58 protein-coding genes and 1 riboswitch (2 of these 59 cut by a window edge) are annotated in these 57,671 nt (G+C 46.8%); of the genes, 18 read left to right on the top strand and 40 right to left on the bottom strand.

Annotation, left to right across the window (positions count from 1 at the left end; genetic code table 11):
* The 17 genes from AC1VYS_RS02480 to AC1VYS_RS02400 all read right to left on the bottom strand — a co-directional run.
* Positions 1-2,037: the 5' portion of a bifunctional 2',3'-cyclic-nucleotide 2'-phosphodiesterase/3'-nucleotidase gene (locus tag AC1VYS_RS02480; protein WP_482912856.1), read on the bottom strand. Its footprint begins 237 nt before the window's first position; 2,037 of the gene's 2,274 nt are visible here — the first part of the coding sequence; it begins with the start codon at positions 2,035-2,037; its stop codon lies off the left edge, out of view.
* Between the two features lie 510 nt (positions 2,038-2,547).
* Complete coding sequence (locus AC1VYS_RS02475; protein WP_482912855.1) at positions 2,548-2,964, bottom strand: pyridoxamine 5'-phosphate oxidase family protein; 417 nt, start codon at positions 2,962-2,964, stop codon at positions 2,548-2,550.
* A 456-nt stretch (positions 2,965-3,420) separates the two neighbouring features.
* Entirely contained in the window at positions 3,421-3,879 is a 459-nt protein-coding gene (locus tag AC1VYS_RS02470) for an NUDIX domain-containing protein (RefSeq protein ID WP_482912854.1), read from the bottom strand.
* Between the two features lie 46 nt (positions 3,880-3,925).
* Positions 3,926-4,705: a LamB/YcsF family protein gene (locus AC1VYS_RS02465; protein WP_482912853.1), complete on the bottom strand. Its 780-nt coding sequence runs from the start codon at positions 4,703-4,705 to the stop codon at positions 3,926-3,928.
* Positions 4,705-5,727 carry a 5-oxoprolinase subunit C family protein gene (locus AC1VYS_RS02460; RefSeq protein ID WP_482912852.1) on the bottom strand — a complete coding sequence of 341 codons (1,023 nt, stop codon included), beginning with the start codon at positions 5,725-5,727 and terminating at the stop codon, positions 4,705-4,707. The genes AC1VYS_RS02465 and AC1VYS_RS02460 overlap by 1 nt, the downstream gene beginning before the upstream one ends.
* Positions 5,727-6,560 (bottom strand): 5-oxoprolinase subunit PxpB, encoded by an 834-nt coding sequence (gene pxpB, locus AC1VYS_RS02455; protein ID WP_482912851.1) that lies wholly within the window; start codon positions 6,558-6,560, stop codon positions 5,727-5,729. Before pxpB ends, AC1VYS_RS02460 begins: the two co-directional genes overlap by 1 nt.
* Before the next feature lie 24 nt (positions 6,561-6,584).
* Positions 6,585-7,418, bottom strand: coding sequence for a DUF2785 domain-containing protein (locus AC1VYS_RS02450; RefSeq protein WP_482912850.1), 834 nt, complete (start codon positions 7,416-7,418; stop codon positions 6,585-6,587).
* A gap of 9 nt (positions 7,419-7,427) precedes the next feature.
* The gene (locus AC1VYS_RS02445) at positions 7,428-8,021 is read right to left on the bottom strand and encodes a histidine phosphatase family protein (protein ID WP_482912849.1); all 594 of its coding nucleotides are present in this window, start codon (positions 8,019-8,021) and stop codon (positions 7,428-7,430) included.
* Between the two features lie 28 nt (positions 8,022-8,049).
* Positions 8,050-8,616 carry a DUF1572 family protein gene (locus AC1VYS_RS02440; RefSeq protein WP_482912848.1) on the bottom strand — a complete coding sequence of 189 codons (567 nt, stop codon included), beginning with the start codon at positions 8,614-8,616 and terminating at the stop codon, positions 8,050-8,052.
* A gap of 24 nt (positions 8,617-8,640) precedes the next feature.
* Complete coding sequence (locus AC1VYS_RS02435; RefSeq protein WP_482912847.1) at positions 8,641-8,970, bottom strand: DUF952 domain-containing protein; 330 nt, start codon at positions 8,968-8,970, stop codon at positions 8,641-8,643.
* 46 nt (positions 8,971-9,016) lie between these two features.
* A complete protein-coding gene (locus AC1VYS_RS02430) occupies positions 9,017-9,574 on the bottom strand; it encodes a GNAT family N-acetyltransferase (RefSeq protein ID WP_482912846.1) in 558 nt (185 codons plus the stop codon).
* Positions 9,575-9,603: 29 nt separating this feature from the next.
* Positions 9,604-10,017, bottom strand: coding sequence for a ribosomal maturation YjgA family protein (locus AC1VYS_RS02425; protein ID WP_482912845.1), 414 nt, complete (start codon positions 10,015-10,017; stop codon positions 9,604-9,606).
* Complete coding sequence (locus AC1VYS_RS02420) at positions 10,014-10,565, bottom strand: GrpB family protein (RefSeq protein ID WP_482912844.1); 552 nt, start codon at positions 10,563-10,565, stop codon at positions 10,014-10,016. The genes AC1VYS_RS02425 and AC1VYS_RS02420 overlap by 4 nt, the downstream gene beginning before the upstream one ends.
* Positions 10,566-10,744: 179 nt before the next feature.
* Positions 10,745-11,851 carry an Ig-like domain-containing protein gene (locus tag AC1VYS_RS02415; protein WP_482912843.1) on the bottom strand — a complete coding sequence of 369 codons (1,107 nt, stop codon included), beginning with the start codon at positions 11,849-11,851 and terminating at the stop codon, positions 10,745-10,747.
* A 433-nt stretch (positions 11,852-12,284) separates the two neighbouring features.
* On the bottom strand, positions 12,285-13,583 hold the full coding sequence (gene serS, locus AC1VYS_RS02410) for a serine--tRNA ligase (protein WP_482912842.1): 1,299 nt from the start codon (positions 13,581-13,583) through the stop codon (positions 12,285-12,287).
* A 501-nt stretch (positions 13,584-14,084) separates the two neighbouring features.
* Positions 14,085-14,243 (bottom strand): helix-turn-helix domain-containing protein, encoded by a 159-nt coding sequence (locus AC1VYS_RS02405; protein ID WP_482912841.1) that lies wholly within the window; start codon positions 14,241-14,243, stop codon positions 14,085-14,087.
* Complete coding sequence (locus tag AC1VYS_RS02400; protein WP_482912840.1) at positions 14,209-14,733, bottom strand: sigma-70 family RNA polymerase sigma factor; 525 nt, start codon at positions 14,731-14,733, stop codon at positions 14,209-14,211. Before AC1VYS_RS02400 ends, AC1VYS_RS02405 begins: the two co-directional genes overlap by 35 nt.
* Positions 14,734-15,057: 324 nt before the next feature.
* Between AC1VYS_RS02400 and AC1VYS_RS02395 the strand changes: the two genes are divergently transcribed.
* The 6 genes from AC1VYS_RS02395 (at position 15,058) to AC1VYS_RS02370 (ending at position 20,438) form a co-directional block, all read left to right on the top strand.
* Positions 15,058-15,237 (top strand): hypothetical protein, encoded by a 180-nt coding sequence (locus AC1VYS_RS02395; protein ID WP_482912839.1) that lies wholly within the window; start codon positions 15,058-15,060, stop codon positions 15,235-15,237.
* A 367-nt stretch (positions 15,238-15,604) separates the two neighbouring features.
* Positions 15,605-15,717: riboswitch (TPP riboswitch) on the top strand.
* Between the two features lie 216 nt (positions 15,718-15,933).
* Complete coding sequence (locus AC1VYS_RS02390; protein ID WP_482912838.1) at positions 15,934-16,977, top strand: ABC transporter substrate-binding protein; 1,044 nt, start codon at positions 15,934-15,936, stop codon at positions 16,975-16,977.
* Between the two features lie 420 nt (positions 16,978-17,397).
* On the top strand, positions 17,398-17,688 hold the full coding sequence (locus AC1VYS_RS02385; protein WP_090918785.1) for an MTH1187 family thiamine-binding protein: 291 nt from the start codon (positions 17,398-17,400) through the stop codon (positions 17,686-17,688).
* Positions 17,688-18,446, top strand: a complete 759-nt coding sequence (locus AC1VYS_RS02380) for an ABC transporter permease (protein WP_482912837.1) — start codon at positions 17,688-17,690, stop codon at positions 18,444-18,446. Before AC1VYS_RS02385 ends, AC1VYS_RS02380 begins: the two co-directional genes overlap by 1 nt.
* A 50-nt stretch (positions 18,447-18,496) precedes the next feature.
* The gene (locus AC1VYS_RS02375; protein ID WP_482912836.1) at positions 18,497-19,525 is read left to right on the top strand and encodes an ABC transporter ATP-binding protein; all 1,029 of its coding nucleotides are present in this window, start codon (positions 18,497-18,499) and stop codon (positions 19,523-19,525) included.
* A 103-nt stretch (positions 19,526-19,628) separates the two neighbouring features.
* Positions 19,629-20,438: a TatD family hydrolase gene (locus tag AC1VYS_RS02370; protein WP_482912835.1), complete on the top strand. Its 810-nt coding sequence runs from the start codon at positions 19,629-19,631 to the stop codon at positions 20,436-20,438.
* A gap of 257 nt (positions 20,439-20,695) precedes the next feature.
* Here the strand turns inward: AC1VYS_RS02370 and nfsA are convergent, their stop codons facing one another.
* The 9 genes from nfsA to AC1VYS_RS02325 form a co-directional block, all read right to left on the bottom strand.
* Entirely contained in the window at positions 20,696-21,439 is a 744-nt protein-coding gene (gene nfsA, locus AC1VYS_RS02365; protein WP_482912834.1) for an oxygen-insensitive NADPH nitroreductase, read from the bottom strand.
* Complete coding sequence (locus tag AC1VYS_RS02360; RefSeq protein WP_482912833.1) at positions 21,432-22,028, bottom strand: TetR family transcriptional regulator; 597 nt, start codon at positions 22,026-22,028, stop codon at positions 21,432-21,434. The genes nfsA and AC1VYS_RS02360 overlap by 8 nt, the downstream gene beginning before the upstream one ends.
* Positions 22,029-22,188: 160 nt before the next feature.
* Positions 22,189-23,367, bottom strand: a complete 1,179-nt coding sequence (locus tag AC1VYS_RS02355; RefSeq protein ID WP_482934462.1) for a YhgE/Pip domain-containing protein — start codon at positions 23,365-23,367, stop codon at positions 22,189-22,191.
* Positions 23,368-23,597: 230 nt separating this feature from the next.
* Positions 23,598-24,521, bottom strand: a complete 924-nt coding sequence (locus AC1VYS_RS02350) for a hypothetical protein (RefSeq protein ID WP_482912831.1) — start codon at positions 24,519-24,521, stop codon at positions 23,598-23,600.
* 297 nt (positions 24,522-24,818) lie between these two features.
* Positions 24,819-27,374, bottom strand: a complete 2,556-nt coding sequence (locus AC1VYS_RS02345; protein ID WP_482912830.1) for a heavy metal translocating P-type ATPase — start codon at positions 27,372-27,374, stop codon at positions 24,819-24,821.
* A 235-nt stretch (positions 27,375-27,609) separates the two neighbouring features.
* Positions 27,610-27,810: a copper ion binding protein gene (locus AC1VYS_RS02340; protein WP_482912829.1), complete on the bottom strand. Its 201-nt coding sequence runs from the start codon at positions 27,808-27,810 to the stop codon at positions 27,610-27,612.
* A gap of 57 nt (positions 27,811-27,867) precedes the next feature.
* Positions 27,868-28,173 carry a metal-sensitive transcriptional regulator gene (locus tag AC1VYS_RS02335; RefSeq protein ID WP_482914887.1) on the bottom strand — a complete coding sequence of 102 codons (306 nt, stop codon included), beginning with the start codon at positions 28,171-28,173 and terminating at the stop codon, positions 27,868-27,870.
* Positions 28,174-28,487: 314 nt separating this feature from the next.
* On the bottom strand, positions 28,488-28,973 hold the full coding sequence (locus AC1VYS_RS02330) for a GNAT family N-acetyltransferase (RefSeq protein WP_482912828.1): 486 nt from the start codon (positions 28,971-28,973) through the stop codon (positions 28,488-28,490).
* A gap of 93 nt (positions 28,974-29,066) precedes the next feature.
* Entirely contained in the window at positions 29,067-29,255 is a 189-nt protein-coding gene (locus AC1VYS_RS02325; protein WP_482912827.1) for a hypothetical protein, read from the bottom strand.
* Positions 29,256-29,414: 159 nt separating this feature from the next.
* On the opposite strand from AC1VYS_RS02325, the gene AC1VYS_RS02320 reads away from it, so the two are divergent.
* Positions 29,415-30,293 carry a hypothetical protein gene (locus tag AC1VYS_RS02320; protein ID WP_482912826.1) on the top strand — a complete coding sequence of 293 codons (879 nt, stop codon included), beginning with the start codon at positions 29,415-29,417 and terminating at the stop codon, positions 30,291-30,293.
* Between the two features lie 89 nt (positions 30,294-30,382).
* Here AC1VYS_RS02320 and AC1VYS_RS02315 read toward each other — a convergent pair whose 3' ends face one another.
* The 6 genes from AC1VYS_RS02315 to AC1VYS_RS02290 all read right to left on the bottom strand — a co-directional run bounded on the left by AC1VYS_RS02315 (position 30,383) and on the right by AC1VYS_RS02290 (position 36,751).
* Complete coding sequence (locus tag AC1VYS_RS02315; RefSeq protein WP_482912825.1) at positions 30,383-31,207, bottom strand: nucleoside phosphorylase; 825 nt, start codon at positions 31,205-31,207, stop codon at positions 30,383-30,385.
* Between the two features lies 1 nt (position 31,208).
* On the bottom strand, positions 31,209-31,880 hold the full coding sequence (locus AC1VYS_RS02310; protein WP_482912824.1) for a sulfite oxidase-like oxidoreductase: 672 nt from the start codon (positions 31,878-31,880) through the stop codon (positions 31,209-31,211).
* 18 nt (positions 31,881-31,898) lie between these two features.
* Complete coding sequence (locus AC1VYS_RS02305) at positions 31,899-32,822, bottom strand: ABC transporter permease (RefSeq protein WP_251509755.1); 924 nt, start codon at positions 32,820-32,822, stop codon at positions 31,899-31,901.
* Positions 32,806-33,873, bottom strand: a complete 1,068-nt coding sequence (locus AC1VYS_RS02300) for an ABC transporter permease (protein WP_482912823.1) — start codon at positions 33,871-33,873, stop codon at positions 32,806-32,808. The genes AC1VYS_RS02305 and AC1VYS_RS02300 overlap by 17 nt, the downstream gene beginning before the upstream one ends.
* The gene (locus tag AC1VYS_RS02295) at positions 33,870-35,369 is read right to left on the bottom strand and encodes an ABC transporter ATP-binding protein (RefSeq protein ID WP_482912822.1); all 1,500 of its coding nucleotides are present in this window, start codon (positions 35,367-35,369) and stop codon (positions 33,870-33,872) included. The genes AC1VYS_RS02300 and AC1VYS_RS02295 overlap by 4 nt, the downstream gene beginning before the upstream one ends.
* A 350-nt stretch (positions 35,370-35,719) precedes the next feature.
* Positions 35,720-36,751: a BMP family lipoprotein gene (locus AC1VYS_RS02290; protein ID WP_482912821.1), complete on the bottom strand. Its 1,032-nt coding sequence runs from the start codon at positions 36,749-36,751 to the stop codon at positions 35,720-35,722.
* Between the two features lie 277 nt (positions 36,752-37,028).
* Between AC1VYS_RS02290 and AC1VYS_RS02285 the strand changes: the two genes are divergently transcribed.
* The 3 genes from AC1VYS_RS02285 (at position 37,029) to AC1VYS_RS02275 (ending at position 41,495) form a co-directional block, all read left to right on the top strand.
* Positions 37,029-38,456, top strand: a complete 1,428-nt coding sequence (locus tag AC1VYS_RS02285) for a hypothetical protein (RefSeq protein WP_482912820.1) — start codon at positions 37,029-37,031, stop codon at positions 38,454-38,456.
* 242 nt (positions 38,457-38,698) lie between these two features.
* A complete protein-coding gene (locus AC1VYS_RS02280) occupies positions 38,699-39,292 on the top strand; it encodes a DUF5317 domain-containing protein (RefSeq protein ID WP_482912819.1) in 594 nt (197 codons plus the stop codon).
* A gap of 370 nt (positions 39,293-39,662) precedes the next feature.
* Positions 39,663-41,495 (top strand): bifunctional diguanylate cyclase/phosphohydrolase, encoded by a 1,833-nt coding sequence (locus AC1VYS_RS02275; RefSeq protein WP_482912818.1) that lies wholly within the window; start codon positions 39,663-39,665, stop codon positions 41,493-41,495.
* A 111-nt stretch (positions 41,496-41,606) separates the two neighbouring features.
* Here AC1VYS_RS02275 and AC1VYS_RS02270 read toward each other — a convergent pair whose 3' ends face one another.
* Entirely contained in the window at positions 41,607-41,795 is a 189-nt protein-coding gene (locus AC1VYS_RS02270; RefSeq protein WP_441926827.1) for a hypothetical protein, read from the bottom strand.
* A 320-nt stretch (positions 41,796-42,115) separates the two neighbouring features.
* Between AC1VYS_RS02270 and AC1VYS_RS02265 the strand changes: the two genes are divergently transcribed.
* The 4 genes from AC1VYS_RS02265 (at position 42,116) to AC1VYS_RS02250 (ending at position 46,451) form a co-directional block, all read left to right on the top strand.
* Complete coding sequence (locus AC1VYS_RS02265; RefSeq protein WP_482912817.1) at positions 42,116-42,946, top strand: sensor histidine kinase; 831 nt, start codon at positions 42,116-42,118, stop codon at positions 42,944-42,946.
* A gap of 1 nt (position 42,947) precedes the next feature.
* Entirely contained in the window at positions 42,948-43,604 is a 657-nt protein-coding gene (locus tag AC1VYS_RS02260) for a response regulator (RefSeq protein ID WP_482912816.1), read from the top strand.
* A 254-nt stretch (positions 43,605-43,858) separates the two neighbouring features.
* On the top strand, positions 43,859-45,574 hold the full coding sequence (locus AC1VYS_RS02255; protein WP_482912815.1) for a copper resistance protein CopC: 1,716 nt from the start codon (positions 43,859-43,861) through the stop codon (positions 45,572-45,574).
* A 73-nt stretch (positions 45,575-45,647) separates the two neighbouring features.
* Positions 45,648-46,451: a YcnI family copper-binding membrane protein gene (locus tag AC1VYS_RS02250; protein ID WP_482912814.1), complete on the top strand. Its 804-nt coding sequence runs from the start codon at positions 45,648-45,650 to the stop codon at positions 46,449-46,451.
* Between the two features lie 186 nt (positions 46,452-46,637).
* On the opposite strand, the gene AC1VYS_RS02245 is transcribed toward AC1VYS_RS02250, so the two are convergent.
* The 5 genes from AC1VYS_RS02245 to AC1VYS_RS02225 all read right to left on the bottom strand — a co-directional run bounded on the left by AC1VYS_RS02245 (position 46,638) and on the right by AC1VYS_RS02225 (position 51,488).
* A complete protein-coding gene (locus tag AC1VYS_RS02245; protein WP_441926816.1) occupies positions 46,638-46,910 on the bottom strand; it encodes a hypothetical protein in 273 nt (90 codons plus the stop codon).
* A gap of 73 nt (positions 46,911-46,983) precedes the next feature.
* Positions 46,984-48,321, bottom strand: coding sequence for a Tle-like phospholipase domain-containing protein (locus tag AC1VYS_RS02240; protein WP_482912813.1), 1,338 nt, complete (start codon positions 48,319-48,321; stop codon positions 46,984-46,986).
* A gap of 17 nt (positions 48,322-48,338) precedes the next feature.
* Positions 48,339-48,680, bottom strand: coding sequence for a hypothetical protein (locus AC1VYS_RS02235; RefSeq protein WP_482912812.1), 342 nt, complete (start codon positions 48,678-48,680; stop codon positions 48,339-48,341).
* Between the two features lie 387 nt (positions 48,681-49,067).
* Positions 49,068-50,324, bottom strand: a complete 1,257-nt coding sequence (locus AC1VYS_RS02230; RefSeq protein ID WP_482912811.1) for a DUF445 domain-containing protein — start codon at positions 50,322-50,324, stop codon at positions 49,068-49,070.
* A 219-nt stretch (positions 50,325-50,543) separates the two neighbouring features.
* Positions 50,544-51,488 carry an NAD-dependent epimerase/dehydratase family protein gene (locus AC1VYS_RS02225; RefSeq protein WP_482914886.1) on the bottom strand — a complete coding sequence of 315 codons (945 nt, stop codon included), beginning with the start codon at positions 51,486-51,488 and terminating at the stop codon, positions 50,544-50,546.
* Between the two features lie 401 nt (positions 51,489-51,889).
* Between AC1VYS_RS02225 and AC1VYS_RS02220 the strand changes: the two genes are divergently transcribed.
* Positions 51,890-52,717 (top strand): aldo/keto reductase, encoded by an 828-nt coding sequence (locus AC1VYS_RS02220; RefSeq protein WP_482912810.1) that lies wholly within the window; start codon positions 51,890-51,892, stop codon positions 52,715-52,717.
* Positions 52,718-52,856: 139 nt separating this feature from the next.
* On the opposite strand, the gene AC1VYS_RS02215 is transcribed toward AC1VYS_RS02220, so the two are convergent.
* On the bottom strand, positions 52,857-53,315 hold the full coding sequence (locus tag AC1VYS_RS02215; protein ID WP_251509741.1) for a cupin domain-containing protein: 459 nt from the start codon (positions 53,313-53,315) through the stop codon (positions 52,857-52,859).
* 276 nt (positions 53,316-53,591) lie between these two features.
* Between AC1VYS_RS02215 and AC1VYS_RS02210 the strand changes: the two genes are divergently transcribed.
* Positions 53,592-54,443: a helix-turn-helix transcriptional regulator gene (locus AC1VYS_RS02210; protein ID WP_482912809.1), complete on the top strand. Its 852-nt coding sequence runs from the start codon at positions 53,592-53,594 to the stop codon at positions 54,441-54,443.
* Positions 54,444-54,658: 215 nt separating this feature from the next.
* On the opposite strand, the gene AC1VYS_RS02205 is transcribed toward AC1VYS_RS02210, so the two are convergent.
* Positions 54,659-56,275 (bottom strand): glycoside hydrolase family 28 protein, encoded by a 1,617-nt coding sequence (locus AC1VYS_RS02205; protein WP_482912808.1) that lies wholly within the window; start codon positions 56,273-56,275, stop codon positions 54,659-54,661.
* 420 nt (positions 56,276-56,695) lie between these two features.
* On the opposite strand from AC1VYS_RS02205, the gene AC1VYS_RS02200 reads away from it, so the two are divergent.
* Together AC1VYS_RS02200 and AC1VYS_RS02195 are read left to right on the top strand one after the other, a co-directional pair.
* Positions 56,696-57,430, top strand: coding sequence for an amino acid ABC transporter ATP-binding protein (locus tag AC1VYS_RS02200; RefSeq protein ID WP_482912807.1), 735 nt, complete (start codon positions 56,696-56,698; stop codon positions 57,428-57,430).
* Between the two features lie 77 nt (positions 57,431-57,507).
* A protein-coding gene (locus AC1VYS_RS02195; protein ID WP_482912806.1) for a transporter substrate-binding domain-containing protein crosses the window boundary here: on the top strand, positions 57,508-57,671 show its start. It continues 676 nt past the right edge of the window; only the first 164 of its 840 coding nucleotides appear in the window; the start codon lies at positions 57,508-57,510; its stop codon lies beyond the right edge, outside the window.

Here is a 57,671-nt window from a genome sequence, read left to right as displayed (position 1 = left end):
CGGAGCTGGGCTTGGTTCTGGTTTAGGTACTGTTGTCGCCTCACCTGTCAGTTTCAATCCGTATTCTGCGAACCCATCTTTATTGGTACCAATAAAGGACATAGCCGGATTCGCTTCAACCAGATCTTTTGCGTCTGGAGACGAGGCAAATACCACCTCAAGGTCATTCAGCGCTGCCGCCGTTACGCCTGCAGAAGGTTTAATTGGTGCGAGTGACCAGTTGCCATCTGCTGTAGGGTTAATCGTTTTGTTCTCACGAATATAATCAATAATCACTTGACGGTTCTCATCCGGTGCAGCCAGAACGATACGTTTGCCGTCCGGGTTAGCCAATTTGGATGAAGACGCCCGATAGTTGTTCGTTGCTACGATGAATTTTTGTGCTGGATCTACTGGCTTTCCTTCAAAGCTCAAGTTTTTGATCCGGCTTGCCGATTCATTAACAACCGTGGCTTTGCTGTCATACTTGGCCGGTTGTGTAACGTCAATCTGATAGGTTACGCCATCGATAACATCAAAGTTATACGTCGGGAAATCCATATTAATCAATTGCTGCTGACCGCCTTTAGCCGGATCGATCTGGTTGAACTGACCTGCTGACCATTCCAGCCATTCTTTCAACTCAGCGCCATTGACCATTACAGCATGTACCGTGTTCGGATAAACGTACAGGTCAGCTACGTTTTTGATCGCGATCGTACCTTTAGGAATGTTGGTGTAATAGGAAGCACCGGAGCGTCCACCTGCTTTGAAAGGTGCACCCGCAGACAAGACTGGAACCTTCTCATAGTCCGTGCCTTGCAATTTCTTTTCCACGTACCATTTCTGTGCATTCGTCACGATCTGAATGGATGGGTCATCCTGCACCAGAGCAAAGAAACTGTTGATTGGTGCTGTTGTCTCGCCAACCGGACCACGTACATATTTCAGTGTGCCTTCGTGCTCGTCATGAACCGCATCTACAATCGCCTGATCTGCATCCACCAACGGTTTTTTGTTTGCAGTATCGTAGATTGGACGTGCTTCTGTTTTGGAATCTACAACTTTCCATTTGCCGTCCACTTGCTCCAGATCCAGATCAATGATTCCGAGATGGTCACCCCAGAAGCCTGGCTCTACAGCAGGAACTCCATTAATTGTGCCTTTCTCCAGATCTACTCCCTTTTTGCCTTGGAAATCTGCACTAGGGAATACTTTGTGGGCATGTCCAAACAAAATGGCATTAATGCCTTCTACTTGGCTCAGGTACAATACGGAGTTTTCCATCAGATCGGTTTGCGGAATATCCTCAAATCCGGAGTGAGGGATCGCTACGATAATGTCCGCACCTTCGGCTTTCATCTTCGGAATAAATTTTTTCGCAGTAGCGATGATATCCTTGGCAATAACCTTACCTTCAAGGTTAGCGCTGTCCCATTGCATGATTTGTGGCGGCACAAAGCCGATCACGCCCACTTTAATGGTATGCTCCTTACCATTCTCGTCTGTTACTTTTTTTTCCAAAATTTTGTATGGCGTAAAATAGTTTTTATCATTTGTTTCATCTTGATCACCATCGTCTACATAGACATTGGCATTGATGTAAGGGAAGTTTGCTCCCTCCAGCGTCATATCAAGGAAATCGAGACCATAGTTGAACTCATGGTTACCGATGTTGCCTGCATCATAATCAAGCAAATTCATCGCTTTATATACAGGGTGAGTTTCACCCTTTTTCAGAGGATCAATCTTTGCTACATAATCTCCCATTGGGTTACCCTGAATCAGGTCACCGTTGTCGAACAACAGGCTGTTCTTTGCTTCTTCACGGGCCTTTTTGATCAGCGTAGCTGTCTTAGCCAGTCCATATTGATCCGTCGCTTTGTCGGAGTAATAGTCATAGTTGATCAGGTTATCATGAATATCCGTTGTTTCCATGATCCGCAATTTGACTTTGGCTGCATCTGCTGCCGATACAGGTACTGGAAATACCGCAAGCACGTTAAATGCAACGAAAGCGGCAGTCAGGCTTGATAATACTTTCTTACTTCTCTTCAAAAATAACCCCTCCCGGTTTATGTACATTAAATCATGCCATACAGCAAACACAGGCACAGAAAATAATAGATTTCATGGGTTGTGCGTGCTGATGATTCAATGAGTATTCATTGATGTCTTCAGGTTAGTTAATCTCACATGAACATCTATTCATATCTGTGCGTGTATTTACATATCAAATCATAACGTAATGTTAAACCATTGAAAAGCATTAATTTTTACGTTATCCGCACATACTTGGTCATCTTTACATTTTCATGCGTGTTTTCGACATATTTCGCAGCGTTTCAGGAAGTAATTAGGGTATAAGTATTTAAAATTACGTATATCACATCACTATTACATCAGGGACTCGTCATGCTAATTGGAAATATCCTTTAAAAAAACCGTGAAGCCAAAAAACGGCGTTCACGGTTAATCTATGACTGTTTTTATCGTCGCCTGACAACGAGGCTTCGAAAAGGTGGTTTTACAATTAAGAGTTACTGGATATACAATACACGTCTGAATTTACTGCTCCCACACATGATGCTCATGGTCTTTGCCTGTATATTCAATTCGCGCAGGTGTAATATCCAAAATCACATAGTTGGGATCATTAGGTCCATCGAACCATGCCTTCAACTCATCATTCCACACTTGCTCACGCAAGGCTTCATTTTTGGTGACTTCACACGTACCTTCAATTTCCACGACTTCTTTGGTGCCTCCAGCCTCGTAACCAAGCAGTAGGCTAACATTAGGATTGCTCTCTAGTTCCTCGACCTTGTGTGTACGACGGTTGGTTGCCAGATGAATATTCAATCCATCATTGAAAAGTGCCATATAACGGGACTTCGGCTTGCCGTTTTCTACAGTGGAGAAACTGCAATATGGATTATTTTCCAAAGCCTTTACAATGTTTTGTTCCAATTCATTCTGGTTCATGGGAGTTGCTCCTTTCGGGATGGGGGAGTGTTTGAAAGCTTGGCTTTGATGCTAGCTACCAACATAGTTATGCAGTGTGACCGTTACAGTGCCGAATCGTTCTTTCGATCGCTGTTATCCCCGGATTTATTATTGAATATGGTTTAATGGTAAATAATCCGGTGATAAAGGCGAGCGCTTCGCTTCTTCAGAATCGACTTCGTCCCCTTTCACTACTTCTGCAGTTCTTTCATTGGTAGAAGCGGTTCAAAGCCCAAAAGCTTTGAACTATTCTTTTAAGATTAATTGTATACAATCTATGTCTCTAACAGTCGACACAGATTCCTAATGACACAATGTACAGATGTATATTTAAGCACGATTCCTTTAACATACGCCTGTACTTATAGTGTACCCGCCTCACCCATGATGAATCCCTGAACCAGAACGTACACGTGACAATTTTGGAAATGTTATTTAATTCAGATCCCCAAGGTAAATGCGTTGCGCTCCTTTATTCAACAGCAATTCACCAATAGTTTTGGGATACAGGCGGATGTTAGGCAGTTCATCGAGAGCAATCCATTCAACAGCAACCTGATGATCATCCGGATTAGAGCCTTCGAAGACCGATGCTTTTGGATCAACCAGACGGCATGTAAAATAAAACTCCACCTGATGGATATCCCCGTCCCACTCGGCGAACTCATGATTGGCACCGATATATTCACGAATATGTAAAAGTTCACCTACATCCACAGCCTGACCAATCTCCTCCAGACATTCCCTTGCAACCGCGTCTTTCAGTTCTTCCCCCTTCTCCTGTCCACCTCCAGGAAAAACATAAGCATCGCCATACTGATCTTGTAAACGAATCAGTAACAAACATCCATCCTGAACAATGACCGCTTTAGCCGAATTCCGTATAGGTTTCATCGTATACAATTCCTCCATTTTCGTTTCAAATACTGCCCTCTATATTTTATTTCGCTTGATAAGCGGTCAGCGTAACACCCTCACTTTCCAGCATTCGGCGAATCTCTTGAGCAAACGTCAGCGCATGTGAACCATCACCATGGATGCAGACCGTATCTGCGATGATGGGAACAGGAACTCCATCCGTAGATATGACTACACTATCCTTGATCATACGAATTACCTGAGCCAGTGCTTGTTCAGGCAGCTCGATAAGTGCATCTTCATGACTGCGAGGCGTTAGCCTGCCGTCCGAACCATAGGTCCGATCCGCAAACACTTCGTTGACACCGCGCACACCGATATGTTTTGCAGCTGTGATCAATTCACTGCCTGCCAAACCGTATAAATAAAGCTCCGGCTGCACCTTATAAACTGCTTCGGCAATAGCCTCGGCAAGATTCGCATTAGCCGCTGCCATATTGTACAATGCCCCGTGTGGTTTCACATGATGCAGATGCCCGCCACTGGCACGGACAAAAGCATTCAGTGCCCCTAACTGATATACGACCATGTCATAGGCTTCCCGAGGGGTAATTTCCATCATTCTCCGCCCAAATCCTTGCAAATCAGGCAACCCCGGGTGAGCACCAATTGCTACATGATGTGCCATTGCCCGCTCTACCGTCAACCGCATGACGGCAGGATCACCCGCGTGGAATCCACAGGCGATATTTGCCGACGTAATCAGAGGCAGGATGGCCTCATCGGAACTCATCATCATGTGGTAAGCTCCATAACTCTCACCGAGATCACAATTGATATCCAGCTTATAAGAGGTGTCCATTATATCGTCTCCATTTCGGCCATTTTCCTGCGAATCAGTTGATCCAGCAGTCGCAAGTCTCGCTCTCTTCGGATATAAAGGCTGCGGGCTTCTTCATTCGTAATGGGTGCAAAAGAAATGCGGCTTCCCGGCCTGGATTGAGCCAAAACTGGTAAATCGACTGTAGCAACCTGTGCAATCACAGGATATCCCCCAATCGTCTGGTGATCCGCCATTAATACGATGGGCTGCCCATCCGAAGGTACTTGGACCGTGCCAAAGGTGACTGCCTCGGATAAACGATTCAACGGCTGATCCAGCTCCAACCGCGAACCCTGCATCCGGTATCCCATGCGATCGGATTGGGAAGAAACCACATAATCTTCAGCGTAAAACTGCTTGAGACTCTCTGTGGTGAAATACGAATGTTCCTGACCTTGCATCACTCGAATGATAGGTTGACCGTAATAATCAGGCCTCTCCCTCTCTGATAAAAGCCATGCAGGAGCCGCTATAGATTTGTTTTCACCCCATCGTATGTGCATTACGCTTATCCATTGTTGGACTTCATCCGAGAGAATACCTGTTTCAAGCACATCTGCCACACGCAGAGGTCTCCCGTGAACACCACCGAGCGCAGTCTTGAGATCCGTGCTTCGGCTGCCCATCACTTCAGGCACATCAATCCCGCCAGCAAAAGCCAAATATGCACGCAAGCCGTGTCGACATGCACCAAATTTCAATATGCTCCCAGCCTGTAATAGCACAGGACGCCACATGGGCACAGGTTGCTGATCTACCGTGGCACTAAGATCTGCGCCACAGAGCGAAATCAGCTGATTTTGAAGCAGTCGCAACTCCGGCCCGGCCATCGTAATTTCAAGTACCGCTTCATGCCTGGAGTTACCGACAAGTATATTCGCCGCTCTGGCTGCAAACGTGTCCATGACACCGCCAACCGGCACACCATAGCGGCGATATCCGATTCTACCTTCATCTTGAACGGTCGTTAACAAACCAGGACGAATGATCTCCATACTCATCATTTCTCCTCCTTCCGTGCCAGTTCCAGGAATTCCTGCATGGTTACGGGCTGAAAACGAACATAGTCACCAGCTTCAAGTAGACTTGGAGGATTCATCTCCGGGCGGAACAGACGGACAGGTGTCCGTCCAATGCATTGCCACCCGCCTGGCGTCGCCACCGGATAAATGCCAGTCTGTGAACCTCCAATGCCTACCGTTCCGGCCTCTACTCGAAGTCTTGGCGTTGCCCGCCTTGGAGTAGAAATTTGCTCAGGCAGCCCTCCCAAATACGGAAAACCAGGAGCAAATCCAATCATATGTACAAGGTAATCCACAGAAGAATGGATCGTAATGAGATTCTCTATCGTCAAACCATGTTCATCAGCCACATACCCCAGATCAGGTCCAAACTCTCCACCATAACATACCGGAATGGACACAATCCTTCGGGAAGTTATCCCCTCACCGGATTGCAAACCTTTAGATTTTTCCCATGGATTTGAGGGATTCAATTCATTTCGTTCAACCAGTCCATCTGTTTCTTTGAGTTGTTTGGGTTGTTTGGGCTCTTTTAATTGTTTTGGTTCATTCAGTCGGTTCAGTTGGAGTAGCAAAAATTTGCTTATCTCCCCATAAGACGAAACCCATGGATCATAAAACAAAGTAACCGACAAATAGGAAGGTACCCACTCCACAGCAGCTGCCACCGACCCCTTCTCCAAAAAAGCACATACCGACATCACCCTCTGGTGTACCTCTTCAGATAGCGTATCGCCACAACGAATTACGATTGCACGCTCTCCCAGTGGAGATAACCTGTCCACCGTCCAGACATAGGGGAGTGTGTTCATGGCTTTCCCTCCTCTTGTCAGTGTCTAACCTCTGACGTCTAGTGCTCTCAACAACAGTGAACGAACCGTCGGAAACGGTTCAGACTCTTTGTCTCGTATAGCAAAATAAAGCGACTGCATGAACATTCGGATATTCAAGCTCATTTGACTGATTTCTTGCAAAGTTTTATCGTCCTTAGCCTCTCCGTTTCTTTCTGTCTGAAGCAACTCAGTCCAGGCCGCAAGCTCTGTCTGCTCTATCAGGTTACGACTCAAAATCGTCACCGCCGCTTGAGCCATACGCTGATCTTCATCATAGATGTACGCTTGGCTGGACTCTGTTACTTTTATCGAGAGTGCATGCAAGAGCTCCAGCAAATCTGCGCTTTCGAGATACGGTGACTGAGCCAAATCTTCAACCGCATCAGCGGCGTGAGCCGGCGCGTGAGCCCACCCTTTATCCTCTACGTAACCCCGAACATCCCGTTCACCTTTTAGATAAGTAATTAAACTCCCCTGAATCCGTGCCATGTCTTCCCGCTGTAAGAAAGAACGCTGACGGTCGATGCCCAGAATCGGCGGCAGGATCAAGACAGAAAACGTTCGCGTGAATACACTGTCTGTTCCCTGCTCCCCGATTCTATAGAAAAGATGCCCATCATCCAATGCTAAATCCAGCAAATTTTTAAGCTGTTGATTCGAAAAAACGTTCTGAACAATCCATGTCGCCAGCGTAACGTAAATAAGCTCATCTCGCAGCACTGGGTCTGGATTACCAATATGCTGCATCATATGCAGTGCCAATTCATACCGTTGCTCTATCTGATCTGCAGCAAAATCCACGGCACGAAGCTGCTGTAGCTTATGCTTTAATGTCATTGCGTCCATTTACAGTGTTCCTTTCCCTGGCTCCAGATGCAGGCTGCAATTGTACAATTCGCACTGCCATGTCTGATCCTGATGCACCATTCGTGTAATCGATGTGTTCCCCAGCTTTACGCTGATATCCAGTTCCGGTACCAGTGCCCGCAGCGTATTACGAAGCACAGCCCCGTGACTCACCACAATGACTCGTCCATTCGGATGTTGCCGAAGGATATCTTCTAACGCCGCTTTCCCTCGGGAAGCACCTGCGTCCGGGTGTTCTTTTCCTAGATCGAGCGACCCCCAATCTGCTCCCCATTTCGCAATACGTTCCTCTTCTGTTGTGCCCTCTACCTGACCTCCGCCCATTTCGCGTAATCTCGGATCGAGATGAATCTCCTGAATACCAAGCCGCTCTGCGATAACACGAGCCGTTTCACTCGCCCGCTCCAAGTCACTGGCATAGATGGCATCCCAGGATTCCTCCGCCAACCTCGCCGCCAGTAAAGCCGCCTGTTCTCTGCCCTCCTGATCAAGCGGATTGTCCGTCTGTCCCTGCGAACGTTTTTCTTTATTCCACGCCGTACTGCCATGACGTATCAATGCAATCTGTGTCATCGTTTGTAATCCCTCTTTTCTCTAAAGCTCATTCAAGCTCGTCCTCTGTAAAATGTTTTCTGGTCTTTGGCTTCAAAAACTTGCCTTCGTTATAGGTATTTGACCCGTTTCTGGGGATAGAGAGACTATCCCACGACGTCTCTTTTAACATTTTGGCCGTGTGCACAATCTGCCCCACATGATACGGATAATGCGCCAACTGCCGCATCATCGCTTCCATAATGGTATGGCCCTCATTCCGAATATATATGATCTGAGACAGGTGATCCGGAGTAAACGAACGCAGTGCTCCCAGCAGACAGTCCCAGCCTTCTTCCCATTTGGCAAGCAACTCTTCCCTCGTATGAAAATCCCCCACAAATTCGGCATCACGCTCACGCCATGGTTTCTCACCATCCGTTGTCAGCACATCCGTCCAGCGGGATCGCATATTGCCCCACAAATGCTTTACGATGACTGCAATGCTGTTGGTGTCTTCGTTCCATGTCTGGAACAACTGCTCCGTCTCCAATTGCTCCATTGCGCGTTCACCAAGCTGCTTGTAGTAGAGGAACTGTTTCTCCGCTGTTTCTAAAAAAGCCTGATTCATATCCATCCGTCTTACCCCCATTTCGTAAAGTTATGCCGGGAAAGAAAACGTGCCGTCTGCATTCGGTTCAAAGGTCAGGACCTTACTTACCGCATCCAGATTTAGTTCTCCGTAGATGTGTGGAAATAACTCGTTCAATTCATACAAATCTTCATAGACCAGCTCTGCCTTCAACGTTCTCTCTTCAATCCCGAGTAGCAACAGGTCGGTACGTCCTGCGTAATACTGACCAGCGACCCACGGAATCTGCTCTGCAGTGGAACAATGAATAAAGCCGTCCGTTTCTAAACTCTCTGGTGCATACGTGTCTCCTTTGGATACTTCTTCCCATACGGAACGGGAAATAATGCTGTAGATCATTGGTTTTCCTCCTCAGTCGCTGTAAGACAGCTCTATTAATCAACTATTATAGATCATCCCGAATACGGGCGTATATTTTCTGGTCGGTAAATACACCTTTAATTCTCAACTGCTTGCGCAGCACCCCTTCTTGCACCATGCCCAGCTTTTCCATCACACGCGCAGAACCGATATTACCTACATTACATCTTCCCTCTAGTCGGTTACAGTCCAGTTGCTCGAAGCAGTAATCAACGATAGGTTGCATCGCTTCCACGGCAAGCCCCTTGCCCCAATAGGCACTACCAATGGCATAGCCCAGTTCACCACTCTGCATGGATTCATCCAGATCAAAAATACCACCTCTTCCAATCAGTGTACCCGTTTCTTTCAGCACAAAAGCCCAGATATATACCGCTTTCTGCTCGTAGTTTCGTAGCACGCGCTCCAGATAACCGATGGAATCATCCTTGCTCTGGTGGCACTGCCACAAGCTTTGCTCACTCACTTTCGGGTCAGATGCAAATGCATAATATTCATCGAGGTCATCCATCGTAAGACGTCTGAGGTACAACCGTTCGGTTTCAAACTCAGGGGATGCTGCAAAAAGTTTATCGATATTCAATCAGCGTACCTCCTATTTATGAATTGACTCTATAAACGTATAAATCTAGTCAGGATAAAACGGTCTATAAAATAAACACATGAAATGCCGATTAGGTATCGGATTAAATCAATGACAAGAAATCCACGACCCAATATCAGAGCTCCCAACAACGTCGAACGCAGCTCGTTCAGCCAAGACAGTTGAATCAGCTGAGAAAATTCAATCATGCAACTGAACGTTACACTTAACCAGACTGCTCTTGCACGGCTTGAGTAGATGCATATCATACGTACGCCGAAATAGATCATACCTGCCCATAGCGCATCTCCAAAATGCTCATACACCCAGTGCGGCAAAACCGCTCCATAAGCTCTGGAAACTAGTCCCGCTGCCATCGTGATGATCACGGCGATGAAGTAGACCCATCTATTTTTAATGGACAGCCCGTTCTGATGCTTCACAGCCGTCCATCCAGAACCTTTAAGATGAATTCCGTTTTGGCTGTGGTATAGGATTCTCTGTCGTTTTTATTCTCATCTGCAAGTTTGATTTTCAGTTCGGCGTAGGCCTTCACCAAATCCGGCCGAGATCTCAGTACATCCCGAAACCGGATCTGCCGCTCCCAACGTTCCTCACCTGGACGCATGAGATGCAGATGCACAGCTCGTTTCCCATCTTTAACTTTGACCCAGAAACGTCTGTATTCCCGGCCATCCAGTTCAGGCGGAACGTAGTTCCAGCCTACAGGGTTCAACTGCTCGGCAATACGTTCCATGTCATCCCAAGACTGCACCTCCCCCATCAGATCGATAATTGGCTTGGCAGACAAACCAGGTATGGAGGTGCTCCCTATATGTTCGAATTTATGTAAATCCAGGTTCTTCAAAAGTTCCCTTAACTGCGCAATTTCTTCCTCAGCCTGCGTAATCCAAGCAGAGTTAGCTTCTACAACTTCTACAGGTTCCGTGGCCCATGCAGGCCAATTCTCAGGGTTCATATCATCCGTCATTTCTATGAACACTCTCCTTATAAATTGTATTCTATGTTCAAAAAGGAGGCGCATAAGTACGCCTCCCCCTTAGTATACATGGATTCAATTCGATCTGATATTGATATGTAACAGGCTTTGAACAGGAATCACCTTGCTTCAGTGCCCTCATATGGCAAGAAGACGTGTTGTTTTAATGATTATTTCACCGTTACGGGTATCGTCACTTTTTTATTGCCCCATTTGGCCGTAATACTCGTTTTACCTTTGGCAACAGCAATGATTCTGCCACCAGTTACAGTGGCGATATTCGGTTTGGAACTGCTCCACACCGCACTTCCCGTTACCAGCGTGGTTTTCCCTGTATCATACTGAGCTATCACACCCAGTGTTGTGCTAGACTGCGGAGATAAAACCAGACTCTTCTGACCCGCAATCAGCTTTTGGAGCGTAGGCACTACGGTGACTGCTGCAGTGATGGTCTGACCCTGATATGTGCCCGTCAAAGTGGCTTGTCCTTCGCTCAACCCTTTGACCACACCGTTCTTCACTGCGGCCACACCAGGGTTGGATGAAGTCCATATAATGGATTTGGATAAATTAACCGTCTTACCGTTAGAATACGTCCCCATCACTTTAAGTGGGGCAGACTTCTTGATAGTTAACTGAATCGTTGCCGGTGTAACAGCAATCTTGGTGATAATATCGGTGACGGTTACTGGTACTTTAACGATAGTTGATCCGTATTTCCCTTGCAGAATCACTTTACCAGGAGTAACACCTTTGACCTTTCCGTTCTCGATCACAGCGAGTTTACCCGATATGGTCCATACGATGTCGGATGTGACATCCTCCTGCTTACCATTGGCACGCGTGATATTTACTTTGGGGAGCGTGCCTTCGTTTCCTTTTACAAACGTGTACGCACTGGGTGAAGCCTTGATGCTTTTGATTTTATCCTGCACCTGAACGAGCACCTGTGTTTTAACCCCGTTCACTTGAGCAACAATCGTTGCTTCACCTGCTGCAATCGCTTTGACTTTTCCCTTTGTAATTGTGAGAACAGTGGGATTACTAGTGGACCAAGTCACTCCTCCGGTAACATCCTGTTTCTGTTCCAAACCTTCAACTGTAGCCATCACCTGATATGATGCGGTCTCCCCCACATTCATCTTCTGCGGACTGCTACCTGAAAACTCCATTGAGACGACATCACCTGTTGCTGCCCAAACTGACGTAGGCACGACAACTGTGAGTGCAATAATCAGAGCAAGCATGCCTCTCAATGTCCAGTTTAATCTACTCATATCCAGTCTCCATCTCCCATCATGCAATCGTTTAACTTCTCTTATCGCCTAATATTTTACTATCACTATACTTTATATCGGACTTAAGGTGGTTAAACTTAAATGACAAGTACAAGGATAGGTAGAAGCATTTTATGATTTTCATTGTATGATCCACAAAGGTACGCTCAGAAGAAGAGATAGTCTTACTGATGAAAACTGCCCGCAATCGTTTTGAAAAAGCACTCAAATCCGGAAAGATCGAAATTATTAACGAGCGTGAATGGAAGCTGCGTTAAGAATACAGGTGAACTATGGAGCGTATACAAACACAGAAATACAGAAAAAAATTCAATGGGTTATTGATCATATGATTGAATAAAGAGGAACCCAATAAGGGCTCCTCTTTATTGTTATTCTTTATTCCACTAGCTCGACATCACTTGTATTTCTTCTATTCATGCTTTTCAAGCTCAGGCAAAATCAAACGTTCGGCTCCACCCATGTAAGGACGTAGGGCAACCGGAATATAAATACTTCCATCTGCCTGCTGATGGTTTTCCAGCAATGGGATCAGAATACGCGGCGAAGCTACGGCTGTATTGTTGAGGGTATGGCAGTATACCAGCTTGCCGTCCTCATCAACGCAGCGAATGTTCGAGCGGCGAGCCTGAAAATCATGCAGATTCGATGACGAATGGGTCTCGCCATATGCTTCGCGGCTTGGCATCCAGGTTTCGATGTCATACTGTTTGTACGTTTTCTGCGACATATCACCCGTACATACGGCAACTACACGATAAGGCAATTCCAGCCGTTGCAGCAACTCCTCCGCATGTCCCGTAATCTCCTGTAGCATCCGTTCCGATTCGGCCGCATCTGGTGCACACAGGATGACCTGCTCTACTTTGGCAAATTGATGTACACGGTACAGACCTCGTACATCCCGTCCGCCCGAGCCTACCTCACTGCGGAAACACGTCGATACTGCGGCCAGCTTCACGGGCTCTTTCACATCAATCACTTCATCCGCATAATACGAAACGAGCGGTACTTCCGATGTGCCAACAAGCCACTTGTTCTCACCCTGCAACTCATACACCTGATCCCGCCCTGTCGGGAAAAATCCTGTGTTCACCAAGGCATCCTCCCGAACCATAAGCGGAACTTCCAGCGGAGTGAATCCATGCTCCATCAGCAGATCCAGTGCGAGCTGCTGTACCGCACGGTGTAGTAACAGACCTGCCCCCTTCAAGACATAACTTCGCGTTCCACCGATTTTCACGCCACGCGGAATATCGATCAGCCCATGCATCTCTCCAAGCTCGACATGATCTCTTGTTTCGTAGTCAAACACCGGAAGTGTACCCACACGTCGTAGCTCTACATTATCTTCATCCGACATGCCAACAGGTGTATCTGGCGATACGATATTAGGCACCAGCCATTGCAGTCTGGTCACTTCCTCCTGAATTACCGCCAGCTTGGCTTCCTCTTCCTCCAGCTGTTCATTCAATTCTTTTACCTGTGCCCGCATGGTCTCTGCTTGCTCACGCTCACCCGATTGCATTCGCTTTCCGATCTCAGCAGACAGCGTATTGCGCAGACGACGTGCCTCTTCCGTGTGCTGTAAAAGCGCTTTGCGCTCATCATCCCGCTGGATCAGAACAGCAATATCAATCTTAATTCTTTTCCCATCTGCTGCCGCCTGAACCTCTTCCGCATGTGCCCGAACCCACTTCATATCTAACATGGTCACCGTCTCCTTTGGCTAAAAAAATACAAAGAGCGCCCTCATCCCTTGGGACGAGGAGCGCTCTGCTCGCGGTGCCACCCAACTTGCCGAACCGGTTCAAACCTCCTGATTCAGCCTCTTGGTCCGCGATAACGGGCGGTTCCGGTTAACTTGGGAGAATTTCAATTCGCTCCCTGGCGAAAACGCCTCCGAGTTGGATTCTCTTCAACGGCATAGTCCGATCTGTAATTGTGTGTTTCAGTATATATGAAGACAGCACTACATTGCAACCCGTTGTTTTGGGAACCTGAATTTCTACACATCTGTTCACCAGAATCATAGCGAACATGAGTATTTCTACGGTTTTATGTATTATCTTTGTTGTTATAAGAATAACCTTTGATGATTCTCCCATCATCAATATCACGGATTGACTGGTTGTCCCGTCTGTTTCGATTCATACTCAATTTGGAAAAACAGCACATACCATTAATGCAATCGTTATAAAAAGATAATACATTAGGCTTCCCTCATTTCTCTATGTGATTCCAACTCAAATCTATAGACAACTTCAATTATTTGTAGAATCAGCTCTTGCTTCAAATCTTCACGATTCTGGACATTTGTTTGGCACAGAGATTTTCTAATCTTGGGTTCGAATCGGTAAATCACCTCCATTAATGCCTCTGGATTTTTTTGTTTTGCTTTTCTGATGAGGTCTCTCCATGTCTCGTTCATAATTGTCCCCCTTATGCATAATAGCTGTTCTTAGTTTTTCCAAAGCTTTTATTCTTGTCTTAGAGACACTTTGCTGTGAAATTCCAAGGATAAGGGCAATTTCCGTATCACGTAGAACCTTACAGATCGACAAGTTGATAATTTCTCTTTCTCGACCTGTTAGACGAAGGAATGCAGCATATAAGAATGGATCACTGATCTGTTCTTCTAATGTTCCAACTATGGATTCAAATGCAACATCAGTCTCGGTCATCAAGCCCTCATCTCTTATTTCCATATCCTCCAAAACCAAAGCATAACGTTCATTGAGCTTCCTTATTTTTTTATCAAAATGAATGGAATTATAATGAAGCATGCTAGAGATGTATCCAATAAAACGTCTCTCCGCATCTGAAATATCAGATGAAGCTACCGTATTTTCACCGATCATAGAATCTCCTCTCTTTTTGTGAAAATATAAATTAGCATGAATCGGAAGTTAAGGGAACATATGTTCTTGTTTCATTATAACGAACATCATTCATTATTACGTCTAAGATAAAGAGGTGTTTGGAAGAAAAAAGGACGAAAATATAGAGTGCTCACAATGAGGACAACAGGAGAAAAATGCTTGGGGAGTTGAAATAACAAAATAGACGTTATAAGCAATCATTACGTCTCTGGAGAATTTCCGGAATCCAAAGGTACCTTGCATTATCTACACATATCATGGTAAATATGCTAAAATATACCTACCGAAGGGAGCTGTGACTTTATGAATATGAAACCCAATAATCTAAATGGTTCCGAGGATGAAGCCACCAAACGAAGAGCAGAAGAAATGGCTCATCAAGCTCAGGGAAGTTCTTTAAAGAGCGGAATAATAACGACTTTGGTTTTAGCAGTCGTCATTGTTGGTATTTTTTATGGTATAGCTTACTTTAGAACTAATTAAAAAAGACAATAAACATAAAGTTTACATCAAATCATATCTGATTCTTTTCAGAACTAGATTCGTTTAACCTAGCACACTCCCCACATTCCAGATGTTATAGAAACTTGGAATGTATGGGGAGTTTGCTTATAAGATCGAAAAACCAAAAATCAATTGTTCTTTCTTGCTTACTTACTGGCAATATACTCATCCTTTCTGTAACTTGGATCATTATAGACAATCGGAGGCGTGCCAGGGCACGTCAAGGGGCGGTGACTTAACAGGGGCGAAAAAGGGGTAAAAGATGCACTTCAGTAGGTTTCAAGATATGCCCTAGACACAATCCAGTCACTGGCCTATAATTACACCTAGTAATGCCCGTAACTTCATAGTTTCCCAGGGGAGTCGGAATTGGCCGGCTGAGAGTGTATCCCATCAAGATACTAACCCTTAGACCTGATCTGGATCATGCCAGCGTAGGAATCGGAGTATATTGCAACGGCACAGCTATAAGCTGAACGCCACTCTCTCACGCCTGCACGCGTCCCGGATTACGGGGCGCTTTTTTTGTTTTCTTTTGACATGCAGAAACAGAAAAATGACGTTATTCGGATAACCCGCGAGTATAAATTCGTCGATTTATGCAAAGGGATTGGATATGAAGCCAAGGAGTACCCCCGTGCCATCAGGCCGGACATACCGAAGGAGAGAAACACGATGAAATGGCGTAAAACGATGGGAATGTTACTCATGTGTGTGCTACTCGTTACCCTAGCTGCATGTGGTGGCAAAGAAGCTGCTCCAGCAGAGCAGAAAAATGCGACTGGTTCGGACCAAACCAATGAGGGGAGCAGTACTGCACTGAAAGATGTAAAAGTCGTGCTCGACTGGACTCCAAATACGAATCATACCGGTCTGTATGCAGCGGTGGACCAAGGTTTTTATAAAGCAGCGGGTTTAAATGTGGAGATTGTACAGCCGGGAGCCGGCGGTGCGGATACGATGGTTGCCTCGGGTGAGGTACCGTTTGGCGTCAGTTATCAGGAAAGTGTAACTCAGGCGCGTACGCAGGACGTTCCGCTTGTATCGATTGCCGCAGTTATTCAGCATAATACATCCGGTTTTGCCGCTCCAGTGGATCGTAAGATCAAATCACCTAAAGACTTTGAAGGTAAAACTTACGGCGGCTGGGGTTCCCCGGTAGAAGAAGCGGTGATGCAATCCATTATGGAGGGCGAAGGTGCCGACGTATCCAAAGTCAAAAAGATTAACATGGGCGATGCCGACTTTTTCACAGCCGTGAAACGGGACATCGACTTTGCGTGGATATTCTACGCCTGGACGGGAATTGAGGCTGAATTACGCGGGGAACCAATTGACATGTTATATGTGAAGGATTATGCCAAAGCGCTGGACTACTACACACCTGTACTCGTGACCAATGAACAGACGATTCAGAAAGACCCTGAACTGGTGAAGGCTTTCCTGAAGGCCACTTCTGAAGGATATCAATATGCGATAGATCACCCTGAAGAAGCAGCGAACATTTTGATCAAAGCTGTTCCCGATCTGGACAAAGAATTAGTAATCGCAAGCCAAAAGTGGCTCAGCCCGAAATACAAAGATGATGCACCGCGCTGGGGTGAACAAAAGGAAGAGGTGTGGAAGAATTACACCGACTGGATGTTCAGCAAGAAACTGCTGGATAAAGAGATCGATGTAACGAAAGCATACACCAACGAATTTTTACCACAGCAATAATAAAATTAAGTGTAACCATGAAATTTGATATTTACACTTTTTGAACGAAGAGTACAGGGACAGCTTGAAGAAGCGAAGCGATCGCTTATAAAATCCGCCGAGTTTCCCCTTTCTACATCAGTTGAACTACTCGTTTACACATTAACGGAGAGGACAGAAAAAACCTGAAAAAGCGGAGCGGTCGCCTTTATCACCGGATTTTCCCCTTTGGAAAAGGAATCAAAAAATCTGGGGATAACAGCGATTGGAAGGTTATTCTGTCATCGGATTGTCTGTGTAAACTTTCTTTAGTTAAATTTATATAGAATGGTTCAAAAAGCTTGAAGATTACAGCAATCGGGAAGTTACTCTGGCATTGAAGTGGCACGTGTAACGATCAACTTTTCATTTTACTCACACTCGAAAGGAGAATTTTCTCTCATGGCAAGTACATTGCTCAGCATACAGGTGATTCCCAAAACGCCAAACGGCGAGAACTCCTATCCTTACGTAGACCGCGCCATCGAAGTTATTCAACAATCGGGCCTGAAATATCAGGTCAATGCACTCGACACCACGATGGAGGGTGAACTGGATGAGCTGCTGGAGGTTGTCCGCAAAATGCACGAGGTGCTTGTGGAAGCTGGAAGCCCCAGCATCATCTCCCAGATCAAAATCGCACACAGTCCGGACGGATTCAGCATGGATACACTGACGGAGAAATATCGCTAATGTTCACCTATTTCAAAAGTGTATGGCCGCCCCTTGTGGCGGTTATTCTCTTTATTGCCATATGGCAGGGGGCGGTCTCCCTGTTCCATATTGAGAAATGGATGCTGCCTGCACCGTCTGACATTGCTCATGAAGCAGCTTCTCAGGCTGATCGTCTCGGTATGCATGCTTCTGCGACAATTCAGTTAACACTTATCGGTTTCGCGGCAGGGACAGCCGTTGGCCTGCTGATTGCGATGGTGCTGCATCTGATTCCTTTTCTCAAATCAGCCTTGTACCCATTACTTATTCTTAGTCAAAATATTCCAACCATTGCACTCGCACCACTCCTGCTGATCTGGTTCGGCTTTGGCCTACTGCCCAAGCTGATTACGATCATTCTGGTCTGCTTCTTCCCAGTGGCGGTTGCGGCCATGGATGGACTAACACGCACCGATGCGGCGATGATGAACTATATGCGTATGGCAGGTGCGAAGCGCCATCATATCTTTTGGAAACTGGAGTTGCCCCATGCCCTGCCATCTGTATTTTCCGGCGTAAAAATCGCTGCTACCTACAGCGTAATGGGAGCCATCATTGCCGAGTGGATCGGAGCGGATAAAGGTATCGGTTATTATATGATGTTACAGAAGTCGGCTTACCGTACGGATCGCCTTTTTGTCGCCATTATGATTATTGTGGCGCTGAGTCTTCTGCTCTTCCTGCTCATTGCGCTATTAGAGAAGCTACTTGTGCGCTGGCGCCCACAGAAGCGGTAGTTCTGCATATCAAAGGTTAACCTAATATGGACATTAGGATGTGATTCCCTATGAAAAGATACCCGAATGAACCTGTGCAATCCGCACAAGTTAGAAGCACACGACCCGGGGATGACGGCGTAGCTGCCACAGCTACTCAGGGTTCCATAGCGGAATCTGTACCACCAGCAGTACCTTCTTCCGTTTCCACATGGACGGACAGTAAAGCGACTGATGGGGCTCTAAGCCTGGATCACGATAAAACGAACAGTTTGGGGTACGCCCCTGTTCCACCTGCGCTGGACATCATTGATGTGCATGTGTCCTTTAAAGAACGACGGCGTAAACTGCCTGTACTGAATGGTTTGTCCCTGACCGTGGAAAAAGGGGAGTTCGTCGCCATCGTAGGCCCTTCTGGCTGTGGCAAAAGCACCCTGTTTCATATCATCGGTGGTTTGCTGAAGCCGCAGGATGGAGAGGTATTCATGAACGGTAAGCAGGTTACCGGACAACGCGGACATATCAGCTACATGCCGCAGCAGCCTGCCCTTTTTCCATGGCGAACCATTGAGGAGAATGTGATGCTAGCTGGCGAAGTTGCTTCAGCAGCGGCTTTCGCTGCTCCAAGCGCTCAGCCTGCCCCACGCGCCGAAGCACTTGCTGAGGCAAGACAGTGGCTGGGCAGTGTTGGCCTTGCCGGATTCGAGCGTGCTTACCCTCATCAGCTGTCAGGCGGGATGCAGCAACGTGCCGCTTTCCTGCGTGCGCTACTCAGCCCGCAGGAGTTGATGCTGCTCGATGAGCCATTCAGCGCGCTCGATGCCCTGACGCGGAGCGACATGCAGCGCTGGCTGCTGGATATCTGGGAACAGAATCGCCGCTCGGTGCTGTTCATCACCCATAATATCGAGGAAGCACTGCTGCTCGCGGATCGTGTCTATGTGTTATCGAACCGGCCTGCAGCCGTGTTGCACGAAGTTGCGGTTCCTTTTGCCCGCCCGAGACGAGATGACATCACGGAAGCACCAGCCTTTCTTGAACGCAAACGGCAGATTGCCCAGTGGATGAAAGAAGAACAGCAGAAAACCCGCCTATCTTAGATAGCGCGGGTTTTAGTTATATTTTTCCTGATTTGAGTGATCCAATACATTTAAATGGAACGTTACATATATAAATACCTTTGGTACAAGGAGGAACTCTCTCATGCATTCCCAAACGTTTGCACCGCTGATTGATGCCCATATCCATCTGGATCAATACACCCCCGAGGAACAGCAGGAGATACTGCTCAGCTTCAGGTCACAGGAGGCCTTGGCCATGATCGCAGTCTCCATGAATCTGGCTTCCGCTCAGTCCAATCTGGAACTTGCCAAACAGCATCCGCGTTATATCTACCCGGCATTTGGATATCATCCCGAACAACCGCTGCCATCCCTCACCGAGCAGGAGCAGTTTTTTCACTGGATCGAAGAACACATCAGGCATGCCATTGCTATTGGAGAAATAGGCTTGCCCTATTACAGCCGTGAAGAAGCACAGCGAACAGGCCTGAGCTTTGACCAGAGCGGATATGTTGATCTGCTGGAGCAATTCATCATACTCGCCAAGAAACACCATAAACCTGTCGTGCTGCATGCGGTGTATGAAGATGCTGATATAGCCTGCAACCTGCTGGAGAAACATCAGTTTACACGTGCCCACTTTCACTGGTTCAAAGGATCGAAACAAACGATTCGGCGTATGGCAAACAACGGATATTTCATCTCCTTCACACCCGATATTCTATACGAGACGGAGATTCGTGAGCTTGCCCGGCAATATCCAGCAGAACAGGTCATGGCTGAAACAGATGGTCCCTGGCCCTTCGAAGGGCCGTTTCAGGGACGAATGACACACCCCGTGATGACACGTCAGGTGATTCAGGCCTGGAGCGAGATTACCGGTATGGGAACCGAGCGGGCAACACGACTTTTTTACCGAAATACCAAACGTTTCTATCATCTGCCGGATTAACCGAAGGAGATTTAAAGCGACTTTGAACAAGGACATACGCATGCAAAAAGCCAGTCGGACTCAGGATGGAATAGCACTCTGTTAGTCAACCGTCGGTGATCCCAACTGACTCTGGAGTGGCTATTCAATCCCGTCCTACTGGCTTTTAAACTGACTTTTGAATTGGCTTCTGATCTAGATCATAATGTTAGTGAATTGTACAAATGGTGCAGCTTATATCTTGTACTATGGGACAATGGCACCGTTTCAGTGTCGTACTAGCGTTTCAGAAACCCTCTGCGTTCCAGAAATGCTCTCACTTGCAGACGTGCAGGCTCGGTAAGACGTTTCGCCATGAGTTCAGACCATGGCGTTGTACGCTCACCGTGGGTACGTTCTTTCAGGTATTCTGACGTGGTCACATCATACTCTTGAACACCTTCCAAAGTTTGCTCTGGTTGGTAGCGGTTATGATGTAATACAGCCTTTAGCGGCAGACGTGGACGAATTCCCGTTTCCTGATCTGTGACTCCGATGCACATGCCATATACCGGATAAACGCCATCCGGTAATTCAAGTAATTCTGCTACTTCTTCAATACGAGTGCGTATTCCGCCGATATACACAATCCCGAAACCGAGCGATTCGGCTGCAAGAGCGGCATTCTGAGAAGCAAGGGCAGCATCAATCGTAGCTACCATAAAGTTTTCGGTGGAGTCCGCATAAGACTCCTTCTCCGGAAGATGACGCGCCGCTGCATCTTTCAATCGGTACAGGTCAGCACACCATACGAGAAAGACCGGACATTCATTGACGTAAGCCTGCCCCCCGGCGAGTTCAGCCAGTTTGGCTTTCTGTTCCTGATCTGTCACAGCGATAATCGAATAGGCCTGTACGTTGCTTGAAGAGGATGCCATCTGCCCTGCCGCTACTATAGCGGCGAGTTGCTCCTCACTGACTGGGTCTGGCTTGAATTTGCGTACGGAGCGGTGTTTCATCATCAGTTCAATCGTTTCATTCATGGCTGTTCACTCCCAATCCTCGAAGTACGAACTCCACCGTCTGTTCGGCAAGTTCCTCTGTATTCATATCCTGATAATCAAAATCAAACCGTGAGTGCTTGGCCCGCTTATGTGCAAGGGCAACACCCATAACCTGAAGCATGGCATAAGATGCAGATTCGATCTGGAACAGTCCCTGGTCCTTACCTTGCTGCAAATACTCTCTCACTTTATTCCAGACCGGATCCAGATACTGAAACACTGTTGCAGTCCGATGAGTACGCAGCGTAATCTCCAACTGTACAATGTCGCTCATCTCGCGATCCGTCATCGTAAATTTCACGACTTCACCAACAATTCGGCGGATACCTTCAATCGGGGACATCGATTCCGCAGCCAGCATACTCAGGATATGTTCGGGGAAAAAATGCTCAAATAGCGCATCGAACACCTTCTCTTTACCGCCAAAATGATAAGACACCAGCGACACATTCGCTCCCGCCTCATCACAGATTTGACGAACACTCGTCCCGTCATACCCTTGTAATGCAAAAAGTTTTTTCGCTGCAAGCAATATCCGCGTTTTGATATCCAATTCCGGTTCCGTCATTTATTTCTCTCCTCTTATCCGTTCATGTGAGTTGCTACAGTCTTCTTCCCAGACTGTAGCAACTCACTTCATCCCATCTATTATATTACACCAAGCACCCCGATGAAAATCACCGGGGTGCTTGGTATAAACGTTACAGCTTCATGATGTTTGCTATATATTAGCTATTTGCCGGAGCCGGATTTGGCATACCAGCCGGTTTGCGTCCTTTTTTGAGTAGCGTCACAACAAGCGACAGCGCAACAGCAATCAACAGTACGACAACGATGGAACCTGCGGCAGATTTCACGCCAGGGCCACCCAGTTGCACGCTTAGAATACCCTGAACCGCATAGGTTGCAGGCAGGTAATGACCAATTCCGCCGTAGAAGCTGTTCAACAATTCACGCGGCACCATCGCACCGGACGACACCAGTTGCAAGGACAACGAGATGATGTTAAACACACTTCCTGCCGGCCCAAAGCAGATCAGGAAGAACTGGGAGAAGAACATAAACGTACACAGGAACAGTGCCTGGAACAACCAGAAGGCCACGAATCCTTGTGCAATCTGCCCACCCAGCGCCACGATCAGAGAAGATCCCAGCAAGGAAACAACCAGAGCGGAGCCTACATTAATGATGACCCGAGCGCCGAATAATGTCAGGCGGGAATACGTCGAAGACAACATGCCCATAGCCACCTGAAGATTCATGCCCATAATCATAGCACCTACATAAGACGCAAGCACCATCATCATCGGCACCATCTGATTGTTCATACCGTTCACCGGATTAATCGATGTCGTTTTGCCTTCGACACGATGGGTCAGGTTCGCAGCGGCCTGAGCTGCTTGATCCGCTGGAGCACCGGAAGCGGTCAGAACGGTCTGTACCCCTTGCGCGGAAGCTTGTTTATTTATGGTGTTGGTCACGCTCTGTGACACACCTTGCATCATGCTTTTGATCGTTACCGGATTGGCTTCATTAATCGTATATTTGATCTCGGCTGTAGCGCCAGCCGTTTGAAGGGATTGATTAAATCCTGCTGGAATGTCCAGCACCATATGCACTTGATGATGATTCAATTGATCCAGTGCTTCAGAGGCACTCAGGTTAGCCACGGTATGGAAAGGCAATGTTTCTGCCAATCGATCCGCAATCCCTTTGGAGAGTTCACCATCCTCATTCACAATTGCTACGGTTAATTCTTTGGTCCGATCGTTCACGCCGGAATATGCGGTCATCCAGATCACGCTAAAAATAACCTGGAACATCAGTGCAGTAACAATACCAATAATCACTGGTGGTTTTTTAAACAATGTACGTAGAGCCTGCAGCATATAATTTAGTTCCTCCATCTTCAAAATAGTTCTAATTTGATTTAAACATTCGTTTGAATCAAACAATCGTTTAAATTTTAAAGGTATATGTCTATATTGTCAATATACTTTCGTAACATTCAGAAAATTTAGCCAAGTTTTCATGAATGAAGCTGGTTTAATTTTCATAGAAGTATATTTTATCAATATAAATAAAAAATCCCCACAACATTACAGATTTGAAGTCAAAACAATACAACCTGACTCCTTTACCTACGTTGCCCCCCAATATCCAAAGTAAACAAACCATCCTCACAGTAAATAACAATCGTATTATCTATTTTTTCAAAATTAACTGGTCTTTGGTATCGTCCTAGCTCCTCGTTCGTTTCTGTATTCACCACAATGCAAACTAAATCTTGATTTGCATCTTGATTGAATTGCACTAGTACATGATCTACAAAAAAGTTTTCATCTTTTTTATTAAATGTTCGTCTATCATTAAATATTTTATTTTCACTTGAGTAATATAACTCACCTTTGACATTATATAACCCACTTGTAGTAAGTCCTCTCTTAACCACCTTTGCCTTCACATCTGTCCCTTTTTCATTTAAAGCAAAAGAATACGCTGTGTAACGATCATTTTTTTGATTGTAAGCCGTGTAATATATTGTAGATTCAATAATAACTCCTGAAGTTATCATTTCGTTTGTACTTAATAGGACTTCCATATTATTTTTATCATCAAATTTGAATATACTTCTATTTATTTCATTAGCATTTTTTTCATCTTCATATAACACGTAATAATAGTTTGACCCATCATCTGCTAATGGAAAAAAAGCATCCTGATTATTCTGCATTCCTAAAACTTTGTCTATCTTCTTCTGATCTTCACTAACGGTTAACAACACGAAACTATTTTCGATACTATGACCACTTACAATCCATTTACTCATGTTCCCAAATACATATTGAAATACGTTTTCTTTATCATATAGTGGTTTCCATTGAAATGTGGCTTTGTTGTATGTCCCTATCTGTTGTTTGGCTACATGATAAAGTAAAATCTCGCTTTCCCCGCTCATTTTATCTGGATATAAATCAGATTCTGCTTCACTGCTTTTATTACAAGCAGTAATTGTAATAATCAATAAAATTGCAGATAATATCATCACAATTTTTCTCATATTCCCCTCCAAATCTCCCATCTGTACATATGAATAAAATTTATGTCCTGTTATAAAAACAGAATGTAGATCGCATGGAAAGTACCTTTCCTGTTAATAAATTTATTATTTTACATTTTACATTAATAACAATACCACATTTGTTGAATACCATGATTTTAAAGTGCTACACATGGAGCTATCACAAATCGCAAAAATGCACGGTTCGCAGTAAGCAAACCGTGCATCTTCAAATTTTTAACCCTTGCTCGCTTACGATAACTCCTGTTTACACATCACACTATTGTAAGAATCCATTCAGGATGCCTTCTTTAGCTTCATTCGCTGCAAACGTAGTGCGTTCAGCACAACCGATACCGAGCTAAATGCCATTGCAGCACCTGCCAGCCATGGAGCCAGAAAACCTACTGCCGCAATCGGAATACCAATCACATTGTAGCCGAGTGCCCAGAACAGGTTCTGTTTGATATTGCCCATCGTGCGGCGGCTCATCTCGATAGCATCCGCAATGCTGTTCAAGTCACCGCGCATCAATGTAATATCTGCCGCTTCCATCGCTACGTCCGTTCCGGTACCAATCGCCATGCCGATATCCGCTGTAGCGAGTGCCGGCGCATCGTTGATACCATCTCCGACCATAGCTACCTTCAAACCGCTCTCCTGCAATTTTTTCACTTCTGCGGCTTTGCCTTCAGGGAGAACTTCTGCCAGGACACTGCGGATTCCCGCTTGCTCCGCTACCGCGCGAGCTGTCCGTTCATTATCTCCTGTAATCATAATAACATCGATCCCCATAGCCTGAAGCCGTCCGATGGCCTCGCGCGAGGTATCCTTGATCGTATCCGCCACCGCAATAATGCCTGCCCACTGACCCTGAACAGCAACCAGCATCGCGGTACGCCCCTGTTCCTCCAAAGCGTTCATCTGCTGTATGCTTTCCTCCGGTACATCTACGTTTCCATCCGCCAGCAAGCGGCGTGTTCCCACGAGAATCTCCTCACCAGATACCGTTGCACGGACGCCATAACCAGGAATATTCTCAAACGATGCTGCTGTTTCCAAAAGCAGACCTTTCTCCCGAATGCCATTCACAATCGCCTCGGCTAACGGGTGCTCAGAGCTCTGCTCTGCCGCTCCAACACGCTTCAGCAGTTCCGATTCTGTCCAGCCCGGTGCGGCAACAACGTCAGTTAATACAGGCTTACCTTGAGTAACCGTGCCTGTTTTGTCGAGCACCACCGTCTGAATCTGCTGAGCAGACTCCAGATGCTCACCACCCTTAAATAGAATGCCATATTCAGCCGCACGGCCCGATCCAGCCATAACAGAGGTTGGTGTGGCCAGCCCAAGCGCACACGGACAGGCAATAACAAGCACAGCTATCGCTTTTTCCAGTGATCCGGCGAAGTCTCCTGGGCTTGCAAACAGATACCAGATCAAAAAGGTCAGTACGGCGATTCCCACCACAATAGGGACAAAAATGCCCGAGATCACATCGGCAATCCGCTGAATAGGCGCTTTTGATCCCTGCGCTTGTTCGACGACTTTGATAATTTGCGATAGAGCAGTATCCGAACCCACACGAGTTGCCTGAATACGGAGAACACCGTTTTTGTTCAGCGTCGCACCCGTGACGGGGTCGCCAGGCTTTTTATCCACGGGCAAGCTTTCACCGCTCAGCATGGATTCATCGACAGAGGATTGGCCCTCTTCGACAATACCATCCACCGGAATGCTGTCTCCGGGCTTCACCAGAACCAGATCGCCAACAGCTACGTAGGAAGCCGGAATCAGAACTTCCTGTCCGTCACGAATGACACGTGCTTCACGCGGTGCTAGTTCAATCAAGCTTTTGATGGCCTGTGAAGAACGCCCTTTCGCCACAGCCTCGAACCATTTTCCAAGCAAAATCAATGTAATCAGAATCGCACTGGTCTCATAGTATAGTTCCACCATTGGCATAGCCGCAGCTCCTGCAGCAGTGCCTACATCCGTTCCCATTGCACCATGATTCATGCCCTGGCCCATACCGGCACTAGGTAAATACCCGCTCGTTACCGTCAGATACAGACTGTAGAAGAAGGCTGCGCTGGTTCCGAGTGCCACAAGTACGTCCATATTCGCACTACCGTTCCGAAGCGCCTTATATGCCCCTACATAAAACTGCCACCCAATAACAAATTGCACGGGCGTAGCGAGAAGTAGCTGGAACCATGGGTTTAAAAACAGTTCCGGTACATAAATGCCAGAGGTAAAGGAGAAGTGAGCTACCATTGCCCACAGTAGCGGGATAGACAAGAGTGCGGAGATCATCCACTTCCATTTCTTATGCTGCAGTTCTCGTTCACGAACAGAGGTGGATTCCTCTTGTGTCAATTGTAATTCGGCGCCATAGCCTAGCTGTTTAATCTTGGCTGTAATATCGGAAGATTTGAGTGCACCCGCAGCATATTCAATATGTCCGGTCTCCAGCGCCAGATTCACATTAGCTTGGATAACACCTGGCAACCGTGAAAGTCCCTTCTCAATACGTGCAGAGCAGGCCGCACAAGTCATGCCCGTAATGTCCAGATCAACGGATTCCGTCACCGTACCGTAGCCAAGTGCCGCGACTTTGTCCCGTAGCGCGTTCACACTGGTGGTTTTGGGATCATAGGAGATGGTTGCCTGTTCGATGGCAAGGTTCACATTAGCCTCATGTACCCCTTCCATGCGAGACAATCCCTTCTCCACACGCGTAGAGCAGGCCGCACAGGTCATGCCTGTGATGTGCAGGGTTGTCTTCAAACCTGAATTCCCCGTAGGTGCAAGCGTTGATGCAGGTTCTATATTTTCAGATGCATTTGTTGTCATCATGTCAGCTCCTTTCTAAAAGAATAAATACCCTATAGGGGTATGCAAAAGACAGAAAATCAGGCTTAAACCGTCCCTGTGTGATGAAGTCCGTTGAGGATTGTAATCCTTTTAAAAGGAAAACCGGAGCATCCCGAATTCCACTTCTTATCCTGGCTTGATCCAGGCTCCATAATCACATACGGCTTAAGCCTGCACTGCTATATTTCATTAGTGAACCATTCCCTCGAATCCATTAAACGACGTCGTATCCTTGATCTTCAATTGCCGCTTTGATCTGATCCACTGTAACCGCCTGCTCATTGTACTCTACAGCTACTGTTCCGGCAGCCAGATCAACCTCACCATTTGCTCCTGCACTTTTCACCGCTTCTTCAACGGACTTCACACAGTGGTTGCAAGACATTCCTTTGACATTCAACGTAACATTAGACATGTTCTATTCCTCCTTGGTTATGTTCGTATTGGTGTTTATTCGTTTATCATCTGCACATTACTTCATTAATTTTCTAACGGTAACCAGCAATTCATCCACGACTTCGTGTTCACCCGCCTGAATACGTTCCACAATGCAGCTCTTCATATGCCCTTCCAGCAAAAGTTTACCTACCGAATTCAGCGCGGACTGTGCTGCAGCGATCTGTGTTAACACATCATCACAATATGTGTCTTTTTCAATTAGACCTTTGATGCCACGAATCTGGCCTTCCACTCGGTTCAAACGAGAGATGAGATTGCCCTTCATCTCCTGAGAATGGTGGCTTTTACGAATAGGCTTGCCGTCTTTGTCGAGGTTCATGGCATGGCATGAATCCGCTTGTTGATCTGATTGCTGTTCTATACCTGTACCATCACTTGATACCGAAACTGTGCCTTCATGTACACTCGCCTGCGCTCGTGGCTCTGCGTTCAAAGCATCCGTTGAACCCTTCGCTGCAAATGCAGACTCTTCGGGATGGCTCTGATGATCCATCATAACACCCCTTTTCGTTCGTTCTTTTTCTAGACTAACATACCCCCACGGGGTATTCAAGCGATTTATATTTATTTATTATTGAACATTTTGTGTATGTAATCTTGATACTCAGACTTCTTTCACTGGTAGGCTTACAATTACAAGGGGTATTCCATCCTACTGCTACGTACCCTTAGCCCCATCTGTTCATAAAAAGCCTGTGCATGCGAGTTGAATGTAGAAACCGTTAATTCTAAGTGGTCTGCCTGAAGCTCTCTCCCCAGATCCAACACGGTCTGCATTAATCGTTTGCCTGTTCCATGTCCTTGATGAATAGAATCCACCACGAGTTCATGGATATATAACATCCTGCGATCTGTAAAAAGTGAATGATCCTGAATGATGCTCAGTTGTGCGCTGCTGAAGCCGACAATCTTTCCGTCCTCAACATACTCCGCCACGTAGAGATAACGCTGATCGGATGCGAGCCAATCAGCATATTCCTTTTCCCCTAGCCTGGGTTGCAAAGGTTTATAAATGTCCGGCCTTGCCTGCACATGTAACTCGTGCAATTGATCTAATAACGTGGAAACACCCGGATAATCAGTAGATTGTGCATCTCGAATCTCTATGCCATTCTTCATATTCGTTCCCCTCATCCTTCCTTATTATGTATTTACAACATTATACAAGGATGAAAAAGCAGATACCATACGGTACCTGCTCTGTCGATTAATCTATTCTTTGGAGGATGTATTGATATCTTCGTTATAAGCAACCGGAGATGGTTTAGCTGCCCAATCATCTGCCTGTGGCTCAATGTCCACGCCATTCAAGATCTTCTTCTTCTCCATCAAGGAGTCACCATCTTCATCCAGTTTATTGCGGAGTTTTGCTTCATCCTGAGGTTGATTGTTCTGTGTCATCGTGTAAGTCCTCCTTTTGCAATCTCATGTTGGATTCTGTTCCTGTATATAATTACCCGATAATTTCAAAATCATTCGAAGATAAGTGTCACAATAACACCACCTCAACCAGTTATATAAATAGATAGACAATTCATTTCGACTTGGAGGTATTTTATTGTGAGACCCATGTACAAAGTAATCAGCTCTATTGCTCTGGCAGGAATGATCGGCACAATATCTATTGCTCCGTTTACCACTCCAGCGAGCGCTGCAAAAGTAAAGGCTGAAGTAGCCACGACGGCTACCACCGCATCAACAAAATTAAATAAAAACACAAAGGCGTCAGCTGCGGTTGTTAAAAAAGCAGAACAAACACTCAAAAAACTGACCAAAAAAACGTACAAGCTCGTTCAAGGCAGTTATATTGAGGATTACGGCTGGGATTTTAACGTCCTTGGCACACCTTTCCCAAGCCAATTGCTCGTGGACTTAAAGGGTAATATTCAATCTGGACATATCCAAGAAGAAGAAATCGCCGTTTACATTGAAAATAACAAAATCAGCTACACTCAGCAGAACATAGACATGGATGACGTTGCCGAACAAGACATTCAAGCAGCCGAAGAAGTGTTCAGCAAACTTGACTTACCATCGGGAGAACTGGAGGGTGCTGTGTTACAGCACAAAGGAAAGAAACAAATTCTTGAATTCATGTACACCGATGAGGCGTACGGTACTTGGATCGGGGTGGACAGGGCTACGCATAAAGTTGTTGCTGTAAATGCAAGAGCTCTGGCAGATGATTATTTTAACAAAGGACAGGAAGCTGTTGATGAGTATCATAAAAAAATTAAAGCTATCACGGCAAGACAATTACAGGATAGCGGTGTGGCACAAGCTGAGTTACTGTTCGGAATAGATCTGAATGGTCATATGGTGGAAAAAAAAGCATTTCCTTCTGATCGTGCCTTGTTTACGAAAAAAGGAGCCCCTACCGTGGAGGGCCGCTTCAACTCCGATGGGATTTTCTACTCCATGCATATTGTCTATAAATAACTGTGAAGATCCTCGCTTTTTAAAACGACAACATAAAATGGCGTCTCCGTGGTCAAGTTATGACCTTTCGGGACGCCATTTTGTATAATCTATTCGATTATTGCCAATGCCTGATCCTCACGAGCAAGAGCAGCGAGCGCACGAAGCGCAGCTTCAATCTCGTGCTCTACGGCCTGAGCGACCGCATCGGTATGCGGATCGTACTCGGCAGCAAGATCACTGTCTGCGAAGCCGTCAATGGCCACGATGGCTCCTGCCCGTGCACCACGCAAGGTGCTTACGATATACAGTGCCGCAATCTCCATCTCGGCTGCAAGTGCTCCAGCCTGCTTGTACTTGCGGTGTGGAATCTCCTCCACCCCTGTGAAAAATGCATCCAGTGTTACCGTGATCCCCACGCCAACCTTGGTAGCGCCTGCTCCTACTTCTAATACTTCTCCAGCTTCTGTTCCTGCCTCAGCACTTGCTACATCGCCTGTACCACTGCCCACCTTACGAGCAGCAGCGACCAATGCGCTGGTCACATCGATATCCGCCACCGCCGGGAAACCCTCCGGTACGAGCTGACGTGTCAGTCCGTCGGAGCGCACAGCTGCTGTGCTGACAATAACGCTTCCCGCTGGGTAATCTGCTGTATATGATCCTGCCGTGCCTACACGAATCAGGGTTTTCACCCCTGCACGAATCAGTTCTTCGAAGCACACAGCTGCGCCAGGTGAACCAACACCATGACTGACTACAGCCATCTGTACGCCTTCATATACACCTACAAATGTGCGATATTCGCGGCTGAATGCCAGCTCTCGAACGTCACCCAGCTTGCGGGAAATCTTCTCCGCACGAGCCGGGTCCCCGCACACGATGGCATATGCTGGCATATCTTCCGAATGAATCTGTAAAATCGGCATCAACATCTTAATCAAACTCCTTCTTCGTCCACTCATCCTCAGGAATCGGCAGATCCTCACCGGAGAATCGCTGCTCCTTGAATGGATCGGCAAAATGGTGGAAACCGTTGCTTTCCCAGAAACCATTGCGATCCTCCGTCATGAACTCCAGCCCGCGCACCCACTTCGCACTTTTCCAGAAATACAGCTGTGGCACCACTAAGCGCAAAGGAAACCCATGCTTCGGCGTAAGAGGTTCACCGTTATATTTGAACGCAAGCAATACATCCTCATGCATCAACTCTTCAAGTGGCACATTCGTCTCGTAGTCATGATCCGCATGAATCATGACATACTTTGCTTCCGGTTTAACACCCAGAAGCTTCATAAACTCAGAGAAGCGGATACCCTCCCACGGTGTATCAAACTTTGACCAGCGGGTAACGCAGTGAATATCACTTACCATGTTCACCTGCGGCATCGCTTGAAGCTCAGCCAGAGAGAACACCTTCTCTTCTTCGACTTCACCAAAAACCTTCAAGTCCCAAGTGGAAAGGTCATACTCCGGCACTTCCCCTTCATGCAAAATCGGGAATTTCTCCGTCAGCACCTGACCTGGCGGCAACCGATCTCCGTAATCGGCGCCAGATTTCGGTGGTGGTGTTTTGGTTTTTTTCAAACGCTCAGCCTTGTTATGCACGTCCCTGATTCCTCCTTATTAACGCGAGCTTCCGCCCGCTTTCAATGCATCCTGCGCATACGTCCGGTCTTTGAAAAAGAACATCGCCACGAGTGTCACAATATACGGCAACATCATGGTGAAATGCGTTGGCAGAGAGAAGCCTTGCAGACGAATACTGAGTGCTTCCATGAATCCAAACAGCACACTGGAACCCATAACACCAAGCGGATTCGCTTGTCCAAGCATCGTAGCAACCAAAGCGATGAAACCGCGACCTGCGGTCATGCCTTCGGTGAACATCGTCACCTGACCAAGCGACAGCTGCGCTCCAGCCAGTGCACACAGTACGCCGCACATCAGTACAGCACCATACTGAATACCGCGTACTTTGATGCCGATGCTCTGTGCTGCAATCGGATTCTCACCCACGGAACGCAGACGGAAGCCGGACACACTTTTAAATAGATAGAACTGTAGAGCAATAACAATAATAATACCGAGATATACGAGTGGACTATGGCCTGAAAACACCGTGCCTACCCAAGGAATATCCTTGATCAATGGAATGTCCCATTTCGGAAGGCCCACCATGTTCTTGTCGTAGTATGCACCTTTTACGTCAAAGATCGCCCGCAGAGCAAAGGTCGTAAGTCCCGCCGCCAGAAAGTTCAACGATATACCGACGACGATGGCATTAGCCTTGAGATTAATACTTATAAACGCAAAGAGCGCCGAGAACAGCATCACGATAATAATCGAAAACAGTACCGCGAGCAGTACGTTACCAAAGAGATAGTTGCCCACAATCGCGGAGAACGCCCCGATCAGCACCAACCCTTCCAGACCTACGTTGAATAGACCGACGCGCGAGCATAAAGCCCCGCCAAGTGCTGCGAGCAGAATCGGCGTCATAATCCGCAAGGTTGAGCCAAACATGGCTGCATCAAACAGTTGTTGCATTGGACTTTTTCTCCTTTCTCCGCTTCAGGAAGGAATAACCGATCTGTGCTGAGACAAACAACGTCAAAACGGCCTGAATTACACTGCCAACTTCGAGTGGTACATCGGTATTCCGCTCCATACCCATCGCACCTGTCTGCAAAGCTGCGAGCAGAATAGCCGCTACAGCTGTACCCAGTGGGTGCGAGCGCGCCAGCAATGTCGCCATGATGCCGCTCCACGCATAACTTGCCGAGGATAACGAGCCATCCAGAAAGCGATACTGTGTACCGAGCACTTCGCCAGCACCCGCAAGCCCCGCAAGTCCACCACTGATGACCATGGATAACATCATCATGCGAATCCGGCGAACGCCGCCATAAGCTGCAAAGGATGGATTGCTACCGAGCATGCGAATTTCATAACCGGTTACCGTTTTATGCGTAAACCAGTAAATCAGTATCGCCGCCACAATCGCTATAATGAAGCCAGCATGCAGTCCCATGCCCTGAAACAGCTTCGGTAGCCAGACGCTCTGATCGATCATTGGTGTCTGTGCCATCGCTGCCGATCCTGTCGTATCTTTAAATGGATACGAAACCATATATCCACCGAAATACGTCGCAATATAGTTAAGCAGCAATGTTGTAATTAACAAGTTCATACCAAAGCGCGCATCCAGCCAGCCTGCAAAAAGAGACCAAAGACCGCCGGCGACAATCCCCGCCACAATCGCAGCAACACATACGAACCAGCCCGGCCCTGGCAGATAAAGCGCCGTAAGCGCCGCACTGAGTCCGCCCAGAATCATCTGGCCTTCCGCACCCATATTGAAAAATCCGGCACGGAATGCCAGTGCCACGCCAAGCCCCGCCAGAATAATCGGCGTTGCACGCGCTAGTGTATTAGTGAAGAAATAGAAGTTGCCAAAGGCCCCTTTCCACATCTCGGCATACGTATCGACGATATTACCGCCCACGACCAGAATGGCAATCGCACCGGCGAGCAAGCCGATCAGTACGGCAAGCAGCGGCTGTACAAGTCCGCGAAGTGTTTCTTTTACCCGATTCATACCCGCTCTTTCCCTCCTGCCATTAACAAACTGATCTGTTCTTCAGTCGCTTCCGCTGCCGGAAGTTCTCCGGCAATCTCACCTTCGTACATGACGATAATGCGATCCGATAATTGCAAAATTTCCGACAGTTCGGACGAGATCAGCAAGATACCCGCTCCCTCATTCCGTTTGCGCAACAATTCGGCATGGATGGTCTCCATTGCGCCAATATCAACTCCGCGCGTAGGCTCTGCCGCGATCAGAAACGGTGTATCCTGTGCAAACTCACGTGCAGCTATCAGCTTCTGCAGATTACCACCTGATAGAAATTGGGCTTTTGTTTCCGCCGAGCCTGTCTTGATGCTGAACTGTTTGATCCAGTTCTCCACCATCACCTTGGCGGCTTTGGCTTTGATCATGCCGCGTTTCTGCAACCGATGATGATGTCCCATCAGTCCGTTTTCCTTCACGCTGGCATCCTTCGCGGCCCCCCACATATAGCGGTCCTCCGGAATATGGGCGAGACCATGCTCCCGAATCCGGCGCACCGGCCAGGTGGTCGTGTCCTGCCCGGATAAAAGCACTCGGCCTCCATCCGGCTTCCGCAACCCGGCGATCACCTGAATCAATTCGGATTGACCATTGCCCGAGATGCCCGCAATCCCGACCACTTCACCTTTGCGAACTTGCATATGAATATCCTTAAGGGCAGACCGATCTTTGGCTCCCGATAGATGAACACCTTCAACCTGAAGCACATCCTCACCCGGAACAGATGCCGGCTTGTCCATCCGAACTAGTTCACGTCCTACCATCAGGCGCGATAGTTCTTCGACATTGGTATCCTTTGCTTCTAATATACCCGTAACTTGTCCATCTCGAAGTACGGTGATTCGATCCGCAACATCCATGACCTCTTGCAGCTTGTGTGTGATGATGACAAAAGTTTTGCCCAGCTTCGCGAGTGATTTCATGTTTGTCAGCAGTTCTTTCACTTCTAGCGGAGTGAGCACCGCTGAAGGCTCATCCAATATAATGATGTCTGCTCCCTGATGCAGTACTTTGAGGATCTCTACACGTTGCTGCATACCCAGGGGACATTCCCCGACTTTCTTCCACGGGTCTACTGGCATTCCATATCGTCGGCCCAATTCATTGACCTGTGCCGCTGCTTTTTTCCGGTCAAATACACCTGCTGCCGCCGGTTCACGCCCAATGACAATATTTTCTGCTACCGTAAAGGATGGAAACAGCATGAAATGCTGATGCACCATACCAATTCCGCTGGCCATGGCATGAGATGGTGTAGCAAAGCTAACCTCGCGTCCACGGACTTTGATCGTGCCTGATGTGGGCTGCTCCATCCCGTACAGCATACGCATCAGCGTTGTTTTACCCGCCCCATTCTCCCCCACGAGAGCATGAATCTCCCCCTCGCGCAGATTAAAATGGATATCCTTGTTCGCTGTGAAGCTGCCGTATTTCTTCGTAATGTGCTCCATCTCCAACAACATATCTTGCGCTCGCTCCTCTCGGTTAATATAAGTTCAACGTGAAATGGTTACACTGGGCACTCCGATGACAGAACAACCTTTCGATCACTGTTATCCCCGGATTTTTTGAACGACCTTCTATAAAGGAGAAAATCCGGGGATAAAGGCGAACGCTCCGCTTCTCCAGGTTTCTTCTGTCCTCTCCGTTATCGTGTAAACGTTACGTTCAACATATAAGGTCACTGTAAACAGTAGCAAAACCGGCTGCCTGGTTGGGCAGCCGGCTAACTAAATTGATTACATATCGGTTTATTGCTCATTCTTCATATGAAATATTTCAGATCATATATAAGAAGTGATTTATATCCTAACTATTGTTGCAATGGGTCTTTAACTACAATTTTACCGGATACGATGTCATCTTTGATTGCTTTTACTTTGTCGATAACTTCTTGACCCACAAATGCATTGAGCGGAGACTCGCTGTCACGCGTAACGTATGTCAGACCTACACCGTCTTCTTTCAAACCGTAGTTCACCGCACCTGCTTTGAATGTACCTTCTGCAAAATCTTTCACGGTCTCATAAGCAACGGTATCCGTTGATTTCAACTGGGACAGTACGATATGCTCCGGATCTTCTACTGTACGATCAGTATCTTGCCCAGAAGTATAGAAGCCTTTTTCTTTCGCTGCTTCGAACACACCAAGATCACCTACCGCAGATGCACCTGCGATGAAGTCAGCACCTTTACCGAATTGCACCAGTGCCAATTCTTTCGCTTTAGCCGGGTCATTGAAACCACCAACATAGTTCACCAGGAATTCTGCTTTTGGATTAACGGACTCCAGACCTGCTTTGAAACCTTCTGTATATTTCTTAATCAAAGGAATGTCCATTGCAGCGACCATACCCACTTTGTCTGTTTTAGTGGACAATCCGGCAGCCGCACCAAGCAAGTACGCTCCTTCATATTCACGGAAACCAACGCTACGAACGTTAGGCAGATCAATCGCTGTGTCTACAATCGCAAACGACTTGTTTGGATTCTCGGCAGCAACCTTTTTGAGTGCATCTTCTGCTTGGAACGTTGCTGTAATAATCAGATCATAATTCTCAGCTACAGCTGCACGAAGGTTTTGCTCGAATGCTGCAGGGTCTGTAGACTCGATCGTTTTCGTATCAACTTTGAACTCTTTACCTGCTTTTTTGAAGCCTTCATCCATTTGTACAAAGAAAGGGTTAACCCCTATTTTTTCAGGAAGTACCAGTGCCATCCGCAGGGATTTTTCAGAATTACCGCCTTGAGCGGATTGTTCGTCTTTAGAAGCTGAATTCCCACAAGCAGCCAGCAAAATAGCGACCATTACAATTGATAAGACGAACGATAAACCTCTTTTCATTTTGAAAATTCCCCTTTTCAATAATCTTTTTTATTATCCTAGCGGATAATGTCGATCCTTGTCAATAAAACTTTCAGCGTTTACACTCATATGGAAGATCATCGCAGGAACAGAGATTTCCAGCCTCTGGAAGCCTTGTTATGACTGGCTTTTTTTCGTTGACATTTGGCGCGACTCCGTGCTAAAGTCAATCCAATTATAATATTTCTGATAGGATTTGTCAGAATTATGCCGCATTCCCCTATCATTTTCACCCCATTTTAAGGAGGCATTTCATTTGAAAAAGATCACCCAGATTACGCTGGCGGCCCTGCTCGCCGCTCCGGTAACCCTCGGCAGTCTCAGTCTGCCCGCTTCTGCTTCTGCAGCATCCGCAACTCCGGTTGCGCCTAAAACACTACAAGTGAACACCCCTGCAACAAAAGCACCTACTGTCTACACGGAAAGCGCAGCAGACTTCGCTCAATTCCTGCAAGCCAAGTACGGTATTCAGTTGCCACAGCAATCATCCAAGGGTGATTTTATCAAAGCCATAGCAGCCATTACGGAAGCAAGTTCCGCTCCCACTACAAGTACGGATGCCACAAAGGTACCTGCCTTCAGTGACCTTAAGTCGGGTGACGATGTCTATGATGCAGCTGTTGCTCTGTTTAACAACGGTGTGTTAGCAACAACGGAGGTACGTGCGAAAGATCAACTGAGCATTTATACAGCGGTATTCCTCGCCGTCAAAGCAGCTGGTTTCAAAGAGCTGGCATACACTTATCCTGCTGACAAAACAGCCAAAACACTAGCTAAAGCGGGTATCAAGCCTAATCGTTTGCAAGGACAAGCGGGACAAGAACTGGCAGCAGCTATTAATACTGGACTGGTTCCAGAGAGTCTGTATCCTGCTCTAGTTAAGGGCGGAGCAGCAAGCAAGGATGCAGCGAATATTTTGCTCGGACGTGTGTTGATCAGCCAAGGTAAATATAAAAATGAAATCGGACGCTCCAATGATGCAGATATCTACTCCAAGCTCTATGCTGCATATCGCACAGCTGATTTGATTGAAGCTCCTGAACTCCGAAAAATTGTGGATCAGGCGCTGCGTGAAGATCTCGTTACAGGTTACAACCTGAAAGACAGCCGATTTGACTCCAACTTTATCGATGAACTGACGTTAACTTATGGTCATGACAGCATCAATCATGCGGTGCAACTGATCGGTCTGCTTCGCAGTGAAGGCATCGATGCCGATGTACAATTCCAACCGAAAACATCTGCCTTCATCTATCTGAAAGAGTGGGGCGAGCCGAAAGAAACACCAGATTACAAAGTTACGCAGATTGAAAATGGCAACTACATCGCTTATGCGAAGGAATATGACATTCAGTTTGAATTTAACAATAGTGCGGACAAAGCCCGTTTCAATGACATCGTACTGAAGTTTGCCAAAAAGAATAGCAACAGCAAATCTCCACTGATTATCAATTCTTGGTGGCAGCCACTGTATTACTCACCAACCGCGCTCTCTAACTTCCCGGTGATTACGAACAACAAAATTACGCTTGGTCATTATTATGCCCAATCATTCTCGTTGAAAGAGAATGCCAAGGCTATTCAGGAAGGTTTCCGCAAACTGGCTCCTGAAGCAGACATTACTTCGTACAACTTCTGGGTCGACCAGCCTTTCTTTAATTACTTAAATGGTGGTTCCGAGTAAATTATGGTTCACAACCATTGAATGAAACACTCGCTTTTTAGCAAAACATAAAGCCGTCTTTACCAAATTAGGTTCAGGTTTCGACCTTTATCTTTTGGTAAGACGGCTTTTATGTATACATATACAAATTTCTTCTAAAAAATCATTTTGACCATGCAGGAATTGCCAATATCAGGTCGAATTTCTTATGTACACAAACACGCAAGTATCGTTGCGCACATCCGCAAGAACAGGGGTTAATCATGGTATACGACGGTATTCTGATCGGCTTGATTGTTGGTCTGTTCAGAGGCGGGGTCCGTTACGGGCTCAACCAGTTTGCAACACTCAAGCTACGCGGCGGCTGGATCTTTCCGCTGCTGTTACTTTTCCAGTTTGGCATTTTCTATATGCAGGAGCGATGGAGCTGGGTGGCATCCATTAATGGTTATCTCTTTGCTGCCGTTTATATCACCGGCCTCATCTTTCTATGGCTCAACAGACATCATCAGGGTTTTACACTGATCTGGATCGGGGTGTTTCTCAACTTCATCGTCATGGCTGTTAATGGTGGCCGCATGCCTGTTTCCGTGGAAGCTTCTGCTGTGCTCGGGCCCTATTATGTCGATTTACTTCGAGAAGGTGGAGCCGTATCCAAACACTATATGATGGACGCGTCAACTCACCTTTCTTTTCTCGGTGACATTATCCCGTTATCGAGTCCTTATCCACGAACACAGGTCATCAGCATCGGTGATGTCGTAATGAATGTTGGCATATTCCTGTTTATCCAGTTCATGATGGTAAAGCGGGGCAAAGAAGATGTATCAGCTGCAGAAACATACCTGACCCAGTGAGCATCGGACCAGACTCCAAGGAAGGGAGGTCTTTTCCATGAAGAAATTCGAGGGCATCAAATATTCCCGCATTGTTATCAACGCCATCATCGTAGCGTCTGTCGTTGTAGCACTTACTTCGGGATACAAGCTTGGCGGTTAGGCTTTGCCGCCATAACAGACAAACAGGCTGCGAGCGGCCTGTTTTTTCTTGCTGGATTTTTGGAAGCGATCTTGTTATGTTAAAAAAATATATAGTATATACCTATACAAGAATAACCAATATAAATGCATCGAGCAGGAGTCTGATATCTTCAAAGAGGTCGAAACACTGCACCGTTCGTTTATATTTAACATCACGAGATGACTAAACCCAAGCAGGAGATTTTCTATGAACTTTATACGTAACCTTATCCAAAAAGCAGATCGAAGCATGATTTATGTACTTTTGCTTAGCTGCACCGGGATTGGCGTTTTTATCTATATGAACAAGTGGTCTTATGTACACTTGACTACAACTGACTGGGTCATGGTTTATACCATGCTGGGAGCCGCGCTTATCCTCGACTATTTTACATTCCAGATTCCCCCGAAGGGCAACCAGCAATCCATGGATTCCTCTGTGTATCTGGCCTGCATATTTATGTTTGGCGGGGCATTTAGCCTCTCGGTGTTACTACCAATTTCCATCATTTTATTAATCAAAGACCGCAAGCTGGCCTGGTGGAAACATATCGTCAATTTCAGTATCTACAGTCTCATGATCACCGGGGCTGCTACCGTATTTGAATGGACGGGTGGTCAGGTGGGAGCTATCGATAGTTACAATTTGCTTCCTTACGTTGCAGCTCTGGCTGCCTATTTTATTATTAACACGATCACGCTAGGCTTGTTCTTTCATTTCTCAACTAAGGATGCATTACAGCAGATGAAACGGGCATTCGTGACCGAATCGCTCCTGGTGTATCTGTGTACATTAATCCTGGCGCTCGTGCTCACCATTCTGGTTGTACATAACGGCGTGCTTGGTCTATTTTTATATCTGAGTCTCAGCATTCTGTTGTCCCATGCGTTCAAGCAGCTGTTCATCATGTACCAGTCCATTGAAGAGAAAGCGAATTCGGATCAACGCACAGGCCTGTTCAATCACAGTTATTTCGAGAGCATGCTGGAGACGGAGCTGAACAAGGCACGTACGCAAGGAACTCCGCTCTGTCTGGGCCTGCTGGATATTGATGATTTCAAAAAATATAACGATCAGTTTGGTCATCTTCAGGGTGACAGCCTGCTCGCACTGCTTGGGGATTTTCTTATTCGCAAGACCGAAGGCACGCCGGTTACCGCTTTTCGATATGGTGGGGAAGAATTCACGTTGCTGATGCCAGACATGGATCTCGATGAGTCCTACAGATTCATGAACAAGCTGCGCAAACAGCTGAATGATACCCCTTTTGAAGGCGTCGAGGTATTGCCGCATGGCTGTCTCTCCTTCTCTGCCGGAATTGCTGCATACCAAGTGGATATGTATAACAAGTCTCAACTGGTGGATCAAGCCGACAAAGCGCTCTACTATGCCAAAAAGCAGGGCAAAAACAACGTGCATCGCCACGGCAGCAACGACGGCATGGAGCACGAAATTGATCTGGTTCAGGATGTCCGCGACATCGAACAGCAGTTGAACCTGTTCCAGTACAAGGATATGGATACGTTCAAACATTCCAAACGGGTCTACAAATACGCGCTTGATATCAGCGAAGTGCTTCAATTGGACAATGCAGAGAAACGACGTTTTATACTCGGAGCACTGATCCATGATATTGGTAAACTGGAGATCCCCTGGTCTATCCTGAACAAAAAAGAAAAGTTAACATGTGAGGAATGGGATACGATTAAAGGCCATGTGACCTGGGGCAAAAAAATGGTGATGACGAATGATCGCTTCGCGGATCTGATCCCGTATATTGAACTGCATCATGAGCGATATGACGGTCAAGGATATCCCTATGGCCTGAAAGGTCATGAAATCCCTAAGCTGTGCCGGATGCTGACCGTGATCGATTCCTTTGATGCCATGACCACCGAGCGACCGTATCAGGAGACCAAAAACGTGGATGAAGCCATACAGGAGTTGCGGGCTTGTTCAGGCACACAGTTCGACCCAGAACTTGCCGAGTTGTTCATCCGTTATATTGAGAAACGGACAGCCCATCAATTATTGCAGTAAGGCAATAGTTGCTTCAACGCCAAAGCGCTATCCCCCTAGAGGGATAGCGCCATTTTCATTTTCAACGTGATGTGAAATTTGACCTGATGCATCAGACACATCCAACCTAATTCAGTTCTGTGAAGACTCTTCGTTGCTCATCGTATTCAGTTCATGCGAGGTCTGATGCAGCTCTTTAATCATCTGCTGCAAAAACATGTTGTCTTGGCGACTGATCCCGTGCTGATTGTCTTGAACAAGCATCTGGTGAATGTTCTTCTTGAGCAATTCACTGCGACGTTCCAATACTTCTTGACTCATGTTGTTGCGTCACTCCTTAACATGTTTTGTAATGATTTTGCGTTCTATATAAGTATAGAGGACCTTCCCTCATAGCGAAAACGGGCAGAGCCCTCCTGAGCAGAGAACAACAACCCTCACCTAGCATGACAGCATTTCACCCCTCCGTGTTCTTAGATATCCTTCTAAATACTCCGTGATGCTCCTCACTTTCCTCAGAACAGCTTGGACTAGGGTCTTGGACATGGTTGCGTTATAATGATCCCATTAACCTCATTGTGGAAAAGGTACAGCCTGTTACAGTATGATGTATCCAGCCCTTACAAAGGAGTAATGTATGCATGTCCTACAAACAGATTAAATGGATGATTCTGCTGATCCCTACCCTAACCGTGGGGCTATGGGAATATATTCGCCACCAGTTTCTGATGCCATATCTATCGATGGATGCCGGAAACTGGTTGACACCTGTAATTGTATATCTTGTCAGCGTGACACTGCTTAGCCGTTTGTTCCTGATGTTAGAAGGGGCCCGAGCTGCCCTCGAACAAGAGCGAGCATCCAAAACGGCGCTTGAAGCGCGTGACCAGCTTGCCCGGGAACTGCATGACGGCATTTCACAATCGCTATTCCTGCTCTCGGTAAAGACTGACAAAGCAGGACGCAGTCTTGCAGGCACCAGCCATGAGCAGGATCTGCGCGAGATTCAAAAAACAGTGCACGAAGTCAATACATATGTAAGGCAAGCTATTGCTCAGTTGCGTTATGTACCTTCACCTGTTGCTGATCCTGAAGCCGTTGCTTTGCAAGCCCAAGTTGAGTCCATCGTGAGTGACACCGTTCCTGAAGCAAACTTGGAATGGAAACTAACTGAAATTTCCTTCTCAGCCAAAGAGCAAGTGGAACTACTGGCCTGTATTCGGGAAGCACTGCTCAATGTACGCAAACATGCCCAGGCGACCAAGGTAGAAGTTCGTGCAGAAAAAAATGCCTCTGGGTGGTCTGTTCACATCTGTGATAATGGCATCGGAATTCAGGGAGACCCTATGATGCTCAAAGATCGTTACGGCTTGCGAATCACGAAGGAACGAGCGGAGCAAATGGGATGGGAATTCCTCCTGAATTCCACACCAGGCCATACGCAAATGACAATTAGAAAGGAGCGAATCTAATATGGAGCTGGTACGTGTATTGGTTGTGGACGACCACGCGCATGCGCGTGAGGCAATTTGCACCATTTTATCCGAGGATAGCCTGTTTGAAGTCATTGGCACCGCAAAAAATGGGCAGGAAGCACTGGAGCTAACGGAGCAGTGGATGCCTGACCTGATTCTGATGGATGTGCAGATGCCTGATATGGATGGACTGGAAGCTACACGGCAGATCAAACTTCGTTTTCCGTATGTCATTATTGTGATGGTTACTGTATCGGATGATGTTACCTACCTTTTTGAAGCTCTGAAACAAGGGGCACAAGGTTATCTGCGCAAAAATCTGTCTCCTTCCACTTGGCTGGAGTACCTTCGCGCCATTGTCAGTGACGATGCACCACTCAGCAAGGAGCTGGCATACCGGATTTTACAGGAGTTCCCCGCCCCTCGCAGTGAAGATGTGCAGGAAAATCCATTAACTGCGCGTGAACTGGAAATTCTGCAATGGGTATCCGCCGGATATACCAATCGCGAAATTGCCGAGCAACTGGGCATCTCGGATCAAACGGTTAAAAATCATCTGAAAAATATTTTGCAAAAACTGCAGCTGGATAACCGGGTTCAGCTTACCCGCTATGCACTGGAAAGCGGACTTGCTGGCCGTAAGCCTCGTAAATAAGATGTGTTCCGAAGAGAATAGCAAATAAAAATTTTATCAAAGTGCGCGGCACTTCTGATATGCGATATATAACAGCGCGGTATTTATTAGCGCATCATTTCAAGTATTTGTCACAAATATACGGTAATCCATAATTTTTTATAGCCCAATGTAGTCATACGCCTCCATTTTGGACAAAGTTATAATGGTATAGATTATGTGTAAACGATGAATTATGGATAAATGTAAATCTATAACCCAAGGGTGATGATTTTTTGAGAGTAAGAAGCTTAACCCTGCGTTGGAGCAAACGTCACTGGGCACTGCTCACCAGTCTGTTACTGGTGTTCTGTCTTGTGATGCCGCAATGGGCATCTGCCCATGCATATATTGTGAAGGCATCGCCGGAAGAAAATGAACTGCTCGTGACCGCACCGCAGCGGCTGACGCTGGAGTTTAATGAATCGCTGCAGACGGCCTTTTATGATATTAAAATTACCGGACCTGACGGTAATCAAGCGGGCGATGGTAACGTACAGATTGACTCAGAACGCCCGCACATTCTGGAAACGGGTCTGAAGTCTGGCCTTGCTGACGGGACATATCTCGTCAACTGGAAAGCCGTATCTGCCGATGGTCATCCGATCTCTGGAGCGTATGTGTTCCATATCGGTGAGCCTACCGGAGCACCTGCTGGATTGAAGGATCTGGCATCCGGTTCGGGTGCGACCGGTGGCCCATTGAAATGGATCGTGTCATTTACGGATTGGATTCAGTACCTGGGTCTGTCCGTCATTCTGGGAACACTAGCCTTCTTGCTGCTGCGAATTGCACCTGCTTCGCTACTGCGGGAACCGATGGACGCACCGGGCAGCTACAAGCTGCTTTGGATCAGCTATGCTGCTGCCTCTTTTGCCGCATTGATAAGCCTCCCGCTGAATACGCTCTATGAGTCTGGTGTAGCGCTAAACGAATTCAGTTGGGCCTTGATAGGCAGCGCGCTTAAGCTGACCTCTTTCGGACAGATTTGGATGCTGCAGATGCTGATTGCTATGCTGCTCGCTGTCACAATGCTATCCGGTTATGATCTGGATCGATCCATACGCGTACGCATCTGGTCATCTTACGGATCATTGGTGCTAGTTCTAGGCTGGCTGCTAACCCATGCTATGACGGGACATCCTGCTGCCGCAGAGCAACGTGTGCTTGCTGTAGCCATGGACTTTGTACATCTTGCCGCTGCTGCATTCTGGATCGGGGCTCTCACCGCTATGGCAGTGTGCCTGCCGCCGCTCACCGATCGATTGCCTGCAAAACTGCGAGGCGAAGTGTACTGGGCAGCGTTAAGGAGATTTACCGTTTGGGGTATCGCTGCTGTAGCCGTTCTGGTCGCTACGGGTATCTATGGAAGTCTGGTCATCCTGCCCGCACCGCTACTGAACTCTTTATTCACAACAGCATATGGCCTGGTTCTGATCGGTAAAATTCTGCTACTTATAGTGATGATCGGTTTCGCGCTGATTCATGCCAAACGAGCAAGAGTTGCTACAGGTAAGCAGTTGTCTCGCAGTTTAAAGGCTGAACTGGCTACAGGAGCCATCATTCTTGCGCTCGCGGCTGTACTGACACATCTATCTCCAGGTCAGCCAGCACCCGTCGGTCCTTATAAGGGCACACAAACGGCAGATGATGGCTCCGTGATAACACTTCAGGTAAGCCCAAACGTAGTGGGCGAAAATCAGTTCGAAGTCAGCATAAAGCGAGCGGATGGCAGTATCGTCAAAGATCTCGAACAGGTGACGTTGTCTCTGATCCATCTGGATATGGATATGGGCATCTATGAGATCACCATTCCGAAGAACGATACGGGCGTATACAAGGCAGAGGACTACATCTCTATGCCGGGCAAGTGGAGTATCCAAGTCCACGCGTTAACTCGGTCACTTGATGCCCTCGATGCCGAGTTCAAGATTGAGGCAGCCAAGCCGTAGTAAACAACGAAACCATTGTAAAAGAATGAAGTGTATCTAAAACATTTGCATAAGAATGAGAGGGGTTCTGATTTTGAAAAAGACATCATGGGTATCCAAATTAACATCTGCTATGGCAACAGGTGCAGCAGCATTCCTGCTGTTCTCTGGATTAGCCAGCGCTCACGTCACGGTAAATCCGTCCGTTGCACAAACGAGTGCATGGCAGACGTATACGATTAAAATACCGTCCGAGAAAGAGTTGCCGACAACTAAAATCACACTTAAAATTCCAGACGGTGTTGCATTTAAGCAATATCAGCCGCTTGCTGGATGGAAGATCACAACCGAGAAGAACGATTCCAACGAAGTGACTTCTATTACTTGGGAGATTGATGGAGATAACCAAGGGATTCTGGCTGGACAGTTCCAACAGTTCAACTTTGTCGCACAGAACCCGAAAACCGAAGCAGAAGTAGCATGGGATGCATTCCAATATTACAGCGATGGTAGCATCGTCGAATGGACAGGCCAGCCAGGAGCCAATACGCCTCATAGTATCACAACAATCAGCGAAGACCCTGCAGCTGCTGGTAATGCCGCAACTGGCGGTGATCACCATAGTGCAGGTGCAGCAAAAGATGGTCATGACAGCGCAGGTACAGCAGGTACCGCGACAGGTGACAAATCTTCTGACACCGCGACGGATGGCAAAAAAGGAAATGATGACACGACTCTCGGCGATGCTCTCTCCGATACGGTAACAGGCCAACCCAACAACACGGATTCCGATGCAGGAACGTTGAAGCTACAACAGGCAACGTTAATCGTATCCATCTTGGCCCTGATCATGTCTTTCCTGGGCATTGCACTGGCCACTCGCCGCAAAAAACGCTAATCAGCAGTTTACCTATCCGGGATGGTCCGTGGTAAAGTTTTTTAATAAGATACAAAAAGGAGTTTGCAGCAAACGGGACCACCCCGTTCATGCTGCAAACTCCTTTTTAGTTAATCTATGTCCAGAATCTAGACAACTTGCCGTGTACACTACATGTGCCATCCGCATATGGCACATAACTATATTCTAACGCTGCTCATCCGTTTGAATCATAAATTCAATATACTGGATCAGACTTTTCTTCTGCATCTCGATGGATTGGATACGCTTGGCAAGGCCTGCGAAAAACTCTTCAATCTGCTGCCTCGTATGATCCGCGGATTGTCCTTTCCAATCATTCAGACGGCTGTATAACGCCCTTGCCTCCTGCTCATCCGCTTGCATACGAACCAGCAGCTGTGACAGCTCCTTCTCCGCAATCCTTAGGTCATTCAGTTCCACCAGCAATTGTCCGCTCATCCGTTGTTCCCTCCCCCTCAGTGCACGTTCTCACCTTGAATTCAACGCTATCGCTCCAGCCTGCCTTTTAACATTAGTTAAAATTCACCGGACTCTCATCCGCCTGCCGGAAAGCCTCTGCCTTTTCTTCAATAAAGTTCAGGAACTGGCTCGTATGCTTCATGTGCCATGTGCTCAGCTCCTGGATGGATGCATCCAAGTGAGTCACAATAGGCTCCAGTCTGCGACTGCGGCTTGAATGCAAATATTGAGCCATACGTGTCCGTACCTGATTCAGCTCGGCATTGCATTGCTGGGCATTTTGTTTCCAGCGGGAAGCCACACTTTTCAGTTCTTCCGGGGTAACCTGAATCAGACCAGATCCCAGGGCTGCCGCCGCGCCTCTTCCTACACCGCCTCTCAGCCCCATCGGGCCTACCGCTTTGCTCAGCGGTCCCAGATTCTCCATGAGCCTTGGCGAATAACGAACCCGCTCACCCGTAATCGGATCATACAATTCGTTGGAGATATAACCATTCTTGAAGTCATACTGATCAAGGCTATGATAGTTTTCTCCGCCAAATGTATTTTTTATTTTATCAATCAGACTTACACCATTATTGGCGTCTGCGTAATTCGAATCGATATAATACGTAGAACCTACATGACGATCATATCCGCCTAACGTTCCGCTAGCGACCAGATCGCCCGGACTCGCATAGTTCGTCACTTGTCCATCCAACTCACCGGCCTCGACCCGTCGACGCATTTCCGGAGTCAAGTTGCCCATCACGGAAGGTGCACTGAAGGTAACCGCAGGAAGACCTGTATAAGCGGAAGCATATTGTGCATCGCCACCCCCAAGAGAGTGTCCTGTCAGAGAGAAATTCAGATCGCCATACTTTTCTTTCATATGGTTCGCATAATCTTCCGACTGATACATCTGGTTAGCCCAGCCCGTAGGCGAATAGGTCTTTTCCAGATCCTTTACGCGATCGCCCGTCCAGTTTTCTACATCTCTTACCCGGTCGCCAGCCCAGTTCTCCACTTTGGAAATACCTGTGGAATCTTTGATATTCTGAACCCCTCTGTCGAGCCAATCCGGTGTCAGGTTGTCTACGAATTGTGCCGCGTCTTGTTGCCCTTTGCGGATCAACTCTCCGCCTCCAATGCGTGCATCCATCACAAAGTCAGGTACAGAGCGGTCCAGAGAGGCACTACCTTCGGTTCCCCGATAGGCAATGACCGCCTCCTTGGTCTCCGGATTATAGAATGTCACGGCATCGAAGCCGGAAAATTTATTGCTCTCTGTGCCCTCCAGCACTTGCCAGCCGGGTAGTTCCGTCAGGCGGTCACCTGCCTTCTGATCCTGATAGGCTAACTCCGACAAGGTTTTGTACGTTTCATCATCAATGTTCCTGCCGTTACTCAATCACTGCACCTCCCCTTTTATTTAGCGTATGGATCATGTCCTTTAGCTTTAATGACTTCCTCGAGCTCGGGACTAATCACGAGATTTTTGGTGATTTTTTTCTTGTAATCGTACGATATGCCAAAGTTCTGATCCTCATGATCCTTCACATGCCCTTTCAGTCCGATCTGCGACATCGCCATCTCTGGCAGCAGTTCCTTGCTCGTAACGACCACATCCAGTTCAAACTTTTCTTTGAAGTGTTGCACCACAACCTTCTCAGCCTCCTGGTACAACGCCTGTTTCTCACTCTCGGTCATCTTCTGACACCCTCCCAGCAATATAGTGAACACCATCATCAGTGCGAATAAACTTCTCATCCATTTTGTGCGCGGAATAGCAATTCCCCCTTTTGACTCAAAGCTATGTAAGTAAAGAGCGCCCCCCTCACCTGTTACATGCATCATAGTACAAAATCAACATAAGGCGCATCCGCTCACAGGAGCGTTTTCCTGAAACTTTTCTCCTAGTTGATTCATACCTATATTTGGGTGTATATTACCCGCTTCTAAGACTGCTGTACCATTCAGGCCCTAACTTTTTCCATATGAAAAGCAAAAAACTTTCTTCCTAACACCTTCTGGTGTCAAAAAGAAAGCCTGCTTTGTTTACGATACTCCCCTAAAGTTCGAATTTTCTAAAAAAGAGCCTGCTCTTACAAGAGCGGCCCTTCTTGTTGGCCAGCCAGAAAGACCCGGCCTTCCCTTTTATTCAAGTACCATCCGTAACGCGGTCAGTAAGACCCCGATGATAAATCCGGTCACCGCGCCGTTGATCCGAATCCATTGCAGATCCTGACCCACTTTATCTTCAATCATTGAGATGAGTGAGGCATTGTCCATTTTATCTACATTTTCGCGTACGAGATTTCCGATTTTGGAGTGGTTTTTCTCCAGCAGTGTGGTAACACCTTCTACAATCTTGCCATTCATGCTTGTCATTAACGCATCATCTGCACGCAGATCTGCTAGAACCTTCTCTATCGCAGGCAGCGCATACGTATCTACGTAACGACCATCCTCCATCGCCACCAGTGCTTTATCTCGCATCTCAGTGAGCTTATTCAGCACGGTTTCTTCAGCATTCCAGCCATCCAGCAGATTATTCTTCCACCCGTTAAGGCCATTCTGCACAGCTTCGCTCACCGCAAGACGCATGGCCTGTGTACGAAGCATATCCAGCACTTTGTAACGCAGCGCACTGCCCTCCCGCTTCATATCCTCTACCCGGTCAAACAGATATCCTTGAATGATGCCGCCCAGACGTTCTTCATTCAAATAACCCATGAACGCATTCATCGCAAACTGCATGAGTCCATTCATCTGGATACCGCTAATGGCTTTCATGCCACTTTCACCCAGGAACAGAATCGTTTCCGGTTTGACCAGCCATTCCTCTGCCTGTTTCAGCGCATAATCCAAAGCCTGGGCATCATACCCTCGCTCCGTTACCTGTACAGCGGCCCGTTCGAGAATCGGTCCCAAGTCAAACGCTCCGGCCTGTGACTTGATCTCTTTGGCAACCATCGGAGCGATCTGCTCCAGCGGAAGCCCGGCCAAAATACGTTTGCACAACGTATCAATCATGGTTTTGATGCCGTCACTGTGCAGCTCCCGCCCCAATGTATCCAGCACAATCTCAGCTGCTTTGAAGCCAGCAATTTTCTCCGTAATGCTGTCCTTGTTGAGCAGATTATTCTCCACAGCGGAGACTAACCCTTCCGTCATTTTATCCCGGTTCTTCGGCAGTAACGCCGTATGAGGAATCGGGATGCCCAGCGGATGGCGGAACAACGCAGTTACCGCGAACCAGTCCGCAAGTCCACCCACGAGTCCCGCTTCAAACGAACCCACCAGCAGTTTACCCACTGGTACCCCTTGGAAAGGTAATGATGCTGCGAAGCCCGCTCCCATAATGACGAGAGACCACGCTGCTGCCGTTTTGGTTTTTTTAGGTTTAGCCATGATCATTTTTGCTCCTTTATCGTTAATCGCGCGGCTCGACTTGTCATACGAAATAACCACACTTTATGGTTTGATTATGTAAATGCATACGATCCATCATTTTCGTATACTCCATCTTATCACCCACAAGAGTCAAAACCAAACCTTCACTTTTATCTCAAATTAAAATCGAAGAACCCCTCTATAGATACAGAAGGGTCATGCAATACACGAAACGTATTATATTGTAGAGGTTCTTTGTTCAAACCATGCCAATGTCTCTGATATGGCATCGTCATGTGAAGTCACATTCTTCTTAAATCTTCTCTCATATTTTTCTGTGTCTACAACAAAAGGAGCTTCGTACAGATACAACATTTCTTTGAGTTCCCTCATATCAGAATTCAAAAGGGACATCACGTTCACAAAAAATTTAGGTGCTACACGAAACTTAGGCTCCTGATTTTTCAACCTATAGATACGCGTGATTATATCCCTGGTCGTCGTTGTCTCTGCACTCGGGATGTGCCATATCTGCCCATAAGACTCGTTGTCCTCTGCCAGCTCCACAAGCCCCTTTGCAAAGTCCTTAATGTAAATATAAGTATGAGGCAAATCTATATTTCCTAATACCTCTGATGGCTTACCATCAAGAACAGCTCCAAAGACACGTTCTCCCAGAGCAGAATCCAAAACTCCCGGACCGTAAAAGTCTGGCGCTCTACCGATTACAGCTTTCACTTCTCCTCTGTTATGCGCATCCAGTAGTGTCGATGCCATATTAGCACGAGTCACACCTTTACGTCCTGTAGCCCGATTGGGTAACCCCTCAGATAATTTTGATTGTGTTTGTCCATACATGTACAAGTTATCTGCATATACAACTCTCGCATTCACAGTTTGGGCTGCATATATCACTCCATCCATAATGGGCGGAAACTTCTCAGGCCATTCCTTATATGGAGCCTTGGCACAATGATAGATAACAGAAGCCCCCGAACAAGCCTTACTGAACTCTAGTTCATCGGTTGCATCTCCTCTAACTACTTCTACATTAGCCGGTGCTGGTGAATCGATCTTGCCACTCCGGTTAACCATTCGCACTTTTTTGTTCCTTAATAACAACTGCTCCATGACTGCCATTCCTAATGGTCCTGTACCTACCACAACGTGTAATTCGCCCATTTCCGTTATCAACGACTCCCTTTATCATAATTATGTATACTTCATTAAAAATGGACTAAATATGATCTACCTCTCTAAAAGGTAAACCTATGTGTGATCACTCCAATGCCTAATCCTAATAACGTATATGTATGAGTGATTGTAAATATATAGATTCCTATATAGGTTATATATACTAAATTTACTATATCATAGTGTTTTAGAATCATAAACCATTCTATTGTAAATAGTTACTATTGTTTAAATAAATAGCCCGTCCCTACTAAATATGTTTTAAATCAAAATTATACAAATTTAATTTTTTGCGAAGATTATATTCTAGAAAATTCGACCAATTACTAATATCGTAGTACTCTATATATAAGAAATTCACAGAAGAATTAGAGGAGGAATGACAGATCATGAAACACGTTCAGGACACAACTACGCTCAATAATGGAGTAAAGATGCCATGGCTTGGATTTGGCGTATTCAAAGTAAAAGACGGAGATGAGGTTGTAGATGCCGTCAAAACAGCGATAGAAGCTGGATACCGCAGCATCGATACTGCGAAAGTATATAACAACGAATCCGGTGTCGCTCAAGGCATTCGTGAATCTGGCATTGCTCGTGAAGATTTGTTTATTACAACCAAAGTATGGAACAGTGACCAGGGCTATGAGAGTACACTAGCCGCCTTCGAAGAAAGCATGAAACGGCTGGAACTTGAATATCTTGATCTCTATCTGATCCACTGGCCTGTCAAAGGCAAATATAAAGACACATGGAGAGCACTGGAAAAGCTCTATAAGGAAGGACGTATCCGCGCCATTGGCGTGAGCAACTTCCAGATTCATCATTTGGAAGACCTCATGATCGATGCGACCGTAAAACCAGCAGTCAATCAGGTGGAGCTTCATCCTCTCCTGACCCAGACGGAGCTGCGTGAATATTGCAGTAAACACGAAATTCAGATTGAAGCTTGGTCTCCACTTGGTCAAGGAAACCTGATGGATCATCCCTTACTTCAGGACATCGCTGCCAAATACGGCAAATCTCCGGCACAAGTCATTTTGCGCTGGGATCTGCAGAATGGCATCGTGACCATCCCGAAATCGGTAACCCCTGAACGTATTCATGCCAATACCAAGCTATATGATTTCGAGTTAACGACCGAGGAGATTGAACAGATTAACGGTCTGAACGAGAGTAAACGTTTCGGTTCCGATCCGGACAATTTTAACTTTTAAGAGCTTTACTACGTCCAGATCAGATCCGGCAGCTTCGAACAGTGCCTAGGACATCCCACCAGCATAATTAACAAAAAAGGGCGAAGCAGGATTAATCCCCCGCTTCGCCCTCTTTGTTATGCAATCCGAATTAACATTCTTATCCTTTGGACACCAGCTTAAAATCATCAAAGTGGAAACCCGGTGCAACGACACAAGTGACAAGCACCGGCTCATCGCCCAGTGGACGTGCCGTTTGCCATACACCGGCAGGAACAAGTACCTGCGGAGATTGTCCTGCCGCGATATCCATACCGAGAATCAGTACTTCCTCATTCTCCGGATTCTCGCCGTTGCCGCCCAATTTCAGTTCAATCGGACTGCCGCTATGCCATAACCACAGCTCATCCGATAGCACCGTGTGCCACTCGGATATCTCATGAGCATGAAGCAAGAAGTACGTTGAACTTGCCGAGAAGCGCGGACCCGAGTAAGCATCCGGTAATACGGATTGCGGGATTTGATAAGATGCTTTCCAAACTTCCTTATACCAACCACCTTCAACGTGTGGCTGCATATCCAGCGCAGCTACAAGCGGTGATAATTCATGTGTTGTCATAACTTGTTTCCTTCCTTCCAGCTCATATTCGGGGACGCTCCCAGACTGGAGCATAACCTCGCTCTCCCTACTCTAAAACAACATGTCCATTTTGTCACCTTTACAACGGTTAATCCTCAAACGGTTCACCTTTTTTATAAATTGTGTCGTGCCAAAAGAACCAGATTAACTTATTCAAAAATGAAGTTCACTCTTTATGATAGCGTTTACAAAAATATCACCTTTCCGTTATGATATGAGTATCAACCCCAAGCTGAAGTTGAGAGGAGTTGCCTAATGAGTCTCATTGAGGATCGAATCGGACCCAAGTATCGAATTGGTGATTATGCCTTTACCATAGAATATATGCGGAGACATGACGGAAACGCGATGCCGCAGCCTCATGCTCATCCTTTTTACGAACTATATTACCTGCTCGAAGGTGAACGGGTATACTCCATGAATGGACAGATTTTGCCTGCGCGAAAAGGCGACCTGGTTCTCATCAACCCGCATGATGTACACACCACTTCTAAAGGCAACAAACCTGGCTTCGAACGTATTCTCATTGGTTTTTCGCCTGCTTTTGCCACGGGTATGGAGCTAGGCATCTGCGGCCTGTTGCCATTCAAATGCTCCAGCCTCCTCCGTCTTCCCGAGTCAGATCAGCCTGAGGTTGAACGCATATTATGGCAGATGCTCCAGGAATGCAAAGAACGACGCCCTCACTATGAGATCGCCGTACGTAGCCTGCTGGCTCATCTTCTGATCCATATCCATCGGGCACAAGAGATGATCCGGGAATCCAATCCAGGCTCGCTACACCCGATGCAGGACAAGATCAGTGAGATTGTAACCTATGTAAATACACACTATACCGAACCTCTTACATTAGAAGGTGCAGCAGCCCGTTTCTATATCAGCCCTTCTTATCTTAGCCGAATGTTCAGCCGACTGACCGGATTCCGCTTCAGCGAATACTTGCGTATCGTTCGTGTTCGAGAGGCACAGCGAAGATTGCTTTCGACACAAGAGCGAGTGCAATTTATTGCAGAAAAGGTAGGGTTCGAGCATACTGCTCATTTTAACAAAACCTTTAAACAGATCACTGGCACAACGCCGCTGCGTTATCGCAAAGAACATCGATGAATGTAACTTCTTATCCAGACCTAGACTTCTCACACAAAACCAATTGGGCAGCCGTGCTCCAGCTCCAGTATATGCCCTTCTCTATCTCAAGAGAAGTTCGGGCGATGACTGGACTGTATACATGGCTGCCCTACTGCAATACTAACTTGATACCTACTTCTTGTGCTATCTTAAACGGCTGGCAAGATACTGCACCACAGAAATGTCACACCGTTTTATCTACGAATGATAACTCCACTTCGAACTTCCGGACTCACCGATATCTGCCGTCCTTCGGTATCTGCATCCGGTTCTCGACATACGATACCCGCAGATTCAAGGCCAGTGACCTTCAGCAGTTTTCCATCGGCCCCTACACCTCTAATGTCTTCTAGTGTTGCACCTTTGCAATTGTGAAGGTGAATCAGCGGACCTTCCGTGATGTGTGCCTGAAGCCCCGAAATCTGCAAGTGTTTCGCCTGAGCACACTGAATGCCTGTACGAGCTTCCACGCTGTAACGTTCAATACTTACGCTGTCCAGAGGCATCTCCGGCAAGCCGCTAACAAACAGTGCCGTATCAGCACCTGCGCAGACCACATCTGAGATGCGAATATCCCGGAACACCGGTGTCTCTTCGCTAACCTCTTCTGCAAGATCCCCACCGCGGGCAGACCCTTCCATATTGGCGTAGAAAAAGGAAAACGAAATAGCTTCCATGATGATATCCTTCATATAGATGCGCTCAATCTGAATATCCTCAACGATCCCCCCGCGTCCGCGTGCGCTCTTGAAACGCAGACCGATATCCGTGCCGATAAACGTACAATCCGTTACACGCACATGCCTTACACCGCCGGACATCTCGCTTCCGATCACAAAACCGCCATGACCATGATACACCGTGCAATCCCGAATCGTAACGTACTCCGATGGCAGCCCGAGTTCACGCCCCTCGGCATCTTTTCCTGATTTCATACAGATCGCATCGTCACCGACATCAAATATACTCTGCTCTACCAGAACATGACGACATGATTCAATATCCAGCCCGTCTCCATTTTGCGAGAACCAAGGGTTACGTACGTTTACTTTACGAATCGTCACATGTTCACATGCCCAAGGATGAAGGTTCCAGGCCGGCGAGTTCTGGAATGTAGGCCCCTCCAGCAGTACCCGTTTGCATTGGCGCAAGCTAACCATGTTCGGCCGCAAGAAATCCCGGATTTCTTCATGCGCAGCGAGATCACGTACTTTTTCCAGGTAGAGTTTCTCGGCAAGGGCACCGCCATCCATCGCAGATTGGGAAGGCCACCAGATCTGTTCATCCGTCGTTTCTGACGTTTCCACAACACCACCAGAGGCAAGCAGTCGCTTCCACTGGCCCGCTGTCATTTTGGAACGTTTCACCGGACGCCAGGCTTCACCACCACCATCCCAGATCCCTTCACCCGTAATCGCAATGTCTTCAAGTCCATCTGCATCAATTGGAGATTGACAGCGTACGACCTGCCAGCCCTCAAAACTTGATGCAATGAGCGGATACATGTCGAAATCCCGACTGAAGGTTACCAATGCTCCAGCTTGCACATGAAGTTCGATTCGGCTGCGAAGCACGATAGGGCCAGTAAGCCACACGCCGGAAGGAATAATGATCCTGCCTCCACCCGCGTCTGCACATGCCGCAATAACCAGCCGGAAGGCCTCTGTATTATCCGTAATACCGTCTCCAACAGCACCATAGTCGGTAATATGAAAATCATTTTTAGGAATAACAGGCATTTCCACTTCGTAAGCTTGAAGATCAGCTGCACTGCCTGACCCTGCAGACATTGGGGAACGGTATATGTTCATGGTACGAAATCATCCTTTCTACTGTGATTCTCTCGTTTCATCATATCAACGGCACGATAGGGACGGGTTGAGCTTTTTTGCCATGTACAGAGTGAACTTGATGTTATTTGTTATTTATATTCGTTATCCAATTTTATAAAAACAGGACACCAATTCCAGTTTACAATATACATCAATTCCAGTCATTGTAAATAAACTAGGAGTATAGATTCATTTTTCTGTCAGCATTCGTCACAAGAAAATCAATTATGTAACATATATATAACGTAAAATTGGGCCAAAGCCCTATAAAAACCATTACTTATGTCACGTTTTATTACAGACCAATTGCTATTAGCAGGATGTCTATGTATGATTAAATAACCACTTTGCAATAATACCTTTTTATTCCATTTTCACTCTCCATTGCAGAAAGGGTGTATGTTCTTGATTGAATTCAAACGTGTGCAAAAGCATTTCGGTCATTTCCATGTTCTCAAGGATATTCATCTTCGTATCGAAGAAGGAGAAGTCGTCGTTATTGTCGGACCTTCAGGCTCTGGCAAAAGTACACTGCTCCGCTGTATTAACCGCCTGGAGGCCATCAGTGAAGGCGAGCTCGTCGTCAGTGGCATTCCTCTGCATCAGAAAAAGGTGGACATCAACCTCTTCCGCCGCGACATCGGCATGGTTTTTCAACATTTCAATCTGTACCCCCACAAAAAAGTCATCGACAACATTACCCTCGCACCCGTCAAGGTGCGCAAACAACCCAAAGCCCAAGCAACAGCAACCGCTATGAAATATCTGGAGCGGGTCGGCATTGCCGATAAAGCAGACAGTTACCCTTCCCAATTGTCCGGTGGACAACAGCAGCGTGTAGCCATTGCGAGAGGACTCGCCATGGAACCGAAGATTATGCTTTTTGACGAACCGACATCCGCCCTTGATCCCGAGATGATTGGCGAAGTTCTGGATGTGATGCGCTCCCTTGCCCACAACGGCATGACCATGGTGGTCGTCACCCACGAGATGGGTTTTGCCCGTGAAGTGGCAGACCGGGTTATTTTCATGGACGAGGGACGGATCGTAGAAGAAGCGTCTGCAGCCGAGTTTTTTGACAACCCCCGAGAAGAAAGAGCACAACAGTTTCTTAGCCGCCTGATCCATCACTAACACCTCATCGTTCCCTCACCCAGACGTTAATTCACTCATTTATGCTCACTCCACATTTTGAAAGGGGTCTAAAGTTGATGAAAAATATAATAAAGTTACCGTCTTTAACGTTAATGTTGGTGCTTGTATTGTCTCTAGTATTATCTGGCTGTAACTCCACTGGTACAAACACACCCTCCACGAGCGGTGGGGGCGACGCAGAAGCGCAAGGCACGATTGAACGGATTAAGGAACGTGGCAA

Source organism: Paenibacillus sp. G34 (assembly GCF_056856875.1).
Note: the sequence above shows the minus strand (reverse complement) of the source record. Positions and strands in the feature narration are given on the sequence as shown.

Coding starts and splice junctions, on each gene's coding strand:
- AC1VYS_RS02475 (WP_482912855.1), bottom strand. CDS start 2,964: ATGAACCAGAATGAATTGGAACAAAACATTGTAAAGGCTTTGGAAAAT.
- AC1VYS_RS02470 (WP_482912854.1), bottom strand. CDS start 3,879: ATGAAACCTATACGGAATTCGGCTAAAGCGGTCATTGTTCAGGATGGA.
- AC1VYS_RS02465 (WP_482912853.1), bottom strand. CDS start 4,705: ATGGACACCTCTTATAAGCTGGATATCAATTGTGATCTCGGTGAGAGT.
- AC1VYS_RS02460 (WP_482912852.1), bottom strand. CDS start 5,727: ATGAGTATGGAGATCATTCGTCCTGGTTTGTTAACGACCGTTCAAGAT.
- pxpB (WP_482912851.1), bottom strand. CDS start 6,560: ATGAACACACTCCCCTATGTCTGGACGGTGGACAGGTTATCTCCACTG.
- AC1VYS_RS02450 (WP_482912850.1), bottom strand. CDS start 7,418: ATGACATTAAAGCATAAGCTACAGCAGCTTCGTGCCGTGGATTTTGCT.
- AC1VYS_RS02445 (WP_482912849.1), bottom strand. CDS start 8,021: ATGACACAGATTGCATTGATACGTCATGGCAGTACGGCGTGGAATAAA.
- AC1VYS_RS02440 (WP_482912848.1), bottom strand. CDS start 8,616: ATGGATATGAATCAGGCTTTTTTAGAAACAGCGGAGAAACAGTTCCTC.
- AC1VYS_RS02435 (WP_482912847.1), bottom strand. CDS start 8,970: ATGATCTACAGCATTATTTCCCGTTCCGTATGGGAAGAAGTATCCAAA.
- AC1VYS_RS02420 (WP_482912844.1), bottom strand. CDS start 10,565: ATGACGGATGATATGAACCCTGAGAATTGGCCTGCATGGGCCACGGAA.
- AC1VYS_RS02415 (WP_482912843.1), bottom strand. CDS start 11,851: ATGAGTAGATTAAACTGGACATTGAGAGGCATGCTTGCTCTGATTATT.
- serS (WP_482912842.1), bottom strand. CDS start 13,583: ATGTTAGATATGAAGTGGGTTCGGGCACATGCGGAAGAGGTTCAGGCG.
- AC1VYS_RS02405 (WP_482912841.1), bottom strand. CDS start 14,243: ATGGAGGTGATTTACCGATTCGAACCCAAGATTAGAAAATCTCTGTGC.
- AC1VYS_RS02400 (WP_482912840.1), bottom strand. CDS start 14,733: ATGATCGGTGAAAATACGGTAGCTTCATCTGATATTTCAGATGCGGAG.
- AC1VYS_RS02395 (WP_482912839.1), top strand. CDS start 15,058: ATGAATATGAAACCCAATAATCTAAATGGTTCCGAGGATGAAGCCACC.
- AC1VYS_RS02390 (WP_482912838.1), top strand. CDS start 15,934: ATGAAATGGCGTAAAACGATGGGAATGTTACTCATGTGTGTGCTACTC.
- AC1VYS_RS02385 (WP_090918785.1), top strand. CDS start 17,398: ATGGCAAGTACATTGCTCAGCATACAGGTGATTCCCAAAACGCCAAAC.
- AC1VYS_RS02380 (WP_482912837.1), top strand. CDS start 17,688: ATGTTCACCTATTTCAAAAGTGTATGGCCGCCCCTTGTGGCGGTTATT.
- AC1VYS_RS02375 (WP_482912836.1), top strand. CDS start 18,497: ATGAAAAGATACCCGAATGAACCTGTGCAATCCGCACAAGTTAGAAGC.
- AC1VYS_RS02370 (WP_482912835.1), top strand. CDS start 19,629: ATGCATTCCCAAACGTTTGCACCGCTGATTGATGCCCATATCCATCTG.
- nfsA (WP_482912834.1), bottom strand. CDS start 21,439: ATGAATGAAACGATTGAACTGATGATGAAACACCGCTCCGTACGCAAA.
- AC1VYS_RS02360 (WP_482912833.1), bottom strand. CDS start 22,028: ATGACGGAACCGGAATTGGATATCAAAACGCGGATATTGCTTGCAGCG.
- AC1VYS_RS02355 (WP_482934462.1), bottom strand. CDS start 23,367: ATGGAGGAACTAAATTATATGCTGCAGGCTCTACGTACATTGTTTAAA.
- AC1VYS_RS02350 (WP_482912831.1), bottom strand. CDS start 24,521: ATGAGAAAAATTGTGATGATATTATCTGCAATTTTATTGATTATTACA.
- AC1VYS_RS02345 (WP_482912830.1), bottom strand. CDS start 27,374: ATGACAACAAATGCATCTGAAAATATAGAACCTGCATCAACGCTTGCA.
- AC1VYS_RS02340 (WP_482912829.1), bottom strand. CDS start 27,810: ATGTCTAATGTTACGTTGAATGTCAAAGGAATGTCTTGCAACCACTGT.
- AC1VYS_RS02335 (WP_482914887.1), bottom strand. CDS start 28,173: ATGAACCTCGACAAAGACGGCAAGCCTATTCGTAAAAGCCACCATTCT.
- AC1VYS_RS02330 (WP_482912828.1), bottom strand. CDS start 28,973: ATGAAGAATGGCATAGAGATTCGAGATGCACAATCTACTGATTATCCG.
- AC1VYS_RS02325 (WP_482912827.1), bottom strand. CDS start 29,255: ATGACACAGAACAATCAACCTCAGGATGAAGCAAAACTCCGCAATAAA.
- AC1VYS_RS02315 (WP_482912825.1), bottom strand. CDS start 31,207: ATGTTGATGCCGATTTTACAGATTCATTCGGAAGATATGCCAGCATAT.
- AC1VYS_RS02305 (WP_251509755.1), bottom strand. CDS start 32,822: ATGCAACAACTGTTTGATGCAGCCATGTTTGGCTCAACCTTGCGGATT.
- AC1VYS_RS02300 (WP_482912823.1), bottom strand. CDS start 33,873: ATGAATCGGGTAAAAGAAACACTTCGCGGACTTGTACAGCCGCTGCTT.
- AC1VYS_RS02295 (WP_482912822.1), bottom strand. CDS start 35,369: ATGTTGTTGGAGATGGAGCACATTACGAAGAAATACGGCAGCTTCACA.
- AC1VYS_RS02290 (WP_482912821.1), bottom strand. CDS start 36,751: ATGAAAAGAGGTTTATCGTTCGTCTTATCAATTGTAATGGTCGCTATT.
- AC1VYS_RS02280 (WP_482912819.1), top strand. CDS start 38,699: ATGGTATACGACGGTATTCTGATCGGCTTGATTGTTGGTCTGTTCAGA.
- AC1VYS_RS02275 (WP_482912818.1), top strand. CDS start 39,663: ATGAACTTTATACGTAACCTTATCCAAAAAGCAGATCGAAGCATGATT.
- AC1VYS_RS02270 (WP_441926827.1), bottom strand. CDS start 41,795: ATGAGTCAAGAAGTATTGGAACGTCGCAGTGAATTGCTCAAGAAGAAC.
- AC1VYS_RS02265 (WP_482912817.1), top strand. CDS start 42,116: ATGTCCTACAAACAGATTAAATGGATGATTCTGCTGATCCCTACCCTA.
- AC1VYS_RS02260 (WP_482912816.1), top strand. CDS start 42,948: ATGGAGCTGGTACGTGTATTGGTTGTGGACGACCACGCGCATGCGCGT.
- AC1VYS_RS02245 (WP_441926816.1), bottom strand. CDS start 46,910: ATGAGCGGACAATTGCTGGTGGAACTGAATGACCTAAGGATTGCGGAG.
- AC1VYS_RS02235 (WP_482912812.1), bottom strand. CDS start 48,680: ATGAGAAGTTTATTCGCACTGATGATGGTGTTCACTATATTGCTGGGA.
- AC1VYS_RS02230 (WP_482912811.1), bottom strand. CDS start 50,324: ATGGCTAAACCTAAAAAAACCAAAACGGCAGCAGCGTGGTCTCTCGTC.
- AC1VYS_RS02225 (WP_482914886.1), bottom strand. CDS start 51,488: ATGGGCGAATTACACGTTGTGGTAGGTACAGGACCATTAGGAATGGCA.
- AC1VYS_RS02220 (WP_482912810.1), top strand. CDS start 51,890: ATGAAACACGTTCAGGACACAACTACGCTCAATAATGGAGTAAAGATG.
- AC1VYS_RS02215 (WP_251509741.1), bottom strand. CDS start 53,315: ATGACAACACATGAATTATCACCGCTTGTAGCTGCGCTGGATATGCAG.
- AC1VYS_RS02210 (WP_482912809.1), top strand. CDS start 53,592: ATGAGTCTCATTGAGGATCGAATCGGACCCAAGTATCGAATTGGTGAT.
- AC1VYS_RS02205 (WP_482912808.1), bottom strand. CDS start 56,275: ATGAACATATACCGTTCCCCAATGTCTGCAGGGTCAGGCAGTGCAGCT.
- AC1VYS_RS02200 (WP_482912807.1), top strand. CDS start 56,696: ATGTTCTTGATTGAATTCAAACGTGTGCAAAAGCATTTCGGTCATTTC.